36 protein-coding genes are annotated in these 41,684 nt (G+C 72.5%); 18 read left to right on the top strand and 18 right to left on the bottom strand.

What is annotated here, in order from left to right:
* From ACILR4_RS20420 to ACILR4_RS20390, 7 genes are all read left to right on the top strand, one after another.
* Window positions 1–767, top strand: a 767-nt coding sequence (locus tag ACILR4_RS20420) for a sensor histidine kinase (RefSeq protein ID WP_395702711.1), incomplete at its 5' end; no start/stop codon positions are given.
* Entirely contained in the window at window positions 764–1,858 is a 1,095-nt protein-coding gene (locus ACILR4_RS20415; RefSeq protein WP_395702710.1) for a sensor histidine kinase, read from the top strand. The genes ACILR4_RS20420 and ACILR4_RS20415, both read left to right, overlap by 4 nt.
* Entirely contained in the window at window positions 1,855–2,658 is an 804-nt protein-coding gene (locus ACILR4_RS20410; RefSeq protein ID WP_395702709.1) for a LytR/AlgR family response regulator transcription factor, read from the top strand. The genes ACILR4_RS20415 and ACILR4_RS20410 overlap by 4 nt, the downstream gene beginning before the upstream one ends.
* Window positions 2,659–2,700: 42 nt before the next feature.
* Window positions 2,701–5,202 (top strand): hypothetical protein, encoded by a 2,502-nt coding sequence (locus tag ACILR4_RS20405; RefSeq protein ID WP_395702715.1) that lies wholly within the window; start codon window positions 2,701–2,703, stop codon window positions 5,200–5,202.
* Window positions 5,186–6,880 carry a M14 family metallopeptidase gene (locus ACILR4_RS20400; protein WP_395702708.1) on the top strand — a complete coding sequence of 565 codons (1,695 nt, stop codon included), beginning with the start codon at window positions 5,186–5,188 and terminating at the stop codon, window positions 6,878–6,880. Before ACILR4_RS20405 ends, ACILR4_RS20400 begins: the two co-directional genes overlap by 17 nt.
* 26 nt (window positions 6,881–6,906) lie before the next feature.
* Complete coding sequence (locus ACILR4_RS20395) at window positions 6,907–7,605, top strand: response regulator (RefSeq protein WP_395702707.1); 699 nt, start codon at window positions 6,907–6,909, stop codon at window positions 7,603–7,605.
* A 133-nt stretch (window positions 7,606–7,738) separates the two neighbouring features.
* On the top strand, window positions 7,739–8,620 hold the full coding sequence (locus ACILR4_RS20390) for an intradiol ring-cleavage dioxygenase (protein ID WP_395702706.1): 882 nt from the start codon (window positions 7,739–7,741) through the stop codon (window positions 8,618–8,620).
* Between the two features lie 6 nt (window positions 8,621–8,626).
* On the opposite strand, the gene ACILR4_RS20385 is transcribed toward ACILR4_RS20390, so the two are convergent.
* The 9 genes from ACILR4_RS20385 to pyrF form a co-directional block, all read right to left on the bottom strand.
* Window positions 8,627–10,774 carry an ATP-binding protein gene (locus ACILR4_RS20385; RefSeq protein WP_395702705.1) on the bottom strand — a complete coding sequence of 716 codons (2,148 nt, stop codon included), beginning with the start codon at window positions 10,772–10,774 and terminating at the stop codon, window positions 8,627–8,629.
* A gap of 21 nt (window positions 10,775–10,795) precedes the next feature.
* Window positions 10,796–11,614 carry an ABC transporter substrate-binding protein gene (locus ACILR4_RS20380; protein WP_395702704.1) on the bottom strand — a complete coding sequence of 273 codons (819 nt, stop codon included), beginning with the start codon at window positions 11,612–11,614 and terminating at the stop codon, window positions 10,796–10,798.
* A gap of 6 nt (window positions 11,615–11,620) precedes the next feature.
* Window positions 11,621–12,349, bottom strand: a complete 729-nt coding sequence (locus ACILR4_RS20375) for an HD-GYP domain-containing protein (RefSeq protein ID WP_395702714.1) — start codon at window positions 12,347–12,349, stop codon at window positions 11,621–11,623.
* Between the two features lie 50 nt (window positions 12,350–12,399).
* Complete coding sequence (locus ACILR4_RS20370; RefSeq protein ID WP_395702703.1) at window positions 12,400–12,786, bottom strand: response regulator transcription factor; 387 nt, start codon at window positions 12,784–12,786, stop codon at window positions 12,400–12,402.
* A gap of 27 nt (window positions 12,787–12,813) precedes the next feature.
* Window positions 12,814–14,472 (bottom strand): methyl-accepting chemotaxis protein, encoded by a 1,659-nt coding sequence (locus ACILR4_RS20365; protein WP_395702702.1) that lies wholly within the window; start codon window positions 14,470–14,472, stop codon window positions 12,814–12,816.
* Window positions 14,473–14,587: 115 nt separating this feature from the next.
* Window positions 14,588–16,777, bottom strand: a complete 2,190-nt coding sequence (locus ACILR4_RS20360) for a PAS domain-containing protein (protein ID WP_395702701.1) — start codon at window positions 16,775–16,777, stop codon at window positions 14,588–14,590.
* Window positions 16,778–16,802: 25 nt separating this feature from the next.
* Window positions 16,803–17,894, bottom strand: coding sequence for an HD-GYP domain-containing protein (locus ACILR4_RS20355; RefSeq protein ID WP_395702700.1), 1,092 nt, complete (start codon window positions 17,892–17,894; stop codon window positions 16,803–16,805).
* 121 nt (window positions 17,895–18,015) lie between these two features.
* Window positions 18,016–21,255 carry a PAS domain S-box protein gene (locus ACILR4_RS20350; RefSeq protein ID WP_395702699.1) on the bottom strand — a complete coding sequence of 1,080 codons (3,240 nt, stop codon included), beginning with the start codon at window positions 21,253–21,255 and terminating at the stop codon, window positions 18,016–18,018.
* A 34-nt stretch (window positions 21,256–21,289) separates the two neighbouring features.
* Window positions 21,290–22,135, bottom strand: a complete 846-nt coding sequence (gene pyrF / locus ACILR4_RS20345) for an orotidine-5'-phosphate decarboxylase (RefSeq protein ID WP_395702698.1) — start codon at window positions 22,133–22,135, stop codon at window positions 21,290–21,292.
* A gap of 95 nt (window positions 22,136–22,230) precedes the next feature.
* On the opposite strand from pyrF, the gene ACILR4_RS20340 reads away from it, so the two are divergent.
* Window positions 22,231–23,154 carry a GNAT family N-acetyltransferase gene (locus ACILR4_RS20340; protein WP_395702697.1) on the top strand — a complete coding sequence of 308 codons (924 nt, stop codon included), beginning with the start codon at window positions 22,231–22,233 and terminating at the stop codon, window positions 23,152–23,154.
* 153 nt (window positions 23,155–23,307) lie between these two features.
* The gene (locus ACILR4_RS20335; RefSeq protein WP_395702696.1) at window positions 23,308–24,852 is read left to right on the top strand and encodes a methyl-accepting chemotaxis protein; all 1,545 of its coding nucleotides are present in this window, start codon (window positions 23,308–23,310) and stop codon (window positions 24,850–24,852) included.
* 64 nt (window positions 24,853–24,916) lie between these two features.
* Here ACILR4_RS20335 and purB read toward each other — a convergent pair whose 3' ends face one another.
* Window positions 24,917–26,284, bottom strand: a complete 1,368-nt coding sequence (gene purB / locus ACILR4_RS20330; protein WP_395702695.1) for an adenylosuccinate lyase — start codon at window positions 26,282–26,284, stop codon at window positions 24,917–24,919.
* Between the two features lie 185 nt (window positions 26,285–26,469).
* Between purB and ACILR4_RS20325 the strand changes: the two genes are divergently transcribed.
* Both ACILR4_RS20325 and ACILR4_RS20320 read left to right on the top strand, forming a co-directional pair.
* Complete coding sequence (locus ACILR4_RS20325) at window positions 26,470–27,057, top strand: glycoside hydrolase family 73 protein (RefSeq protein WP_395702694.1); 588 nt, start codon at window positions 26,470–26,472, stop codon at window positions 27,055–27,057.
* Window positions 27,054–27,404, top strand: coding sequence for a hypothetical protein (locus ACILR4_RS20320; RefSeq protein WP_395702693.1), 351 nt, complete (start codon window positions 27,054–27,056; stop codon window positions 27,402–27,404). Before ACILR4_RS20325 ends, ACILR4_RS20320 begins: the two co-directional genes overlap by 4 nt.
* 14 nt (window positions 27,405–27,418) lie before the next feature.
* On the opposite strand, the gene ACILR4_RS20315 is transcribed toward ACILR4_RS20320, so the two are convergent.
* The 7 genes from ACILR4_RS20315 to ACILR4_RS20285 all read right to left on the bottom strand — a co-directional run bounded on the left by ACILR4_RS20315 (window position 27,419) and on the right by ACILR4_RS20285 (window position 36,041).
* Window positions 27,419–27,844, bottom strand: a complete 426-nt coding sequence (locus tag ACILR4_RS20315; RefSeq protein ID WP_395702692.1) for a hotdog fold thioesterase — start codon at window positions 27,842–27,844, stop codon at window positions 27,419–27,421.
* Window positions 27,845–27,937: 93 nt separating this feature from the next.
* Complete coding sequence (locus tag ACILR4_RS20310) at window positions 27,938–29,467, bottom strand: methyl-accepting chemotaxis protein (protein ID WP_395702691.1); 1,530 nt, start codon at window positions 29,465–29,467, stop codon at window positions 27,938–27,940.
* A gap of 114 nt (window positions 29,468–29,581) precedes the next feature.
* A complete protein-coding gene (locus ACILR4_RS20305) occupies window positions 29,582–30,628 on the bottom strand; it encodes an ABC transporter ATP-binding protein (protein WP_395702690.1) in 1,047 nt (348 codons plus the stop codon).
* A 30-nt stretch (window positions 30,629–30,658) separates the two neighbouring features.
* On the bottom strand, window positions 30,659–32,839 hold the full coding sequence (locus tag ACILR4_RS20300; protein WP_395702713.1) for an ABC transporter permease: 2,181 nt from the start codon (window positions 32,837–32,839) through the stop codon (window positions 30,659–30,661).
* Window positions 32,840–32,874: 35 nt separating this feature from the next.
* Window positions 32,875–33,882 carry an ABC transporter substrate-binding protein gene (locus ACILR4_RS20295; RefSeq protein ID WP_395702712.1) on the bottom strand — a complete coding sequence of 336 codons (1,008 nt, stop codon included), beginning with the start codon at window positions 33,880–33,882 and terminating at the stop codon, window positions 32,875–32,877.
* 117 nt (window positions 33,883–33,999) lie between these two features.
* Window positions 34,000–35,355: a sensor histidine kinase gene (locus ACILR4_RS20290; protein WP_395702689.1), complete on the bottom strand. Its 1,356-nt coding sequence runs from the start codon at window positions 35,353–35,355 to the stop codon at window positions 34,000–34,002.
* Complete coding sequence (locus tag ACILR4_RS20285) at window positions 35,352–36,041, bottom strand: response regulator transcription factor (RefSeq protein WP_395702688.1); 690 nt, start codon at window positions 36,039–36,041, stop codon at window positions 35,352–35,354. Before ACILR4_RS20285 ends, ACILR4_RS20290 begins: the two co-directional genes overlap by 4 nt.
* 187 nt (window positions 36,042–36,228) lie before the next feature.
* On the opposite strand from ACILR4_RS20285, the gene ACILR4_RS20280 reads away from it, so the two are divergent.
* The 5 genes from ACILR4_RS20280 to ACILR4_RS20260 all read left to right on the top strand — a co-directional run bounded on the left by ACILR4_RS20280 (window position 36,229) and on the right by ACILR4_RS20260 (window position 39,008).
* Window positions 36,229–36,618: a phosphomannose isomerase type II C-terminal cupin domain gene (locus ACILR4_RS20280; RefSeq protein ID WP_395702687.1), complete on the top strand. Its 390-nt coding sequence runs from the start codon at window positions 36,229–36,231 to the stop codon at window positions 36,616–36,618.
* Entirely contained in the window at window positions 36,615–37,604 is a 990-nt protein-coding gene (phnD, locus tag ACILR4_RS20275) for a phosphate/phosphite/phosphonate ABC transporter substrate-binding protein (RefSeq protein WP_395702686.1), read from the top strand. Before ACILR4_RS20280 ends, phnD begins: the two co-directional genes overlap by 4 nt.
* A gap of 101 nt (window positions 37,605–37,705) precedes the next feature.
* Window positions 37,706–38,380 carry a MurR/RpiR family transcriptional regulator gene (locus ACILR4_RS20270; protein ID WP_395702685.1) on the top strand — a complete coding sequence of 225 codons (675 nt, stop codon included), beginning with the start codon at window positions 37,706–37,708 and terminating at the stop codon, window positions 38,378–38,380.
* The gene (locus ACILR4_RS20265) at window positions 38,356–38,511 is read left to right on the top strand and encodes a hypothetical protein (RefSeq protein ID WP_395702684.1); all 156 of its coding nucleotides are present in this window, start codon (window positions 38,356–38,358) and stop codon (window positions 38,509–38,511) included. The genes ACILR4_RS20270 and ACILR4_RS20265 overlap by 25 nt, the downstream gene beginning before the upstream one ends.
* Before the next feature lie 86 nt (window positions 38,512–38,597).
* Complete coding sequence (locus tag ACILR4_RS20260; RefSeq protein ID WP_395702683.1) at window positions 38,598–39,008, top strand: hypothetical protein; 411 nt, start codon at window positions 38,598–38,600, stop codon at window positions 39,006–39,008.
* On the opposite strand, the gene ACILR4_RS20255 is transcribed toward ACILR4_RS20260, so the two are convergent.
* Window positions 38,996–40,177 carry a porin gene (locus tag ACILR4_RS20255; protein ID WP_395702682.1) on the bottom strand — a complete coding sequence of 394 codons (1,182 nt, stop codon included), beginning with the start codon at window positions 40,175–40,177 and terminating at the stop codon, window positions 38,996–38,998. The genes ACILR4_RS20260 and ACILR4_RS20255 overlap by 13 nt on opposite strands.
* A 153-nt stretch (window positions 40,178–40,330) precedes the next feature.
* Here ACILR4_RS20255 and ACILR4_RS20250 point away from each other — a divergent pair, with 153 nt between their 5' ends.
* On the top strand, window positions 40,331–40,798 hold the full coding sequence (locus tag ACILR4_RS20250; RefSeq protein WP_395702681.1) for a hypothetical protein: 468 nt from the start codon (window positions 40,331–40,333) through the stop codon (window positions 40,796–40,798).
* A gap of 29 nt (window positions 40,799–40,827) precedes the next feature.
* Window positions 40,828–41,684, top strand: an 857-nt coding sequence (locus tag ACILR4_RS20245; protein WP_395702680.1) for a DUF2145 domain-containing protein, incomplete at its 3' end; no start/stop codon positions are given.

Below are 41,684 nucleotides of genomic sequence, written 5' to 3'. Positions count from 1 at the left end.
CCGGTGGCCCGCCCGGCTGGGAGAAGCTGCTGCGTGCGCTGTGGCGCGCGACGCCGGTGCAGTTGCTGGCCGGCAGGGCGCTGCTGCTGATGCTGTGGGCGGTGGCCACGGGCCGGCGCGCGCAGATCCAGCGCGCGCTGCAGCAGTCGCAGCTGGTGGCCGAGCGCGACGCCGCCGCGCGCCATGCCGCCGAGGCCCGGCTGCAGCTGCTGCAGGCGCAGATCCAGCCGCACTTCATCTTCAACACGCTGGCCGCGCTGCAGCACTGGGTGGACACCGGCGACGCCCGCGCGCCGGCGCTGCTGCGCTCGCTGACGCAATTCCTGCGCGGCTCGACCGAGCTGCTGGCGCGCGAGCAGGCCACGCTCGGCGACGAGCTGGTGCTGGCCCGCCACTACCTGGCCATCATGCAGGCGCGGCTGGGCGAGCGGCTGGACCTGGCTTTCACGGTGGCCGACGACTGCCTGGACCAGCCGCTGCCGCCGGGCCTGCTGCTGACCCTGCTGGAGAACGCCGTCGAGCATGGCGTCGCGCCCGCGCTGCAGCCGGCCGGCATCGCGGTGCGCGCGCAACGCGTGGCCGGCCGCTTCGAGCTGGCGGTGCTCAATGGTGGCCAGCCGCTGGCGCCCGGCTGGCACGACGGCGTCGGCCTGGCCAATTGCCGCGAACGGCTGCAGCACCGCTTCGGCAGCGCGGCCAGCCTGAACCTGCAGGCCACCGACGCCGGCACGCTGGCCCGCGTGACGATCGAAGGGCGGGCGGCATGACCACCCTCGATCGCCATCGCGAGCGCATCGACTGGAGCCAGCTCTGGTATCCGGGCCCGGCCCGGCCGTTCACCGACGAGGAACTGGCCCGCGCCGGTCACGACCGCCCCAGCCCGACCCTGCTGATGGTGCTGGCGGTCAACCTGTTGGCGTGCGTGGTCGCCGGCCTGCAGCTGTTGCCTGCGCCGGCCGTGCCCTGGGTGGGGATCACGCTGATGGCCGCGCTTTATCCGGTATATCGAGCGGCCATGTGGTTATGGCGAAGGCCGACCCGGGGCCGCTTGCTCGGCGTCTCGATGGTCTGCGCGTTCGGCCTCGTGGCGCTGGCCTATGCGGCCCGGCCCTGGCTGCCCGATCCGGACCTGCGCCGCTGGGTCGGCGGCGCGATCAGCCTGGTGGCGATGGCCAGCTCGCTGGCGTTCTGGGCCCTCACCGTGTTCCGCGCCCACCAGATCGAGGCCCGCCTGCGCGAGCTGGCCGAGCGCGAGCAGGCCATCGACATGGCGCGCCAGCTGGCCAGCGCGCAGATCCAGCCGCACTTCCTGTTTAACACGCTGGCCTCGCTGCAGCACTGGGTCGCGTCGGGCGACGCCCGCGCCGCGCCGCTGCTGGCCTCGCTCACCGCTTACCTGCGCGCGACGCTGCCGCTGTTCCAGCACCGCCTGCTGAGCCTGGGCGAGGAGCTCGAAGCCGCGCAGCGCTACCTGGAGGTGATGCAGGCGCGCCTGGGCGAGCGGCTGCGCTTCACGCTCGAGGCCGATGGCCTGGCGCGCACGCAACGGCTGCCGCCGGGGCTGCTGCTGACCCTGGTGGAGAACGCCGTCGAGCATGGCGTGCAGCCCAGCCTGCAGGGTGCCGAGATTGCGGTGCGCGCCTGGCGCGAGGGCGAGCACACGCTCGTCGAGGTGCGCGACAGCGGCGCCGGCCTGGCGCTGCCGTTGCAGGAAGGCCTGGGCCTGGCCAACTCGCGCGCCCGCCTGGCCCAGGCCTGGGGCGACGCGGCCGCGCTGAGCCTCGAACCGCAAGCCGGCGGCGGCACCTGCGCCCGCCTGCGGCTGCCCTTGCAGACCCTGTCCGCCGACCGACCATGAACGACGCCACCGACACCCCCCGCATCGGCATGCCCGTCATCGACACCCCCGTCACCGCGCTGATCGCCGACGACGAAGAGGCGCCGCGCGCGCAGCTGCTGGCCGCGCTGCAGCGGCGCTGGCCGGCGCTGCACGTCGTCGCCGCCGCGGTCAACGGCGCCGACGCCTGGGACGCCTTCCTCGAGCACGAGCCGGCGGCCTGCTTCCTCGACATCCGCATGCCGGGCCTCAGCGGCATCGAGGTCGCGCAGCGCATCGGCGGCCGCGCACAGGTGGTGTTCGTCACCGCGTACGGCGACCATGCGCTGGCGGCCTTCGACGCCGGCGCGGTCGACTACGTGCTCAAGCCGGTCGACGACGAGCGGCTGGCGCAGGCCATCGCGCGCGTGCAGGCGCGGCTCGACCGCCCGCCGCCGCCCGATGCGGCGCTGCAGGCGCTGCTGGCGCAGCTGGCCGGCCAGATCCGCCGCCCGGCGCCGCCGGCGGTGATCCAGGCCAGCGTCGGCAAGGAGGTGCGGCTGATCCGCGTCGACAGCGTCGTCTACTTCGAGGCCGACGCGCGCTACACCCGCGTCGTGCATGCCGACGGCGAGGCGCTGATCCGCACGCCGCTGAAGGAGCTGCTGACGCAGCTCGACGGCGAGCGCTTCTGGCAGGTGCACCGCTCGGTGATCGTCAACCACCTGCACATTGCCGCCGCGGTGCGGGTGGACGAGGGCACGATGCACCTGACGCTGCATGGCCGGCCCGAGAAGCTGCCGGTGTCGCGCCACTTCCAGCCGCGCTTCAAGGGGCAGTGAGGCGGGGCGCAGGCCTTCGGGCCTCTGCGACACTCCGCCGCCATGGCTTCGATCGGTGCCGCCCTGCTGTCCGCCTTGTGCCTGGTGCTCGCACTGGGCCTGGGCTGGCATCACCCGCTGGTCGGCGCGGGCTCGGCGCTGCCGATCGGCCTGATCGCGCTGGCCGCCTGGCGCTGGCGCTGGGTGGCGCTGGCGGCCGTGCCGGCGCTGCTGCCGCTGGTCGACCTGACGCCGTGGACCGGCTGGTTGCTGGTCGAGGAGTTCGACCTGCTGCTGCTGGCCGCTGCGGCCGGCGCCTATGGGCGGCTGGCCTGGCCGGCGCCCGAGCCGCCGGCGCCCGATGGCGGCGTGCCGCGGCTGCCCGCGGTGCCGCTGGTGTCGGTGCTGCTGGTGCTGCTGGCGCTGGGCTCGGTGGGGCTGTCGATGTGGCGCGGCGTGGCCGATGCCGGCGGCTGGCAGTTCGGCTGGACCCAGGGCTACCGCGAGCCGATGAATGCACTGCGCCTGGCCAAGGCGCTGCCGGCCGCGCTGCTGTGGTGGCCGCTGTGGCGCGCGGCCTGCCGGCAGGACCTGCCCGGCGCGCAGCGCCTGCTGCTGCGCGGGCTGACGCTGGGCCTGGCCGGCTGCGCGATGGCCGCGCTGTACGAGCGCCTGGCCTTCACCGAGCTGCTGAACTTCTCGTCGGACTACCGCACCACCGCGCTGTTCTGGGAGATGCATGTCGGCGGTGCCGCGCTCGACGGCTACCTGGCGATGACCTTGCCGTTCGCGGTGCTGCTGGGGCTGCAGGCCCGTGGCCGCGCCGATCTCGGGTTAGCGCTGTTCACGCTGCTGCTGGCGGGCTATGCCGCCCTGACCACCTTCTCGCGCATCGTCTACGTCGCGCTGCCGGCCGGCCTGGCGTTGATGGCGGTGCTGGTCGTGCGCCAGCGCCTGGCCGGGCGCGACGCCGATGCGCGCCGACAGCTGGGCGCCCAGCTGCTGCCGGCGGCGCTGCTGCTGGCCGGCTTCGCGGTCGCGGCCTTCTTCGTCTTTGGCGGTGCCGGCTACCGCGGCCTGCTGGCGTTGATCGGCTGCGTCTGGCTGATGCTGCCGCTGGCGCATGAGGCGGCGCGCTTCGGGCGCGCGGAATGGTCCGCCGGCCTGCTGCTGGGCCTGGTGGCGGCCGGGCTGTCGCTGGCCGCGGCCACGGCCGTGCCGAAGGCGCCGTACATCGCCTTCGGCCTGTGGCTGCTGGCCAGCGGCGCACTGCTGGCCTGGCGGCTGCGCCAGGGGCCGCCGACCGCGGGCCCCAGCGTGCTCGGCGCGCTGGCGCTGGCCGGCTTCATCGCCGCGCTGGCGGCGATGGTGCAGGTGGCCGACCATTGGGGCTATGCGAAAGGCCTGGCCGCGGCCTGGCCGGTGGCGCTGCTGCTGTTCGGCGTGTTCGTCGCCGCGGCCACGCAGCCGCGCCTGCGCTGGCCGGCCGCGCCGCGCTGGCACGGGCTGATGGCCACCGCGCTGGTGGCGATGGCCGCGATGGTCGCAGTGTTCGGCGGCGGCGCCTACATGACCGAGCGCCTGTCGGCGTCCGAAGGCGACCTGGGCGGGCGCGAGGCGCATTGGCGCCGCGGCATCGGACTCACCGAAACGGCCGAACAGCAGTGGCTGGGCATCGGCCTGGGCCGCTACCCCGAGCACTACGCGATGACGGCCGGCCCCCAGGAGCGGCCCGGCGACTTCCGGCGCCAGGCCGAAGGCGACCGTGCCTGGCTGGTGATGGCCGCCGGCACGCACATGATCGGCTGGGGCGAGATCCTGCGCGTCTCGCAGCGGATCGCGCCGCCCGAGGGCAGGCTGACGGTGGCCTTCGACGCCCGCGCCGACAAGCCGGTGAACGTGCATGTCGACGTCTGCAAGAAGCACCTGCTGTACGACGATGGCGGTTGCCAGGTGCGCAACCTCGAGGTGCCGGCCACGCAGGGGCAATGGCAGCACTTCAGCCAGCGGGTCGACGGCGAAGGGCTGCCGCCCGATCCGTGGTACCTGCCGCGCGTGGTGGTGTTCTCGATCGGCAGCGAGACCGGCGCGGTGCCGGTGGCGCTGGCCCACCTGTCGCTGAAGGACGCCAGCGGCCGCGAGCTGCTGCACAACGGCGACTTCGAAGACCGCGGCAGCGGCGGGCTGGCGCGCTGGTTCTTCTCCAGCGACCGCTTTCACCTGCCCTGGCATGCGAAGAACCTGGCCGTGCACCTGTGGGTGGAGCAGGGCGGCCTCGGCCTGCTGATCGCCGGCCTGGTGTGGCTGGCGGCGATGGGGCGCGTCACGCTCGGCAGCGCGGCCGCGCAGCCGCTGGCGCCGGCGCTGGCCGCCGCGCTGCTGGGCTTCATGATCGTCGGGCTGGTCGACAGCCTGCTGGACATGCCGCGCGTGGCCTGGCAGTACCACGTGCTGGCGCTGGTGGCGCTGACGCTGCAGCTGCCCTACCGGTCGCGGCGCGGCGCCGTGCGACACTCGATTTCCCCTCCTGTCGACACTTCCGCGCGCCGTGGCCCCTCTGCCTGACCCCCGCTTCGACATCTTCTACCGCCATGCCGAACTGACCGGCCTGCTGCAGGAATACGCCGCCGCGCGGCCCGAGCTTGCGCAGCTGCGCTCGATCGGCAAGAGCCACGAGGGGCGCGACATCTGGGTCATCGCGCTGACGAATGCCAAGACCGGCGCCGACCGCGACAAGCCCGCGTTCTGGATCGACGGCAACATCCACGCCGGCGAGCTCACCGCGTCCACGGCCTGCCTGTACTGGCTGCACCAGCTGCTGTCGGGCCACGGCAGCGACGCCAAGGTGACGCAGCTGCTGGACACCCGCGCGGTCTACATCTGCCCGCGCGTCAACCCCGACGGCGCCGAGCTGGCGCTGGCAGACAAGCCGCGCTACATCCGCTCGTCGACGCGGCCCTACCCCTGGGACGAAGACCCGGTGGAAGGCCTGACGGCCGAGGACATCGACGGCGACGGCCGCGTGCTGCACATGCGCGTGCCCGATCCGCACGGGCCCTGGAAATGCCACGAGGCCGACCCGCGGCTGATGGTGCCGCGCGAGCCCGGCGAGTTCGGCGGCCAGTACTACCGCGTGATGCCCGAGGGCACGCTGACGCACTACGACGGCCTGCGCATCAGCGTGAACCCCGACCGCGAGGGCCTGGACCTGAACCGCAACTTCCCGGCCTACTGGCGCCAGGAGTTCGAGCAGAAGGGCGCCGGCCCGTTCCCGACCAGCGAGCCCGAGGTGCGGGCGATGGTCGAGTTCATCACCGCGCATCCGAACATCGGCGCCGCGGTGAGCTTCCACACCCACTCGGGCGTGATCCTGCGGCCGATGGGCACGCAGAGCGACGACGACATGACGCCCGAGGACCTGTGGGTCTACAAGCGCCTGTCGGCGCTCGGCGAGAAGCTCACCGGCTACCCCTCGATCAGCATCTTCCACGACTTCAAGTACCACCCGAAGGAAGTCATCACAGGCACGCAGGACTGGATCTACGAGCACCTGGGCGCGCTGTTCTGGACCGTCGAGATCTGGGCCCCGAACAAGGAAGCCGGCATCACCGACTACGACTGGATCCACTGGTACCGCGAGCACCCGGTCGAGGACGACCTGAAGCTGCTGAAGTGGAGCGACGAGCAGTGCGGCGGCCAGGCCCACGTCAACTGGTACCCGTACCGCCACCCGCAGCTGGGCATGGTCGAGCTCGGCGGCTGGGACCGGCTGAACTACTGGCGCAACCCGCCGCCGCAGCTGCGCGAGCGCGAGGCCGCGCGCTTCCCGGCCTGGCTGACGCAGCTGGCCCTGAGCCTGCCCAAGCTCGAGGTGCTGCGCACCGAGGTGCGCGCGCTGGGCCCCGACACCTGGCGCGTGCGCTTCGCGGTCGGCAATGCGGGCTACCTGCCGTCGAACATCAGCAAGCGCGCGCTGGAGCGCAAGACGGTGCGCGGCACCGTGTTCGAGCTGCACCTGCCGCCGGGCGTGGCGCTGGTGTCGGGCCCGCAGCGCATCGTCGGCCCGCACCTCGAGGGCCATGCGCCGAAGAACTCGCTGCAGGCCTTCCTGCCGAACAAGGAGATCACCGCCGACCGCGCGGTGGCGGAGTGGGTCGTCAAGGCGCCGCGCGGCACGCACCTGGCGCTGACCGCCAGCGCCGACCGTGCCGGCACCGTCCGCACCGAAGTCACGCTGGATTGAGGCGCTGACGTGCCAAAGGAGCGGCCATGCTGAACTGCCTGCTGCTCGACGACGATGCCGCGATCCGCGAGCTGGTGACCGGCTACCTCGGCCAGCATGGCATCAGCGTGCAGGCGCTGGCCGATGGCGCGAGCTTCCGCCGCGTGGCGCCCACCGCCGAGGTCGACGTGGTGCTGCTCGACCTGATGCTGCCCGACGACGACGGCCTGGCGCTGTGCCGCTGGCTCAAGGGCACGCGGCCGGCGCTGCCGGTGATCATGCTCACCGCGCAGGGCGACCCGATCTCGCGCGTGCTGGGGCTCGAGCTCGGCGCCGACGACTACGTGCCCAAGCCCTTCGAGCCGCGCGAGCTGGTGGCCCGCATCCGCGCGGTGCTGCGGCGCGGCCAGGCGCTGGCCGCGGCCGTGCAGGCCGAGACGCGCTTCGCCGGCTGGACCTTCGACCGCATCCGCCGCCACCTGCTGGCGCCCGACGGCACGCTGGTGTCGCTGTCGGCGGCCGAGTTCCGCCTGCTGTCGGCCTTCGTCGACCATGCCGGCCAGGTGCTCAGCCGCGAGCGCCTGCTCGAGCTCACGCGCACGCCCGGCGTCGAGGCCACCGACCGCAGCATCGACCTGGCGGTGTCGCGCCTGCGCGGCAAGCTGGGCGATGCCGGCGGCGAGACCCAGATGATCCGCACGCTGCGCGGCCAGGGCTACGTCTTCGATGCGGCCGCCGGCCGCTGACCGAGCGTCCCGACACAGGCTGTGCCTTGTGTCGGCAGCGACACAAAGCACCTGCCATTCGCGCAACACCGGCGCTTCACACTGCAAAGCAGCGCGGCGATGTCCGCCGCCCGAAGCAAGCAGGAAGACTCCGATGGCTCACGCGCAAGAACCCCATGACCACGGCCTGGCCGCCGACCTGAACCGGCTCGGCCAGCAGCTCGCCGGCCGCCGCGACACGCTGTTCTGGCTGCTCGGCGCCGGCGCCGCCGGCTCGCTGCTGATGGCCGGCTGCGGCGGCGGCGGCGACGAGGCCGGCGGCACGACCGGCACCACCACCGGCACCCTCATCGGCAGCACCGGCACGACCACCACCACCACCAGCGGCAGCTGCAGCGTGATCCCCGAGGAAACCGCCGGCCCCTACCCCGGCGACGGCTCGAACACCGCGAACGGCAGCGTCGCGAATGCGCTGGCGCTGACGGGCATCGTGCGCAGCGACATCCGCTCGAGCATCGGCGGCGCGACGGGCGTGGCCGACGGCGTGCCGTTGACCCTGAGGCTGCAGCTGGTCAACACGGCCGGCAGCTGCGCCGCGCTGGGTGGCCGCGCGATCTACCTGTGGCATTGCGACCGGCAGGGCCGCTACTCGATGTACTCGAGCGGCGTCACCGGCGAGAACTACCTGCGCGGCGTGCAGCAGACCGACGACAGCGGCAACCTGGTGTTCACCACCATCTTCCCCGGCTGCTACGACGGCCGCATGCCGCACATGCACTTCGAGGTCTATCCCAGCCTGGCCAGCGCCAGCGGCTACGGCAGCAAGATCAAGACCTCGCAGATCGCGTTCCCGGTGAACGTGTGCAACGAGGTCTACGCCAGCAGCGGCTACAGCACCAGCGCGACGAACTTCGCGCGCATCAGCTTCGCCACCGACAACGTGTTCAGCGACGGCGTCACGCTGCAGCTGGCCAGCCTGACCGGCAGCGTCAGTGCCGGCTACGTCGCCACCCTGCAGGTCGGCATCGCGGGCTGATCGCGCTCACAGCGGCATCGGCATCGTCTCGGCGCTGGCGCGTGCCGGCAGCCGCAGCGTGAAGCAGGCGCCGCCGCCGGGGGCGTTGGCCGCGTCGATGCTGCCGCCATGCGCCACCACGATCTTGCGGCAGATCGCCAGGCCCAGGCCGGTGCCGCCGGAGCCGTCCTTGGTGCGGCTCGATTGCACGAAGGCCTCGAAGATCGCCTCCAGCTCGGCCGGCGGCACGCCGGGACCATGGTCGCGCACGCGGATCGCGATCAGGCCGTCGTCGACGCTGGCCGAGAGCTCGATGGCGGCGCCCGTCGGCGAGAACTTGATGGCATTGGCCAGCACGTTGCGCAGCACCTGCTCGATGCGCAGCGGGTCCACCTTGGCCGTCAGCGGCAGCTCGCCCAGCGCCAGTTGCAGCCCGAGGCCCTGGCGGTCCAGCAGCGGCTGCAGCTCGCGCGCGACGCCGCGCACCAGGCGGCGCAGGTCGACACGCTCGACGTGGAAGGTGCCCACGGTGCTGTCGATCTTGGCCACGTCCAGCAGGTCGTTCACCAGCGCCAGCATGCGGTGGCCGGCGCCGTGGATGTCGCAGAACATGCCGGCCAGGCGCTCGTGCTCGCGGGCGCGCACGATGCCCAGCTCCGAGAAGCCGACGATGGACTGCAGCGGCGTGCGCAGCTCGTGGCTGATGTTGGCGATGAATTCCGACTTCGCGCGCGAGGCCTCCTCGGCGTTGTCGCGCGCGAGGGTCAGCTCGCCGTTGAGCTGCTGCAGCCGCTGCTCGGCACGCCAGCGGTCGCTGACGTCGGCCGCGCTGCCGGCGAAGCCGACCACCTGGCCGCGGTCGCGCAGCGGCACCACGGCGATGTCCAGCCAGCGGGGCTCGCCGCGCTGCACCGCGATGCCCACCGCCGCGGCGCTGCGGGCGAGATCGCCGGGGCCGGCCTGGAACAGCGTGTCGATGCGCGCGGCGTCCGCGGGCAGCACGGTGTCGCGCAGCCGCTGGCCGACGGTCTGCTCCGGGGTCCGGCCGCTCCAGGCGGCCCAGCGCTGGTTGACGAAGGTGATGCGGCCCTGCGCATCGGTGCGGAACAGCAGGTTCTGCACGCTGCGCACCAGCACGCTGAGTTCGCGTTCGCTGTGCGCGACGCGGGCCTGCGCCTCGTCGAGCAGCGCGCGAGCGCGTGCGCGGGCACGCAGGCTGCGGCAGCCGACCCAGGTGGCCGCCAGCACCAGCGCGATGCCCAGGCCGCCGAAGGCCAGCGCCCAGCGCATCGTCTGCCACCAGCGGGCCTGTGCCGCGTCGACCGGATACTCCACCACTGCCACCAGCGGCAGGCTGCGCGAAGCGCGGAAGGCCAGGATCTGCGTCGTGCCGCTGGAGCCGGTGCCCAGCAGCGCGCCATGCTCGTGCCGGGCCAGCTGCCCGCGCGGCACGGCATGCCAGCGCAGGTCGTCGCCGGGCACGGGCGCCACCAGGCGCGAGGCCGCCAGCAACCGGCCGTCGTAGCCCAGCAGCAGCGCCCGCGCGCCCTCGGCCTCGCCCTGCAGCGCGCTTTCCTGGTAGTTGCCGAAGGCATCGGGGTTCATCACGCCCAGCAGCAGCAGCGGCCGGCCGCCGGGCAGCTGCAGCCCGCGCAGCAGCGGCACGAAGGCCAGGCCGCGCGGGCTGGCGCCGTGGCGGGCCAGCGCCGCCAGCCCGCGGCCCGGCAGCGGCGGGCCGATGCGCACGGCGCCGGTCTCGGGCAGCGGACCCAGCGTCGCCAGCGGCAGCTGCAGGCCGGTCTCCTGCGGCACGCTGCTGGCCAGCACGCGCCCGTCCAGGTCTACCAAGGCCACGCTGCGCAGCAAGGGCAGGCCCGGCATGGCCTGGCTCAGCAGCGGCGCGAGCTGGCGCTCGTTCAGCGGCTCGCGGGCGCTGGCCAGCAGGCCGGCCAGCGCGCCCAGCGCGGTGCTGCTGCTCTCGAAGCCGCGCGTGGCCTGGTCTTCCAGCTGGCGTGCCAGCAGTTCGCCGCGCGCCATCTCGAAGGCCAGCGCGTTGCGCCGCTCCTGCCAGCCCAGCAGCAGCGCCACCAGCAGCAGCACGGCGGCCAGCGTGCCGCCGGCAGCCCAGGCCAGGCGGGTGGCGCGCGATTCGGCGTCGGCGATCGGGGTGGACATCGTGGCCGCGTATTTCGCTAGTTATCGAACGACGATGGACGCCAGCCCGTGCCGGCGTGCCGCGGCGAGCAGGCGGCCGTCGCGCTTGATGCGGCCGACGAAGTCGTCGATCGTCGCCGACCAGGCCTCGTCGCCCGGCGCGCTGGCATAGGCATAGGGCAGCACGTGGAACGGCGCGGGCGGCGAGATCAGCGTGGCCCAGTCGGCGTTGTCCAGCAGCCGGCGGCTGTACGGGTAGTCGGTCATGAAGACGTCGACGCGGCCGGCCTCGAGCTCGCGCTCGCGCGTTTCGGGTGGCCGCACCGCGACCATGCGCGCCTGCTTCAGCGCCGCGCCCATCACCGGCTCCATGAAGGTGCCGGCCTGCACCGCCACCACGACGCCGGGCTGGTCGATGTCCCGCCACTGGCGCACCAGCTTGTTGCTGCGGGTGGTGATGGCGTAGATGTCGCTCTGCAGGTAGGGCTGGCTGAACTTCAGCTTCTCCATGCGCTGCGGCAGCATGCCGATGGCGAACATGGCGATGTCGCAGCGCTCGCCGCGCAGGTCGTCGATCAGTGTCGGGAACGAGCTCTCGACGTACTGCAGCTTCAGCTTCAGGTCGGCGGCGAGTTCGGCCGACAGGTCGATGTCGATGCCTTCGAGCCGCGCGGTGCGCGGGTTGCGCCATGTGATGCCGTAGTAGTCGGGCCAGATGCACACGCGCAGCGTGCCGCCGGCCTTGAGCCGGTCGAGCACCGGGCCGGCGCGGGCGGCGCCGGGCGCCAGCAGCAGGGCGGTCATCAGGGCAGCCATCAGGATCCAGGCCGCTGCAAATGCTTGATAGGAACGGGGCTTCATCGGGCGTCAGTCCATCAGGTCGGCGAAGCTCGGGCGCTGGCGGTTGACGCGTTCGCGCAGGCCGATCATCGCGTCGGCCTTGGCCAGGAAGGCATCGACCAGGCGCGGGTCGAAGGCGCGACCGCGCTCGGCGCGCAGCATCTCCAGCGCCACCGCGTCGGGGAAGGCCTTGCGGTAGACGCGGTCCATCGTCAGCGCATCGAAGAAGTCGACCACCGCGACGATGCGGCCGGACAGCGGGATCGCCTCGCCGGCCAGGCCGGCGGGGTAGCCGCTGCCATCCCAGCGCTCGTGGTGCGTCATCGAGACCTCGGCGGCCAGCTGGAACAGCGGGATGCGCGAGCGGCCGAGGATCTCGGCGCCGATGGCCGGGTGGCCCTTCATCACCAGGCGTTCGTCGGGTGTCAGCGCGCCGGGCTTCTTCAGCACGCTGTCGGGGATGCCGATCTTGCCGATGTCGTGCATCGGCGCGGCCTGGCGCAGCAGCTTGGCCCAGGCCGGGCGCTCGCCGAGGGCCAGCGCCAGCGCCTGCGCGAGGTAGGCGATGCGCACGATGTGCACGCCGGTGTCGTCATCCTTGAAGTCGGCGGCGATCGACAGGCGCAGCAGCGCCTCGTGGTGCGCACGGGCCACTTCCTGCAGCGCGTCGTTGCGCTCCTGGTACATGCGGCGCAGGTCGGTGACCAGCTGCTCCATCTGGGCTGCGGCCGATTGCGCGAAGCACAGTTCCTGCATCGCCGGCTCGCAGGGCGGGCGCGATTCGACCAGCGGCGCGTCCGACAGCTTCATCGCAGGGTCTCGCTCGTGGCCGTGTGGCGCTGGATGGTCTCCAGCAGCGCCAGCGGGCTGAAGGGCTTGAGCAGGTAGGCATCGGCGCCGGCGGCCAGGCCGGCCTCGATGTCGCGGCTGTGGCCGCGCGCGCTGAGCAGGATGATGCGGGTGTGCGCCAGCCTCGGGTCGGCGCGCAGGCGGCGGCAGGCCTCGAGCCCGTCGTACTCGCCCGGCATCATCACGTCCAGCAGCACCACGTCGGGCCGCAGCGCGGGCGCGGCGGCCACCGCGTCCGGCGCGTTGCCGACCTCCTGGATCAGGTGGTCCTCGAACTCCAAGGTCATGCGGATCAGCTTGCGGATGTCGGCATGGTCTTCGACGATCAGCGTGGTCAGGGTCATGGGTGGGCTCGTGCGGTGGGGCGGGATTCAGGGCAGGCGGAAATTCGCGACCTCGGCCGAGAGGCCATCGGCCTGCTCGCGCATCGCGGCGGCCGCGGCGGCGGTCTGTTCCACCAGCGCGGCGTTCTGCTGCGTGGTGCGGTCGAGCTCCTGGATCGCCTGGCCGAGCTGGGCGATGCCGGCGCTCTGCTCGCGCGCGCCGGTGGCCACCTCGCCGAGCAGTTCGTCGACGCGGCGCGAGGAGCCGAGGATGTCGGCCATCGCCGCGCCGGCCTGGCGCACGACGCCGGTGCCGGCTTCGACCTGCTCGACGCTGCCGACGATCAGCGTCTTGATCTCCTTGGCGGCCGAGGCGCTGCGCTGCGCCAGGCTGCGCACTTCGGACGCCACGACGGCGAAGCCGCGGCCCTGTTCGCCGGCGCGCGCCGCCTCGACCGCGGCGTTGAGCGCCAGGATGTTGGTCTGGAACGCGATGCCGTCGATGGTGCCGATGATCTCGGCAATGCGCGACGAGGAACCGCGGATCGCCTCCATCGTGCTGACCACCTGGCCCATCACGCGGCCGCCGTTGTCGGCCACTTCGGCGTTGTGGCGCGCCACCTCGGCGGCCTGGGCGGTGAGCTCGGCGCCGTTGCGCACGGTGGCCGAGATCTGCTCCATCGACGCGGCCGATTCTTCGAGGCTGGCCGCGGCGGCTTCGGTGCGGGCCGACAGGTCCATCGCGCCATGGGCGATCTCGCCGGCCGAGCCGAGGATGCCGTCGCTCGAGCCGCGCACGCGGCTGACCACCGAGCGCAGCGAATCCTGCATGCTGCGCAGGTCCAGCATCAGCTCGGCGGCTTCGTCGCGGCCCCAGGGCGAGGGCGAGGTGGTCAGGTCGCCGTCGGTCATCGCCCGCAGGTGGCGGCGCGTCTCCTTCAGGCCGCCGTCGATCACGCGGTAGAAGCACAGGAACAGGTAGGCCGCGAGCAGCACCGTGCCCAGCACCACGCCGGCGATGTGCAGCGCCTTGCGGCGCTCGGCCTGCTTCAGGTCGCCGGTGTAGACGCCCGAGCCGACGATCCAGCCCCAGGGCGCGAAGCCCTTCACGTACGAGATCTTGTCCACCGGCTGGTCGGCGCCGGGCTTGGGCCACTGGTAGGCGACGAAGCCCTGGCCGTTCCTGCGCACCGTCTCGACCATGGCCTGGAACAGCGCGAAGCCGTTGGGGTCCTTCATCGCGCCGAGGTCCTGGCCGTTCAGCTCGGGCTTGATCGGGTGCATCAGCATGCGCGGCTGCATGTCGTTGACCCAGAAGTACTCCTGGCCGTCGTAGCGCAGCTGGCTCAGGGCCTGCAGTGCCTGGCGCTGGGCCTGCTCGCGCGGCAGCCGGCCGGCGGCTTCCTCGCCCTGGGCCCAGGCGATCAGGCCGTGGGCCACCTCCACGTGCTGGCGCGTGGCGGCCATGCGGGCGGCCAGCGCGTCGTCGTAGGCGGTTTCCAGCAACCAGCCCAGCAGCCCCAGCACCGGCAGCAGGAAGGTCAGCGAAATGATCAGTGCCTTGGCGCTGAAGCGCAGCTGGCGGAACAGCCGCACCCCCGGGGCCCACGGCCCATGGTGGGCAAAGAAGCCGGCGTGGCCGGTGTCGGCAGGGTTGACCGGGGCAGGCCTGGGCGCAGCGGACCAGGCGGGCGAGAGCGTGGACATGGGGAGATCTCCGGGCGGCGAATGGCGTTGTCGATCAGCGCGGCGCGGCCCCTTCGCCACGCGCCTGTGCCGGGTGTATCGGCCGTGGCCCGGAATACTTTAGTAGAAATGATAATTAAATTGAATTTGCACAGCCGCCCGCGACCAGCGGCCGCAGCTGCGCGGCGGCGGCTTCGTGGTCGAAGCGCCGCAGGTGCTCGGCGACGGCGGCCGCCACGGCCGCGCCCTGCTGCTCGCGCAGCGCGGCGGCCAGCTGCTCGAAGCGCGCGTGGCTGGCGTAGTCGCCGGCTTCCAGCAGGCGCAGCAGTTCGGCCAGGCCCTGCGCCAGCCGGGCGTCCAGGGCGCCGGGGCCAGGCAGCGAAGGCCGGGCCGGCGGCCCCGGCAGCGCTGGCGCGGGCACGTCGTCCAGCGCCGCGGGCGCGGTGCGCGCGGCCAGCCCGCGCTGCAGGCGCACCGTGAACCAGAACTCGCTGCCGCTGCCGGGCTGGCTCTGCGCGCCGGCCTCGCCGCCCATCAGGCGGGCCAGGCGCTGGGTGATGGCCAGTCCCAGCCCGGTGCCGCCGAAGCGCCGCGTCATCGAGCTGTCGGCCTGCGCGAACGGCGCGAACAGCTGGCCCAGCCGCTCCGGCGCGATGCCGATGCCGGTGTCGCGCACGCTCAGGCGCAGCAGCAGGCCCTGGGCGTCTTCCCCGAGCAGCGCCACGCGGACCTCGACGCGGCCTTGCGGCGTGAACTTCACCGCGTTGCTCATCAGGTTCAGCAGCGCCTGCGACAGGCGGCCGGGGTCGCCGAGCAGCGCGTCCGGCACGCCCGCTGCCTGGACGTCCAGCTGCAGGCCCAAGGCCTGCGCGCGCTCGGCCACCTGCTGGCGGCAGCGCGCCAGCTGGTCGGCCAGCGAGAAGTCGATGGCCTCCAGCGCGACGCTGCCGGCATCCAGCTTCGAAAGGTCGAGGATGTCGTTGACCAGCTGCAGCAGCTGCCCGGCGGCCTCGTGCACGCGGTCCAGCCGCTGGCGGTCGTGCGGCGCCTGCGCGTCGCGGCGCAGCAGGTAGCCCAGCCCGATGATGGCGTTCAACGGCGTGCGGATCTCGTGGCTCATGTTGGCCAGGAACGCGCTCTTTGCGCGGTTGCCGGCCTCGGCGCGGTCGCGCGCGGCCACCAGCTCGGCATTGGCCTGCTGCAGCTGCCGGGTGCGCGCGTCCACCAGTTCCGCCAGGTGCTCGCGGTGGCGCAACAGCTCCTGCTCGGCCTGGCGGCGCGCGGTGATGTCGGTGTGCATCACCACCGCGCCGCCGGTGCTGGTGCGCAGCGGCGCCACGCTCATGCGGTACCAGGCCGGGCGGTCCGGCCCCGGGCAGTCGTACTCGCATTCGTACTGCGCCAGGTGTCCCTGCAGCACCGCCTCCAGCGCCTCGGCCACCGCGGCGGCCTGCGCGTCGCCACCCGCGGCCGAGGCGCGGCAGGTGCCCAGGTAATCGCCGCCCACGCCCAACCGGGGCAGCAGCTCGCGCGCCGCGTTCTGCAGCGCGAAGCGGGCCCAGGCCGCGTTCACCGCGACGATGCGGCCGGCACGGTCCAGCACCGCCATGTGGTCGGGCAGCGAGTCCCCCACCGCCTGCAGCAGCTCGCCGGCCTCGCGCAGCGCCAACTCGTCGCGCTTGCGCTCGGTGATGTCGCGCGAGATGCCGAACAGGCCGGCCACGCGGCCCTGCGCATCGCGCAGCGGGCCCTTGGTCGCCAGGAAGGTCCGCGGCCCGAGCGCGGTGGCCAGCGTCTCCTCGAAGCTGGCCACGCCGGCTTCGACCATCACCCGCGCGTTGTTGGCCGCGAGCAGCGCCGCATCGCGCGGCGGGAACAGCGAGCGGTCGTCCTGGCCGACGATGTCGGCCACCGCGCGGCCGATGTAGCGTGCTGCCTCGCGGTTGCACAGCAGGTAGCGGCCGTCGGCGTCCTTCGCGAAGATGGCGTCGTTGGAGCCGTCGGCAATGGCCTGCAGCAGGTCCAGCGCCTGCAGGCGCTGCTGGTGCTCGGCCAGGCGCTGCTGCTGGCGCCCCAGCGCCCGGCGCTCGCGCGCCAGCAGCAGCAGCGCCGACAGCCCGACGAAGGCCCAGCCCTTGAACGCCGAGATCTTGAGCAGCAGCACGCGGTCGCTCACCAGCAGCGAGAGCAGCGCGTCGGTGCCGAGGATCCAGGCGCAGCCCAGCACCGCGTAGCCCAGCGCGAAGCGCGTGGCCTGGCGCAGCAGTGCGCGCCGTTCGTCGATGCCCGGGGGCGCCGGTGCGGCGATCAGCGGGGAGGGGGGCATGGGACGGCCGCTCGCGCTCGACCTTTCACGCCGGGGCGTCGTCGGCCAGGCTGCGGGCGATGTCGCAGTAGGCCTCGTAGTCGGCCAGGAAGGCGTCGACCAGGCGCGGGTCGAACTGGCGGCCGCGTTCGGCGATGAAGTGCCGGCGCAGCGCGCTGAAGGACAGCGGCTGGCGGTACACCCGCGGCGTGCTCAGCGCATCGAACACATCGGCCATCGCCATCAGCCGCGCGGGCAGCGGAATGGCCTCGCCGGCCAGGCGGTCGGGGTAGCCGGTGCCGTCCCAGCGCTCGTGGTGATGGCGCGCGATGCACTTGGCGTCGGCCAGGAAGGGCAGGGACTGCTGCAGGTCGCGTTCGGCACGCTCGAGCGTGGCGGCGCCCAGTGCGGCATGGTTCTGCATCACGCGGCGCTCGTCGGCGTCCAGCCGGCCGGGCTTGCGCAGCACCTCGTCGGGAATGCCGACCTTGCCGATGTCGTGCAGCGGCGCGGCCTTGACGATGGCGGCGATGCGGTCTTCGCCCAGCTGGTCGGCGAAGGCCGGCTGCGCGGCCAGGCGCTGGGCCAGGCGCCGCACATAGGCCTGCGTGCGCAGCAGGTGGCGACCGGTGTCGTCGTCGCGCGTCTCGGCCAGGCGGGTCAGCGCGTGCAGGGTGGCGTCCTGCGCCAGCTGGTTGTCCTGGCGCTGGCGCTGCAGCTCGACTTCCAGGGCCTGGCGGGCCTGCAGCAGGCCGCGCCGCGCCCGGGCCATGGCCAGGTGCATCTGCACGCGGGCCAGCACCACCGGCAGCCGCAGCGGCTTGGCCAGGTAGTCCACGGCGCCCAGCTGCAGACCGCGTTCCTCGTGCGCCGCATCGGCCAGCGCGGTGACGAAGATGACCGGGATGTCGCGCGTCTGCGGCATTGCGCGCAGGCGCTGCAGCACGGCGTGGCCATCCATGCCCGGCATCATCACGTCCAGCAGGATCAGGTCGGGCTGCGGCGCCTGGGCGGCCAGGCGCAGCGCGCGGGGGCCGTCGAGCGCGGTGCGTACGCGGGCCAGCGGGCTCAGCGTCTCGCCGAGCACGGCCAGGTTGTCGGGGTTGTCGTCCACCACCAGGACAGTCGATGCGGGCATCGGCCGATTCTGGAAAAGCCCCCCGGCGGCGGGCTTGACGGCGCGCAAGGCCGCACCGTGAGAAATGCGCGGCCGCGGCGCCCTTGTTCGGCCGATGCGGCCCTGGTCGGCCGATGCGGCACTAGTCGCCGAGGGCCGCCTCGCCGGCCGAGAGCACGCGCTGCAGCGTCATGCGCATGCGGTTGGCGTCGATCGGCTTGGTCAGGAAATCGTTCATGCCGATTTCGGCGGCGCGCTCGCGCTCGGAGGTCAGCGCCGCGGCGGTGAGGGCGATGATCGGCAGCTCCAGCAGCGAGTAGTGCTGGCGCAGCAGCCGGGTGGCTTCGTAGCCGCTCATGCCGGGCATCTGCACGTCCATCAGCACCACGTCGAAGGGCCGGCCGGCCTCGGCCGCGGCGGCCACCGCGTCCAGCGCCTGCGGCCCGTCGCCGGCCTGCGCGACCACCGCGCCCCATTGCTCGAGCAGCGCCACGCCGATCATCATGTTGACGGCGTTGTCCTCCACCAGCAGCACATGCGCGCCGCGCAGCGGGTCGCTGTCGAGCGCGCCATGGCCGGACACCGCCCCGATGTCCTGCTCCGGCGGCAGTGGCAGCTCGGCATGGAAGCAGCTGCCCACGCCCGGCTGGCTGCTGACGCCGACCTCGCCGCCCATCAGCGTGGCCAGCTCGCGGCAGATCGACAGGCCCAGGCCGGTGCCGCCGAAGCGCCGGGTGATCGATTCGTCGGCCTGCGTGAAGGGCTTGAACAGCCGTGCCTGCGTCGCCTCGTCGATGCCCAGGCCGGTGTCGTGCACCTCGAAGCGCACGCGCGTGTCGGCCGCTGGCTTGACCAGCAGCGTGAGCCCGCCGCGCGGCGTGAACTTCAGCGCGTTGTGCAGGAAGTTGGCGAGGATCTGGCGCACCCGCAGCGCGTCGCCGCGCACCGCCTGCGGCACCCGCGGGTCGATGCTGACGACGAACTGCAGCCCGTGGCTGTCGGCCAGCGCGCTGTAGGCCTGCTGCAGCGAGTGCAGCAGCGCCAGCAGGTCGAAGGGCGCGGCCTCGACCTCCAGCTTGCCGGCCTCGATCTTCGACAGGTCGAGGATGTCCGAGATGATGGCCGACAGCGTCTCGGCGCCGGCGCCGATCTGCTCGAGGTAATGGTCCAGCCGCGCCGGATCGACGTTAGGCTGGCGCGCCAGCCGGGCCAGGCCGACCAGGCCGTTCAGCGGCGTGCGGATCTCGTGGCTGGTGTTGGCCAGGAAGGTGCTCTTGGCGCGGTTGGCGGCCTCGGCGTCGTCGCGGGCGCGGGCCAGTGCCGCCTCGGCCTGGCGCTGCGCGGTGACGTCTTCGGCGATCCAGATCGTGCCGCTCTCGTTCGGGTGCTCGGGGTCGATCGCCTTGGCCCGCATGCGCACGACGAAGGTGCTGCCGTCGCGCCGTGCAGCCAGGCGCTCGAACTCCACCTGCTCGCCGCGGCGCAGCGGCTTGCCGACCTCGGCCCCCAGGCTGTCGTAGTCGGCATCGCTGGGCCACACCACGCGGCCCGGCTGGCCGACGATGGCGCCGGGCGGCCAGCCGTACATCTGCTCGAAATGCGGGTTCACCATCACGAAGCGGCGCTCGCGGGTGAAGGCGATGCCGATCGAGGCGTTGTCGAGGATGGCCTCGCGCTCCATGCGCTGGCGCGAGGTCTCGGTGACGTCGCGTGCGTTGATCACGACGAAGTCGCGCCCGTCGCGCTGGAAGCGGGTGGCCGACACCAGCAGGTGCACGGCGGCGCCGTCGCGGCGCCGGAACTCGACGTCCGCGTCCTCCACGAAGCCCTTCTCCAGCACCTGCTGCATCACGCGGCGGCGCGCCGTCTCGTCGGGCCAGACGCCCATCTCCACCGCGGTGCGCCCTTCCACCTCGGCGGCCGGGTAGCCGATCACGCGGGTGAAGCTCGGGTTCACCATCTCGTAGCGCCCGGTCTGCAGGTCGGTCAGCGTGATGATGTCGGGGCTCATCGACACCACCTGCGACAGCAGGGCCTGCGAGCGGCGCAGCGCCTGCTCGGCCGCCTGCTGCGCGGTGAGGTCGACGAAGATCGACAGCGTCGCGGCCTCGCCGTCGGTGTCGGCTCGCACGGCGGTCTCGCTCACCCGCCGCTGCTGTGCGGCGCGGGTCAGCATCAGGGCCTCCACCGCCGGCAGCGCGTCGCCCGGGGCGAGCTGCGGGATCTGTTCCGAGCGCTGACGTGCGAAGTGAGCGGCCTCCGGCGAGGGGTACAGGCCGGCCAGGTCGGCGCCGATCATCTGCGCCACGGTCTCGAAGCCGAACAGCGTGGCCGCGGCCGGGTTGGCGTCCAGCACCACGCCCAGCCGGTGCAGCACCAGCGGCGTGGGCGCACGGCGGAACAGCTCCTCGTAGCGCTGCTCGGTGGCGATCAGCACCTCGCGCGCCTTGTGCTCGGCGGTGATGTCGCGCGCCACGCCCCAGTAGCCGATGAAGCGGCCCTCGCCGTCGTGCTGCGGCTCGCCGCTGGCCAGGAAGTGCTGCAGCGGCGCGCCGGGCGCGGCCCAGGCCAGCGCCACGTCGCGGAAGGCGCTGCGCGATTCCATGTCGGCGCGCAGCGTGTCCATCGCGTCGTCGTCGAAGCGCAGCTCGGCCAGCTCCCAGGGCGGGCGCCGCGGCAGCAGCGGCTGCGGCACGAACTGGCCGCGCTCGTCGCGCAGCGAGGCGTGGCACAGGCGCAGCTGCTCGTCGGTTTCCCAGTAGGCCGCCGCGGCGATGCCCAGCAGGCCGCGGAAGCGCTGTTCGCGCTCGGCTGATTCGCGCACATGCTCGGCCACCAGCCGCGACACCAGCCGGCCGGTAGCCGCGCCGATCAGCACCGCCACCAGCTGCGCGATGGTGCGCGCCGGCAGCGGCACCGGGCTGGCGGCGCGGGCCAGCGGCGCCAGGCCGGTCAGCTCGGAGGCGGCCAGCACCAGCACCACCGCCGCGGCCGCCGCCGCGACCATCCAGCCGTGGCGCTGTTCGCCGACGATGCAGCTGACGCAGGTCAGCAGCGAGAAGAACACCAGCCCCGGCGCCTGCAGGCCCAGCCCGTTGCCGATGGCGCGCGAGCCCACCATCGCCAGCCCGCCCAGTGCCACCACCAGCAGCGCGCGCTGCGCCTGGCGCAGCCGCAGCCGGATGGCCGCGGCGCTGCCCAGCGCCAGCACCGCATAGCCGACGATCAGACCGTGGTTGATCGGGTTGGCGCGCGTGCCGGGATCGATCAGCAGGTTGGCGATGGCCGCCAGCGCGGCCGCCGCGCAGCCGATGAAGAAGGTGCGCAGCACCGCCAGGCGCAGCGCTTCCTGGCTGGCGGTCTGCGGCAACAGGCTGGACACGGGGCTCGGTTCCGGGTGTCGGGCCGGCGCAGGATCAGGCCGCGGGCTTGGCCTCGGCCAGGGCCTGGCGCGTGGCCATGGCCGCCGCCCGCGCGGCCTGCGCGAAGTCGTCGCCGGCCGAGGCGTAGAGCACCGCCCGCGAGGAATTGACGATCACCGGCGCCAGCGTGCGGCCCTGCGCGTCGCCGCGCCAGCCGGCGCGCACCGTGGCGGCCGCATCGCCGCCCTGCGCGCCGACGCCGGGAATCAGCAGCGGCAGCGTGGGCGCGAGTTCGCGCACGCGCTCGATCTCGGCCGGGAAGGTGGCGCCCACCACCAGCCCGAGCTGGCCGCTGCGGTTCCAGTCGCCGGCGGCCAGCCGCGCGATGTGTTCGTACAGCCGGTCGCCGCTGGCCAGGCGCTGCGCCTGCAGGTCGCTGCCGCCGGCGTTGGAGGTGCGGCACAGCAGGATCAGGCCCTTGCCCTCGTAGCGCAGGTAGGGCTCGATCGAATCGAAGCCCATGAAGGGCGAGAGCGTCAGCGCATCGGCCTGGTAGCGCTCGAAGGCCTCGCGCGCGTACTGCTCGGCGGTGGCGCCGATGTCGCCGCGCTTGGCGTCCAGGATCACCGGCACCTCCGGCGCGACCTGGCGGATGTGCGCCATCAGCCGCTCCAGCTGGTCTTCGGCGCGCTGCGCGGCGAAGTAGGCGATCTGCGGCTTGAAGGCCAGCACCAGGTCCTTCGTGGCATCGACGATCGCGGCGCAGAAGTCGAAGATGCGGCTGGCGTCGCCGCGCCAGGCGCCGGGAAAGCGCGCCGGCTCGGGATCGAGCCCGACGCAGAGCAGGGAATCGTTGCGGCGTTCGGCGGCGGCGAGGCGGGCGGTGAAGGTGGACGGCATGGGCGGCGGGCGGTGGCGGTCGGCCGATTCTCCCGCGTCCCCGGCGCGACCGGTGCGCCGGCCCACAATCGGGTCCTTCCGACGGCCGCCCTGCCATGCAGATACTGCACACCGAACGCCTGCGCCTGCGCTGGTTCCGTGAGTCCGATGCCGGCTTCGTGCGCCGGCTGCTGAACGAGCCCTCGTGGATCGCCAACATCGGCGACCGCCAGATCCACAGCGACGACGACGCGCTGGACTACATCCGCGGCCGCCTGCTGGCCAACTACTGGCGCCAGGGCTTCGGCTTCTGGGCCGTGGAGCGCCACGAGGACGGCGCGCTGATCGGCATGTGCGGGCTGACGCAGCGCGACAGCCTGCCCGACCCCGATGTCGGCTACGCGCTGCTGCCGGCCTACTGGGGCCGCGGCTATGCGCGCGAGGGCGCCGCGGCCTGCCTGGCCTACGCGCGCGAGGTGCTGGGCCTGCGCACGCTGCGGGCCATCACCGCGCCGCACAACCTGGCGTCGCAGCGCGTGCTGCTGGACATCGGGCTGGTGCCGGCCGATCCGCCCCGCGTGCGCGGCGAAGAGGGCGAGAGCTGTGCGTTCGTCTGGCACGCCACCACGGCCGAGCCCGATGACGCCGGCCAGATCGACGCGCTGATCGGCCGCTTCTTCGCGGCCTTCGGCAACCGCGGCGGCGCGCTGCCGACGCTGGCCGCGCTGCCGCACGCCTGCCTGCCCGAGGCGCGCATCCAGCGCTGCGACGCGGCGGGCGCGCTGACGCTGGACCTGCACGGCTTCATCACGCCGCGGGCCGAGCTGCTGGCCAGCGGCCGCCTGTGCGAGTTCGAGGAACACGAGACCGCCGCGCGCACCGACCTCGCCGAGGGCCTGGCGCAGCGCTGGTCGCAGTACCGCAAGCGCGGCGTGCTCGATGGCGTGCCGTTCGAGGCCGAGGGCCGCAAGGCCTTCCAGCTGGTGCGCACGGCGCGCGGCTGGAAGATCGCCGCACTGGCCTGGCAGGACCTGGCTTGACCTGCATCAAGGCCGATCCAGTACTCCCTACAGCCGCGGTGCAATAGCCCGTACAAGGGTGCGGAACAGGCGCTTTTCTGCTGCTCACATCGGTCGATCGCGGCGCTGCCCGCAGGTGAAACTTGGCGGCCAATTTCCCTCCCGGAGCAGTCCATGCGCAACAACCAGCCGGTTTCGCAGCGCGAGTACGCGGTCAGCGACAACGCGACGCTGATGTCGACCACCGACATCCACAGCCGCATCCAGTACGCCAACGCTGCGTTCATCGAGGTCAGCGGCTTCACGCGGGAAGAGATCGAGGGCCAGCCCCACAACCTGGTGCGCCATCCCGACATGCCGCGCGAAGCCTTCGCCGACATGTGGGCCACGCTCAAGGGCGGCGAGCCCTGGACCGCGCTGGTGAAGAACCGGCGCAAGGACGGCGACCACTACTGGGTGCGCGCCAACGCCACGCCGGTGGTGCGCCAGGGCCAGACCGTGGGCTTCATGTCGGTGCGCACCAAGCCCGGCCGCGACGAGGTGCAGGCCGCGGAGGCGCTGTACCAGGCCTTCCGCGAAGGCCGTGCCGGTGCGCAGGCCTTCCACAAGGGCCTGATCGTGCGCACCGGCGTGCTGGCCTGCCTGAACTGGCGCAAGACGATGCCGGTGCGCTGGCGCATCCGCAGCGCGCTGCTCGCGCTGGTGCCCGCGGCGGTGGCCGGCGCGGCCGCCTGCGGCGTGGGCGGCGCCGCGCTGGCCGGCTTCGGCGCGCTGATGGCGGGCCTGGGCGCGGCGGCCAGCGGGTGGCTGGAGTCGCAGATCGCGCGGCCGCTGGCCGAGGTGCGCGCCCATGCGCTGAACGTCGCCTCCGGCGCCACGCACGAGGCCCTGCAGATGGACCGTGTCGACGAGATCGGCATGACGCTGCGCACCATCAACCAGCTCGGCCTGATGTTCCGCTGGCTGATCGACGACGTCAGCCAGCAGGTGCTGAACGTGCAGACCGCCAGCAGCGAGATCGCGCAGGGCAACAACGACCTCAGCTCGCGCACCGAGCAGGCCGCCGCCAGCCTGCAGCAGACGGCCGCGTCGATGGCGCAGATGGCCGCCACCGTGAAGAGCAATGCCGACACCGCCGCGCAGGCCAACCAGCTGGCCGGCGGCACCTGCGAGGCGGCCGGGGTCGGCGGCCGCGCGGTGGACAACGTGGTCAGCACGATGGCCGAGATCACCGACAGCTCGCGCAGGATCGCCGACATCATCGGCGTGATCGACGGCATCGCGTTCCAGACCAACATCCTGGCGCTCAACGCCGCGGTCGAGGCCGCGCGCGCCGGCGAGCAGGGCCGCGGCTTCGCGGTGGTGGCCGGCGAGGTGCGCAGCCTGGCGCAGCGCTCGGCCGAGGCCGCCAAGGAGATCAAGACGCTGATCCATGCCAGCGTCGAGAAGGTGGAAGCCGGCTCGCGCCTGGTCGACGATGCCGGCCGCACGATGGGCGCGGTGGTCTCGCAGGTGCAGCAGGTGTCGCAGCTGATCGCCGAGATCAGCCTGGCCACGCAGCAGCAGAGCGAGGGCATCGGCCAGGTCGAGCAGGCAGTGGGTCACCTCGACCAGGTGACGCAGCAGAACGCCGCGCTGGTGGAGCAGAGCAGCGCCGCCTCGCAAAGCCTGCAGCAGCAGGCCTCGCGGCTGGTCGAAGCCGTCGGCGTGTTCCGCTGAGGCTGCGGGCCCGCCGGCCGGTCGATCGGGCCGGTCGATCGGGCCGGGCGATCAGGCCGGGCGATCAGGCCCTGCGCGCCAGCGCCGCCGCGAGACCGGTGTAGCTGGCCGGCGTCATCGCCAGCAGCCGCGTCTTTTCGGCGTCAGGCAGCGCCAGCGCGGCGATGAAGCCCTGCATGAGCTCGCGCGTCATCGGCTGGCCGCGGGTGAACTTCTTCAGCTGCTCGTAGGGCTCGGGCAGGCCGAAGCGCCGCATCACGGTCTGGATCGCCTCGGCCATCACTTCCCAGGCCTCGTCCAGGTCGGCCGCCAGCGCCTGGCGGTTGATCTCCAGCTTGTCCAGGCCGCGCGCCAGCGAGTCGAGCCCCAGCACCGCGTAGCCGATGGCCACGCCCATGTTGCGCAGCACCGTGCTGTCGGTCAGGTCGCGCTGCCAGCGGCTGACCGGCAGCTTCTGGCTCAGGTGGGCGAGCAGCGCATTGGCCAGGCCGAAGTTGCCTTCGGCGTTCTCGAAGTCGATCGGGTTCACCTTGTGCGGCATGGTCGAGGAGCCGACCTCGCCTTCCTTCAGCCGCTGCTTGAAGTAGCCCAGCGAGATGTAGCCCCAGACATCGCGCGACCAGTCGATCAGGATGGTGTTGCAGCGGGTGACCGCGTCGAACAGCTCGGCCATGTAGTCGTGCGGCTCGATCTGGATCGTGAACGGGTTGAATGCCAGGCCCAGGCGCTGCTCCACCACCTTGCGGCTGAAGGCCTCCCAGTCGAACGCGGGGTAGGCCGCGAGGTGCGCGTTGTAGTTGCCCACCGCACCGTTCATCTTCGCCAGCAGCGCGACGCCGGCGATGGTGTCGCGCGCCTTGACCAGCCGCGCGACGACGTTGGCCACTTCCTTGCCCACCGTGGTGGGGCTGGCGGTCTGGCCGTGCGTGCGGCTGAGCATCGGCACCTCGGCCAGCGCGTGCGCCATCGTGCGCAGCCGCTCGATCACGCCGTCGACGGCCGGCAGCAGCACCTGCTCGCGCGCGCTCTTGAGCATCAGCGCATGGCTGGTGTTGTTGATGTCCTCGCTGGTGCAGGCGAAGTGCACGAACTCGGCCGCGGCCTCGAGGTCGGCATGGCCCTTGAACTTGGACTTCAGCCAGTACTCGACCGCCTTGACGTCGTGGTTGGTGGTCTTCTCGATGTCCTTGATGGCGCGCGCATCGGTCTCGTTGAAGCGCAGCACCAGCGAGCGCAGGAAGCCGCGCGAAGCCTCGGCCAGCGGCTTCAGTTCGCTGAAGCCGGCATCGGTGAGCGCGATGAACCACTCGACCTCGACCTGCACGCGGCGGTGCATCAAGCCAAGTTCGGACAGCAGCGGCCGCAGCGCCGCCATGCGGCCGGCATAGCGGCCGTCCAGCGGCGACAGGGCGGAGAGGGGCGAGAGTGTCATGGCAGGCGGGTGCCGGCGGCGCGAAGCGCGCACCGCGGCGGCAGGCAACAGGCGGGGAAGGGCGTGATTTTAGGGCGGCGGGCCGCACCCCTCATTCGGAGACCCGCCGCGGAGTCCAAGGAGCGTCCGGCTCTCGACAATACGAGCCCGCGAAACCTAGGCAACAATCAGAGCAGCCACGCGTCATGTCTGATCACAAGTCGCCCGCACACGCGCAGTCCCACTCGCGCGCTCACGCCCATGGACGCGCGCACGCCCATGCGCAACGCCCGAAGTCGCAGCCTGCACACGTCATCAGTTTCGTCAGCGCCCATGCGGCCGATGCGCGAAACATCTCCGCCCGCACCGGCGTTCCGACCGAGGTCATCCTTGCCCAATCGGCGCTGGAGAGCAATTGGGGCCGGAAAGTGATCGGCAACGCCTACTTCGGCATCAAGGGCAAGTCTGCGAGCGGCAAATCGACGCGCTTTGCCACTCATGAAGAGACCCGGTCGGGTCAACGCGTGAGCGAAGTCGATGAATTTCGGGCCTTCGCCAACTATGCGGAAGCTGCCGAGGACTATGCGTCCCTGATCATGCGCCGCTACTCCGGCGCGATGGCCTACAAGTCCGACCCGATGAAATTTGCCGAGGCGGTGGCCCGACTTCGCTACGCCACCGATTCCGCCCACGGCGCCAAGCTGAAGTCCATCCTCCGCCTGCACGTGATGCCGCTGATGGTGCCAACGGCGGCTCCGGCCGCGCAGCCCGAAGCGGAGCATGCGACACCATGAAGCTGCTTCGCCGATGGCCGGTGCTTTTGCTGCTGGCTTCTGCCCTCGCCTGCGCCGCCGCACCGGTCAAGACCGGCCATGAAGCCATGCGCTTGGCGGCAGCCGCCATCGACAAGTACGAGCTGACCAGCTTGCGCGACGAGTGCGGCTTGCTGAGCGCGCGGGAGACGGCGTCGTACTTCGACGTTGACTTTCGCGAGCGCCATACGCCCAGCTGCGGCGGTGACCCGGAAACCAAGCCGCGGCTCTTCACGGTGCGGGTCAGGAAGCGCGACGGCCGGCTGACCAGCGACGTCTATGACGGCGTGGACTTCCGCCCGCTGAACCACAAGCTGCCTCGGCGCTGAAGAGCGCGCCCGGCTCAGCGCGGCGACAGCACCGCCATCGTCAGCCGCGAGACGCAGGTCGGCTGGCCGGCGTCGTTGACCAGGTCGATCTGCCACACCTGCGTGCTGCGGCCGACGTGGATGGCGCGCGCCGTGCCGGTGACCCAGCCGCTGGTGGCACTGCGCAAGTGGTTGGCATTGATGTCCAGCCCGACCACGGTGTGGCCCTCGGCCGCGGCCCAGGCGGCGCCGCAGGAGCCCAACGTCTCGGCCAGCACCACCGAGATGCCGCCGTGCAGGATGCCGGCCGGCTGCTTGGTGCGTGCGTCCACCGGCGCGCGCGCCACCAGGTAGTCGTCGCCGACCTCGAGGAACTCGATGCCCAGGTGCTCGACCGTGGTGCCCACGTGCAGGCGGGTGAGGATGTCGACGGACAGCGGGCGTTTCCAGAGCAGCGGCATGGGGCAGGGGCGGCGGGTGGGGGATGGCGCCGATTCTGGCCGAGCGCTGCCGGCCGCCGCGGCGCAGGGCCATCGCGCCGCGCAGTCCGGTACTCAGGCCGGCTGCGGCAGCTTGAACACGCCCACCAGCGCCTCGAGCCGGCTGGCCTGCTCGCGCAGGCCGGCGGCCGCGGCGGCCGATTGCTCCACCAGTGCGGCGTTCTGCTGCGTCAGCCGGTCGAGCTGGCGCACCGCGGCGTTCACGCGCTGCATCTCGTGGCTCTGCTCCGAGACCGAGCTGGCCAGCCCCTGCATCACGCCGGACACAGATTGCGCGGCCTGCACCACGCGGCCCATCGTCGCGCCGGCGGCCTGGGCCTGCGTCGCGCCCTGCTGCACCTGGCTGTTGGCCTGCTGCACCAGCGCCTTGATCTGCGCGGCCGATTCGGCCACGCGCATCGACAGCCCGCGCACTTCCTGCGCCACCACCGCGAAGCCGCGGCCCTGGTCGCCGGCGCGCGCGGCCTCGACACCGGCATTGAGCGCCAGGATGTTGGTGCGCCGCGCGATGCCGTCGACCACCTCGACGATCTCGGCGATGCGGCGCGAGGAGCCCTGGATCTCGGCCATCAGCGCGATCACCGCATCGACGCTCTGCCCGCCCTGGTGCGTGGCCTGCGCGGCCTGCACCGCCAGTTCGCCGGCCGAGCGGGCGCTGTGCGCGCTGTCCACCAGCTGCGCATTCAGGTTGTCCATGCCGCTGGCCGCGGCCTCCAGGCCCGACGCGGTGGTCTCGGTGCGGCTGGACAGGTCGAGGTTGCCGGCGGCGATCTCGCCCGACGCGGTGGCGACGAAGCCGGCCGTCTCGCGGATGCCGCGCACGATGTCGCGCAGGCCCTGCTGCATCTCGGCCAGCGCGCGCATCAGCTCGGCGGTCTCGTCGCGGCCGTTGTCGGCGATGTCGACCGAGAGCTCGCCGCGGGCGATGCGTGCGGCCACCTCGCGCGAGCGCATCAGCGGCAGCAGGATCGAGCGCATCGTGGCCCACAGCAGCGGCAGCAGCAGCAACAGGGCCAGCGGCGCCAGCAGCGCCAGCGCACGGCGGCTGGCGGTGTTGCGGGCGGCGATGGCCTCGGTCAGTGCGGCGCCGCTGGCATCGAGCCGCTGGCCGGCCTGGGCCAGCAGCTGTTCGGCCTGCTGCACCTTGGCATGCGCGCCTTCGAGCGCACGCTTGCCTTCGGCCACCGAGCGCAGCTGGCCCTGGGCCACCGCATCGAACACCGGCTGCACCTGCAGGCGCCAGGCCGTCAGCAGCGCCAGCGCGGGGCCGATGGCCTGCGGCTCCTGCGCCGCCAGTTCGGGCGGCAGCAGCGCCAGCGGCTCGCGGGCGCGGGCCAGCAGCAACAGGCCGCGCTCGGCATGGCGCTTCGCGTCGTCGGGCATCGCGTAGTTGATGACGACGTCGGTCTCGTCGAAGGCCAGCAGCTGGCCCAGCGCCTCGCGCGAGCGGTTCACCGCCACCACCAGCGGCAGGTGCTGCTGCGCGAAGCCGCTGAAGTCTTCCTGCGCGCGCGCCATCGCGCGCCAGCCCATGCCGCCCAGCAGCAGCAGCGTGGCGGCACTCAGCACGATGGCGAGGTTCATCCGCATCCTGATCGACATCCTGCGCAACAGATCCATGGCCACCTCTCGATGAAGTCCGGCGCGACTCGATGGCCGCGTCTTTTAACTGTCAGCTCCCCGACGTCCCGATGCCGCTCAACCCGCGGCGACCACGGACACGCCGTGCCCGGCCAGCGTCAGGCTCACCGGCGCGCCGGGCGCCAGCGGCGTGCGCACGTCCGGCGAGACGACGAAGATCTCGCCCAGCGTGGTCGCGAAGGTGTATTCCATGACGCTGCCGAGGTACGTGCGCTTCAGCAGGCGCGCGGCCAGCCCTTCGCGCGTGGCCGGGCCGATGTCCCAGGCCTCGGGCCGCACGGCCACCTTCACCTTGCCGGCGCGCACCGCGCGCGTGGCCTGCACCGCCAGCGGCCCCAGGCGCGTGGCGCCCTGCTCGTCGCACTCACCGTCGAACAGCATCGCCTCGCCCATGAAGCCGGCGACGAACTCGCTGGCCGGCGCCTCGTACAGCTCGTGCGGCGTGCCCTGCTGCGCGATGACGCCGCGGTCCATCACGATGATGTGGTCGCTGACCGCCAGCGCCTCGCTCTGGTCGTGCGTGACGTAGGCCACCGTCAGCGACAGCCGCTGCTGCAGCGTGCGGATCTCCTCGCGCATCGATCGCCGCAGCCGCGCGTCCAGGTTCGACAGCGGCTCGTCGAACAGCAGCACCGCCGGCTCCAGCGCCAGCGCGCGCGCCAGTGCCACGCGCTGCTGCTGCCCGCCCGAGAGCTCGCTGGGCATGCGCTGGTCCAGGCCGTTCAGGCCCACGGTGTCCAGCATCGCGTGGGCCTTGGCGCGCGCGGCCTCGGGCGGCTGGCCCGACATGCGCAGCCCGTAGCAGACGTTGTCCAGCACGTTCATGTGCGGGAACAGCGCGTAGCTCTGGAACACCAGGCTCACGTTGCGCTGCGCCGGCCCCAGCGTGGTGACGTCCTGGCCGTCGATCAGGATCTGGCCGCTGCTCGGGCTTTCCAGCCCGGCGATCATGCGCAGCGTGGTGGTCTTGCCGCAGCCCGAGGGGCCGAGGATGGTGGTCAGCGTGCCGCGCGGCACGCCGAAGCTGATGTGGTCCACCACCAGCGGCGTGCTGGCGGGGCTGCCGTAGCGCTTGCTGACCTGCCTGAATTCGATGCCGTACATCGCGGATGCGTCCTTGTCGGGTGAAGGTGTTCAGTGTCGCGCGGCGACCTGGCGGCGGCCGATCTGGCGGTCGCCGACGATCCACTGGATTGCCGCGGTGGCCAGCGCCATCAGCACGATCAGCGCGGTGCTGTAGGCCAGCGCCACGCCGTAGTCGCCCTGGCCGACGCGGCCGATGATGAAGGTGGTGGCCAGCTCGGTCTCGGCCGTCACCAGGAAGATCACCGCGGAGACGGTGGTCATGCTGCGCACGAAGCCGTACACCAGCGAGGCGGTGACCGCCGGCTTCAGCAGCGGCAGCACCACATGCCACAGCGTGCGCGCGGTGCTGGCGCGCAGCATCAGCGAAGCCTCGTCGAGCGACTTGTCCAGCTGCTTGAAGGCCGCCGCCCCGGCGCGCACGCCCACCGGCAGGTTGCGGAACAGGAAGCACAGCACGATGATCAGCCCGGTGCCCGTCAGCTCGAAGGGCGGCACGTTGAAGGCCAGGATGTAGCTCACGCCCAGCACCGTGCCGGGGATCGCGAAGGCCATCAGCGCGCCGAATTCGAACAGCCCCTGGCCGCGGAACTGCGTGCGCGCCAGCAGCCAGGCGATCAGCAGCCCAACGGCTGAAGTGAGCGGCGCCGCCAGCGCCGCCAGCTTCACCGTGTTCCACAGTGAGGCCCAGCCCGCACCGGTGAAGCTGAAGCCTTCGGGCCCGAAGCTGATGCCGAAGGCGGTGTGGAAGTGCGCCAGCGTCGGCGTGTAGTCGCGGCCCCAGGTCTGCACGAAGCCGCCGCTGAACGCGAAGGCATACACCACCGCGGTGAAGGCCAGCCAGGGCAGCGCCACCGCGATGGCGGCGCGGCGCAGGCCCGCGGGCAGGCGCATCGGCACGCCGGCGTCGCCCTTGCCCGACACCGTGGTGTAGCTGCGCTTGCCGACCACGCCGCGCTGCAGCGCGAACACCGCCAGCGCGAACAGGGTCAGCAGCCAGGCCAGCGTGGCGGCGCGACCCTGGTCGAACTGCGCGCCGACGATCGCGAAGAAGATCTCGGTGGACAGCACCGAGAACTGGCCGCCCACGACGATGGGGTTGCCGAAGTCGGCGATGCTCTCGATGAAGCCGACCAGGAAGGCATTCGCCAGGCCCGGCAGGATCAGCGGGAAGGTGATGTGCCAGAAGGTGCGGTTGGCGCTGGCGCGCAGCGTCTGCGAGGCTTCCTCGAGCGAGGGGCTGACGCCCTGCACCACGCCGCGCATGATCATGAAGGCGATCGGCGTGAACGCGAACAGCTGCGCCAGCCAGACGCCGAAGGCGCCGTAGAACCAGCGCCCGGGCGGGATGCCGAGCCAGGCCTCCAGCGCCTGGTTCACCAGCCCGGCGCGGCCGAACAGCAGGATCAGGCCCAGGCCGACCACGAAGGGCGGCGTGATGATCGGCAGCGGCGCCAGCACGCGCAGCACGCCGCGCAGCCGCGAATCGCTGCGGTCCTCGATCAGCGCCAGCAGCGTGCCCAGCACGGTGGTGCCGGCGCCGGTCAGCAGCGCCAGCGCCAGCGTGTTCCAGGCCACGCCGCAGCGCGTGCCGCCGGCCAGGCAGGACAGGCTCCAGATGCGCTCGTTGCCCAGGCGCGCGAAGGCCGCGCCGAAGTCGAGGCGGCCGGCATCGTCGAGGAAGGCGCCGCCCAGTGCGGTGAACACCGGGTAGGCCACGAACAGCAGCAGCAGCGCGCCGCTGAGCGTCACCGCCGCGGCGACGAACAGGTCGCCGCGGAAGGCGCCGGTGCGGGCGATGCCGAAGGCGCCCAGCATCAGCAGCGCGGCCAGCACCGCGGTGGCGCCCAGGCCGAAGCCGGGCTGGCCCTGCGCCAGGCCCAGCGCGGCCGGCAGCGCGCCGCCGGCGCCGGCGATCGTGAAGCCCTGGGTCAGCACCAGCAGCGCGCCACCGAAGCCCGCGGCCATCAGGCCCCAGCCCTGGCTTCGCGAGGGCTGGCGCGTGGCGCACAGCAGCGCGCCGGCCAGCGCGAGGGCCGCGCCGCCCAGCCACGGCCGGTGGTGCAGCAGGGTCTGCCACAGGCCGGAGGCGCTGTCGTGCCCGCCCACCAGCTCGGCCAGGCCGCGCAGCCCGGCCAAGCCGTCGGGCAGGGTGTGCCAGGGCAGCAGCGCGAAGGCCAGCAGGCCCAGCAGCGAGCACAGGCGGATCGCGGCGTTCGAATGCATGGTCATGGCGCGCATCGGGTGCAGGGTTGTCATGCGGGCCCTCAATGCGGCAGCGAGTTGACCTCGCGCTCCCAGCGTTCGATCAGGCGCTTGCGTTCGGCCGACTTGCCGTACTTCGCGTAGTCGTAGCTGATGAACTTGATCTTGCGGAAGTCGGGGATGTGGCTGTCCAGCGGCGTGGCCTTGTTCGAGGGCAGCTGGAACTGCTTGGCCACGGCGCCGAACTGCTGCGCCTGCGGCGTCAGCGCCCATTCGTAGAACTTCTTGGCGGCCTCGGTGTTGCGCGCGCCCTTGACCAGCGACATCGAGCCGATCTCGGCGCCGGTGCCTTCGCAGGGCGTGGCGGTGGCCAGCGGAAAGCCCTGCATCTGCTCGCCCGGCGCGTCGTGCACGAAGCTGATCGACACGGCCGTCTCGCCGCGCGCCGCGGCCTTGATCGGGCCGGTGCCCGAGCGCGTGTACTGGCTGACGTTGCGGTGCAGCGCCTTCAGGTAGTCGAAGGCCTTGTCCTCGCCCATCAGCTGCACCAGCGTGGCCACCATCGTGTACGCGGTGCCCGAGCTGTTCGGGTTGGCCACCTGCACCTCGCCCTTGTAGGCCGGCTCGGTCAGGTCCTTCCAGCACTTGGGTGCAGCCAGCTTGCGCTTGGCCAGCAGCTCGGTGTTGAAGGCGAAGCCCAGCGGGCCGGAATACACGCCCACCGTGCGCCAGCCCGATTGCTGTGCTTGCTGCTGGGCCCAGGGCTGCAGCTGCGGCAGGCTGGGCGACTTGTACTCGACGGTCAGATCGAGCTCGGCGGCCTGCAGGTGCGGGTCGCCGGTGCCGCCGAACCAGACATCGGTCTTCGGGTTGGCGCGTTCGGCGATCAGCTGCGCCAGCGCCTCGCCGCTGCCGCGCTTGGACATGTTGACCTTGATGCCGCTGCTCTTGGCAAAGGTGGTGGCGATCAGGCTGCACCATTCGTCCTGCACCGAGCAGATCAGGTTCAGGGTGCCACCGTCCTGCGCGGTGGCGCTGCTCGTGGCTGCGGCCAGCAACAGGCTCAGCATCAGGGGTCTTGTCGTCGTCATGAGGTTCTCCTTCGGGCAAAGCGCCGCCTGGGGCCGGCCGGTCATGGACCGTGGCCATCGTTTTTGAAAGTTAGTGAAGATGCGCCGGCCGCGGCTTCAGGGGCCTTGGCCCCAGGCCACCACCGCATCGACGCCGATCACCTCGCCATGGGCCGTGCGGTTGTAGAGCTCGGCGCTGGCGCCCATCGATTCGGCGATCTGCCGGCAGATCGACAGGCCCAGGCCCACGCCGCCTTGGCTGGCGGCGAAGGGGTGGAACAGGCGCGGGCGCAGCGCGTCGGCTATGCCGGGGCCTTCGTCCCAGACGATCAGCTCCAGCTGCTGCGCGCCCTCGCGCAGCACGATGCCGACGCGGCCGCCCGGCGGCGCATGGTGGATGGCGTTGGCCAGCAGGTTGCGCACCAGCTCGCCCAGCATCGTCGGGTCGGCCGGCGCCCACAGCGGGGCTTCGTCGAGTGCGAAGTCGATGCGCTTGGCGGCGATCAGCGGCGAGAGTTCCAGCACCGCCTCCAGCGCCACTGCGCGCACGTCGATGGTCTTCAACTCGCCGCGGCGCTTCAGCTGCTCCAGCTTGGTCAGGCTCAGCAGCTGGTTCACCAGCCCGGTGGCGCGGTCCACCGTGTGCAGCATCTGCGGCAGCACCTCGGCGGGCGGCGTGTCGCCGGCGATCGCCGACTGCAGCTGCGTGCGCAGCACCGCCATCGGCGTGCGCAGCTGGTGCGAGGCATCGGCCAGGAAGCGGCGCTGCTCGTCGACCCAGTGGTGTTGCTGGGCGTAGAACTGCTGCACGCGCTCGACCACCGGCTGCAGCTCGCGCGGGCCATCGTAACGCGCCAGATGCTCGGCCGGGGCGTCCAGCGCCTGCTGCACGCGGCCCAGCCAGCGCATGGCCAGTACGACACCGCTGGTGATGAGGAGGGCCAGCGCGGCGGCCGCGGCATACAGCGGCGCCAGCCCGCTGGCCCACAGCGCGGCGGGACCGGGCAGGCGTTCGACCCAGGGCGCGGCGGTCTGCAGCAGCACCGGTTGCGCGCCGCTGTCGCCCGGGCGCAGCCGCACCGCCGCGGCCACGCGCATCAGCCGGCCCTGGCGTTCGCCGATGTAGAACTCGGCCGCGCCGCCCGGCACCAGCGCGCTGCGCCAGGGGCAGGGCACCAGCGTGGCATCGCCGACCAGCCAGTCACCGCTCATCGCGCTGATCCGGTAGCTGGGCACGCCGGGCTCCGGCGGTGCGGTGGGCAGCGGCGTGCCAGCCTGCTGCACCTGCGCGGCCAGCGTGCCCAGCGCGGCCGCCAGCTGCTGGTCCTGCGCCTGCGCCAGCGCACGCTGCTGCCAGCCGGCCAGCAGCGCGGTGGCCAGCAGCAGCACCAGCGCCAGGCCGCCCAGCAGCCACAGCAGCAGGAAGCGGCGCAGCGATCCTGCGAAGAGCCAGCTGCGCAGCCATCGCCTCACCGCGCGCCCCGCTGCGTGGCCGCGCTGCTGGCGTCGTCGCACAGCAGGTAGCCCACGCCGCGCAGCGTCAGGATCTCGACCTTGGTGCCCACCAGCTTCTTGCGCAGCCGGTGCACCAGCACCTCCACCGCATCGGCCTGCACCGGCTCGCCGCCGAACACCGTGGCCAGCAGCGATTCCTTGGTGACGCCGCGGTCGACCGAGGACATCAACGCCTTCAGCAGCTCGCGCTCGCGCGGCGACAGCTCCAGCGGGCTGGCATGGCAGTAGAACAGGCCGCTGCGCGCTTCATAGTGCAGCAGGCCGCAGCGCAGGTCGCCGTCGCGGCCGATGCGGCGCGTCATCGCCTGCAGCCGCGCCACCAGCTCTTCCAGGTCGAAGGGCTTGGCCAGGTAGTCGTCGGCCCCGGCCTGCAGCCCGGCCACGCGCTCGCTCACCGCACCGCGCGCGGTGAGCACCAGCACCGGCGTGCGGTTGCCGTCGTCGCGCAGGCGGCGCAGCACTTCCAGGCCGTCCAGCTGCGGCAGCGTCAGGTCGAGCACGGCCACGTCGAAACTGCGCTTGCGCAGCAGCATCAGCGCCTCGCGGCCGTCGGCGCAGCACAGCACCTCGTAGCCACGTTGCACCAGGCTGCGGCTGAGCACGCCGGACAGATCGAAATCGTCCTCGACCATCAGCAGTTTCATGGCGTCATCGTGGCATGCGGCGGCGCCCGTGGCCACGGGACAAGCACCACGGCGCGATGAAAGCTGGCCGAAAGGCCGCCGGCTTTCAGTTCGCCTTCGCTGGGCCTGCGTGCCGATACCAGCTTGCGAAACGGCGTGTATCGACGATACCTTGGACCACCGGTGTGGACCGGACAAGGAGTCGTTGATGAAGCTGCAGGACCTGCCCCGCGCCGAGGCGCGCCCCTGGGGCCACTTCGAGGTGCTGGCCACGATGCCGGCGGTGAAGATCAAGTGCATCGTCGTGCAGGCCGGGCTGCGCCTGTCGCTGCAGCGCCACCGGCTGCGCCACGAGCACTGGTACGTGGTCGAAGGCCTCGGCGCGGCCGAGGTCGATGCGACGCGGGTGGCGCTGGGCCCCGGCCAGGCCATCGACATCCCGGCCGGGGTCTGGCACCGCCTCAGCAACACCGGCGACCGGCCGCTGGTGCTGATCGAGATCCAGACCGGCAGCGGGCTGTGCGAGTCGGACATCGAGCGCGCCGAGGACGACTTCGGCCGCCACCAGCTGCCGCCGCCGCGGGAGCGCGCGGCATGAAGCGGCGCGCGTGGCTGGCCGCGCTGCCGGGCCTGGCCGGTGCGGCGCTGCCGGCATGGGCCGGCGAGCCGGCGCTGGTGTTCGGCCTGATCACCCCGCGCGACGTGGAGCGCACGCTGGCCAGCTGGCGGCCCTTCCTGCAGCGGCTGGGCACGCAGCTCGGTCGCCCGATCGACCCCTGGGCGGCTGAGGCGCCCGAGCGGCTGGTGGAGGCCTTCCGCGCCGGCCGCATCGACCTGGCCTGGGTCGGCAATGCGCAGGCGCTGGACATCGTCGAAAGCGGGGCCGGCGAGGTATTCGCGCAGATGGTCACCGCGGACGGGCGCATCGGCTATGAATCAATCCTCGTCACGCACCGCGACAGCCCGCTGCAGCGGCTGGACGACGTGCTGCGGCCCGGCCGCACGCTGGTGTTCGGCGACGGCGAGCTGCGCAGCACCTCGGGCCACCTGGTGCCGCTGTACTACGCCTTCGTCAAGCACGGCATCAACGAGCCGCAGGCGCTGTTCCGCGCAGTGCGGCGGGGCAGCCACCGCCAGAACCTGCTGCGCGCGGCGCAGCGCGAGCTCGACGTGGCCACGGCCAACAACGAGGAGCTGTCGCTGTTCGCGGCCGAGCAGCCGGCGTTGGCCGCGCAGCTGCGGGTGATCTGGCGTTCGCCGCCGATCCCGCAGTCGCCGCTGGTGTGGAAGCTGGCGCTGCCGCTGCCCTGGCGCAAGCGCATCCACGACGCCATCGTCGGCTTCGGCCAGCATGACGCGGGCGAGCGCGCCCTCCTGCGCGGCGTCAACGGCCTGTCGGGCTTTCGCAGCTCGCGCAACCACCAGCTGGTGACGGTGGCCGATGTCGAGATGTTCGCGGCCTGGCAGCAGGTGAACAACGATGCCGCGCTGTCGGCCGACGACAAGCGCGCGCGCATCGCGGCGATCAGCGCGCGGGCCTCGCGGCTCGAACTGCGGCTGAAACGGGAAACCGCCGGACTCTGAATCCAGGCTTCCTAGAATGGGCGGGTGAAACCCCCGAGCTCACTGCATTCGCTGCCCCCCAAGGGGGCACTCAGTGCCTTCGGAACGGCCGGGCGGCACTGATGCTGAACCGGACCCAGACCCTGCTGGACGCGCTGTCGCCGGCCGAACGCCGTGTCGGTGCGTGGTTGCTCGCGCATCCGCAGGCGGCGCTGGCGCAGGACACCCGCACGCTGGCGGCGCAGATCGGCGTCAGCCAGCCGACGCTGGTGCGCTTCGCGCGGTCGCTGGGCTGCGCCGGCTTCGACGACTTCCGGCTGCAATGGGCGCGCGAGAGCGGCGCTGCGCCCGGCCCGGCGCCGGTGACGCTGGCCACGCTGGCCACCAGCCCCAGCCTCGACGCGCTGTGCCGCGGCGTGTTCGATTTCAGCCTGCAGGCGCTGGCGCAGGTGCGTGACCGCATCGACCGGCGGGCGCTGGCGCAGGCGGTGCAGCGGCTGGACGAGGCGCGCCGCATCGTGCTGCACGGCCAGGGCAACGCCGCGCCGGTGGCGGCCGAGGCGCAGCGCCGGCTGCAGCGCGTGCCGCTGCCGGCACTGGCCTGCGCCGAAGCCGAGGCGCTGGCGGCGATGGCGCAGGCGCTGTCGCGCGAGGACCTGCTGGTGCTGGTGTCGCATGCCGGCCGCGCACCGGGGCGGCGCCGGCCGTGCTGGCCCTCACCACCAGCGGCACGCCGCTGGCGGCCGCGGCCACGCTGGCGCTGTGTGCCGACGTGCCCGACAGCGGCGACGCGCTGACCCCGGCCACCGCGCAGCTGGCGCAGCTGGTGCTGGTGGACGTGCTGGTGCTGGGCGTGGCGCAGGCGCGCGCGGCGCGGGCGGTGCCGGCAGCGCGGCGCGCGCCGCGCAAGCCGGCACGCCGCGGCTGAGGGCCGCGCGCTTTCGATTCGCTGTCGCCGCCGGCGCGCGCTTCCTCGCTGGGCGGCCGCAGGCCGCGCGGGCAGCATGCCCGACCATGGACGTGGTGCTGTTCGCGCGTTCGGCAGCCTGGCAAGGACGCGTCGATCACTGGTTAGGAACCGCGGCAAGTGTCCGGCGCCTGCATCCCTCGCTGCTGGTGGCGGGCGACGCGCCGCCGGCCTTGCCGGGCACGCAGCTGCTGCTGGCGCTGTCGGCCATCGACACGGCGATGCTGCGCGCGCTGCAGCGCCTGTGGGCCGCCGAAGAGGGCCCGCGCTGCACGCTGCTGAGCCTGCGCGGCAGTGCCGTCGAAGACCGGCTGCGCCAGCTGGCCGGCGTGCCGGCCACGCTGCGCGCGGGGCTGTGCGGCCGGCCGCTGCAGGGCCTGTCGATCAGCGCGCTGCTGGCGCTGGAGCGCCAGGCCGCGGCATCTGCGCAGCGGCCCGCTGCCGATCAGAAGCTGTAGCGCAGGCCGATGCCCGCGGCGCTGAGCTTCGCGCCGGTGCCGGGGCCGATGCCGCCGCTGTCGAAGTCGTACTTCGCGCGGGACTGGTTGCGCAGCTGGGTGACGAAGGCCTCGAGCAGCATGTCCGGGTGGAACTGGTAGTTGTAGGCCAGCACCCATTGCTGCATGCCGGTGCTGCTGCCGTTGCAGGCGGCGGCACTGGCCAGCTCGCAGCGCAGGTCGCCGGCGTGTCCATAACCCCCATAGAACGCGTGGGCGCCGAACGCCTGTTTCGCGCCGATCACCCAGCCGCTCTTGCGCAGGCTGCGCTTGGCACTGCCGGTGGCGCTGGCGTCGCGCAGGTCCATGCGGTCGTAGCCCAGCGCCAGCGTGGTGCCGCTGCCGAGCTGGTAGCGCAGGCCCACCCGGGTGTCGCGGTCTTCGGTGTCGCTGGTCGTGCTGTTGTTCAGCGTGCCCTTGTCGTTGCGCAGTTCGTGCGACAGGCGCAGGTCCAGCGGCCCCTTGACGTACTGCAGGCCCAGGCTCCAGCTGCTGTCGTTCAGGCGGGCGCCGCTGCTGACCTGGGCATTGCTCCTGCCTTCGTTGGCGCTGAAGTAGGCGCGCAGCGAGAGGCCACCGAAGGATGCCGATTCGAAGCCGATGGCGTTGTCGAAGCGCACGTTGAACTGCGGTGCCGCGCCTGTCTGTCCGCTGACGCCGGCCAGCGCCGCCTGGTCGTCCTGCGGTCCGGCGCCGGCGGGCGAGAAGTCCGGCGTGCCCGAATTCCAGCGCGCGGCCGCGGTCAGCCGGCCGAGCTTGACCGTGCCGAGGTCCTGGATGCGCAGGCCGACGAAGGCGTCCTTCGCGCTGGCCCACAGCCCGCCGTTGGTGCCGCCGCTGCCGTTCTCGACACTGACGCCGGTGACGTACTGGAACACGCCGGTCAGCTTGTCGCTCAAAGGCAGCGAGGCCTTGACGCCCAGGTCCGAGCTGACGTTGCTGACGCGCCAGCGTGCCGGCTTGTCCTGCGCCGGGTTGGCAGCGCCGGTGGCCTGCACGGTTTCGGCCTGCACGTTGGCGGTGCCGAACAGGCTGACCTTGGCGGTTTGCGGCGACGCCTGGGCGTGCGCGGTGGTGGCGGTGGCCAGCGCGCAGGCGGCGGCCACCAGGGAAGGCAGGAAGGGATGCATGGTCGTTCTCCTCGGGAAGGCCGCGCCAATGTATCAGTGATACAAAATGACATCGACGGGAGAATCGAGTGCAAAGCCCGACGGCGATCTGAAAGCCGGGCCGGCCGCGCTATCCTGCGCCACCGGCGCTCCGCCCGGCCCTCCTGCTCCGCCATGAACACCGTGCCCCATCGCCTCGTCCTGTCCTGCCTGCTGCTGGGCGCTGTCCACCTGGGCGCGCAGGCGGCCAGCGCTTCCGCCTCGTCCGCGTCCGAAGGCTCTTCGGCCTCGGTCGGCAGCGTGTCCACCTCGCTGCGCAAGTCGAGCGACGGCTCGTCCAAGGCCACCGGCTTCGCGCAGGGCGACTACCGCATCGTCGAGGTGGCCGCGGTCAGCGGGCAGCCGGACCAGCTGCGTCTGGCGCTGCAGGCGGTGGCCGACCCTGGCGAGAGCGGTCGTGTCTGGCTCGACCTGCCGCAGCAGACCGCTGCGCAGCACGCGCTGGCCGCCGGCCAGGTGGTCAGCGCGACGCTGCGGCCCTACGGCATGGCGTTCGCGAAGGCCGACACGCGCGAGACCTTCTTCCTCGTGCTCGAGGACGACTGGTACCGCGAGCTGCCGAGCCGGCCCGTGACGCTGTGAACCGGCGCGGCGCCGCCTGGCCCCGGTTGGTGGGCGCAGCGCTGCTGGGCGGCGCGCTGACGCTGTCGGCGCAGGCCGCCTCGCTGCGCTACTGCGATCGTCCGCAGCCGGCCACGGCCGCGCAGCAGGACCGGCTGCTGCGCCTGGCCGCCCGGGTCAAGGCCGAGCTCGAGGCCGCGGGCCAGCCGGCCGCGCTGCTGTCGCGCTCGGGGCTGGACCTGAGCCGCTTCGGCCAGCGCTATTCGCATGCCGGCGTCAGCCTGCGGCAGAGCCCGAACACGCCCTGGTCGGTGCGCCAGCTGTACTACGCCTGCGACGAAGGACGGCCGCGGCTGTACGACCAGGGCCTGGCCGGGTTCCTCAGCGGCGGCGACGATCCGGAGCTCGGCTTCGTCTCGATCGTGCTGCTGCCTCCAGAAGCCGCCGCGCCGCTCGAACGCAGCGCGCTCGACGGGGCCCAGGCGCTGGCGCTGCTGGGCGGCCGCTACAGCGCCAATGCCTACCCGTTCAGCACGCGCTACCAGAACTGCAACCAGTGGGTGATGGAACTGCTGGCCGCGGCCTGGCACGATGCCGCGGCGCCGGCCGCGCAGCCGCCGATCCTGCCCCGCGAGGCGGCCCAGCAATGGCTGCGCACGCAGGGCTTCACGCCCACGCGCTTCACGCTGGCCAACCGGCTGTGGCTGTGGGCGGCTGCGTTCGTGCCCTGGGTGCACGACGATGACCATCCGCCCGAGGCGGATTGGACGCTGCAATTCGACGTCAGCATGCCGCCGGCCATCGAGGCCTTCGTGCACGCGCACGTGCCCGGGGCGCAGCGGCTGGAGTTCTGCCACCGCGGCGCGCAGGGGGTGCTGCGCCGCGGCTGGGCGCCGCTGTCGGCCGA

Origin of the sequence: Aquabacterium sp., assembly GCF_044226965.1 — a bacterium.
Classification (GTDB): domain Bacteria; phylum Pseudomonadota; class Gammaproteobacteria; order Burkholderiales; family Burkholderiaceae_C; genus Pseudaquabacterium.
Note: the sequence above shows the minus strand (reverse complement) of the source record. Positions and strands in the feature narration are given on the sequence as shown.

Excerpts from the sequence above, each read along its gene's own strand:
- ACILR4_RS20280 (WP_395702687.1), top strand. The coding sequence starts at position 36,229 with ATGAAGCTGCAGGACCTGCCCCGCGCCGAGGCGCGCCCCTGGGGCCAC.
- ACILR4_RS20405 (WP_395702715.1), top strand. The coding sequence starts at position 2,701 with ATGGCTTCGATCGGTGCCGCCCTGCTGTCCGCCTTGTGCCTGGTGCTC.
- ACILR4_RS20310 (WP_395702691.1), bottom strand. The coding sequence starts at position 29,467 with ATGAACCTCGCCATCGTGCTGAGTGCCGCCACGCTGCTGCTGCTGGGC.
- pyrF (WP_395702698.1), bottom strand. The coding sequence starts at position 22,135 with ATGCCGTCCACCTTCACCGCCCGCCTCGCCGCCGCCGAACGCCGCAAC.
- ACILR4_RS20255 (WP_395702682.1), bottom strand. The coding sequence starts at position 40,177 with ATGCATCCCTTCCTGCCTTCCCTGGTGGCCGCCGCCTGCGCGCTGGCC.
- ACILR4_RS20360 (WP_395702701.1), bottom strand. The coding sequence starts at position 16,777 with ATGCCCCCCTCCCCGCTGATCGCCGCACCGGCGCCCCCGGGCATCGAC.
- ACILR4_RS20285 (WP_395702688.1), bottom strand. The coding sequence starts at position 36,041 with ATGAAACTGCTGATGGTCGAGGACGATTTCGATCTGTCCGGCGTGCTC.
- ACILR4_RS20395 (WP_395702707.1), top strand. The coding sequence starts at position 6,907 with ATGCTGAACTGCCTGCTGCTCGACGACGATGCCGCGATCCGCGAGCTG.
- ACILR4_RS20320 (WP_395702693.1), top strand. The coding sequence starts at position 27,054 with ATGAAGCTGCTTCGCCGATGGCCGGTGCTTTTGCTGCTGGCTTCTGCC.
- ACILR4_RS20375 (WP_395702714.1), bottom strand. The coding sequence starts at position 12,349 with ATGCAGGAACTGTGCTTCGCGCAATCGGCCGCAGCCCAGATGGAGCAG.
- ACILR4_RS20315 (WP_395702692.1), bottom strand. The coding sequence starts at position 27,844 with ATGCCGCTGCTCTGGAAACGCCCGCTGTCCGTCGACATCCTCACCCGC.
- ACILR4_RS20250 (WP_395702681.1), top strand. The coding sequence starts at position 40,331 with ATGAACACCGTGCCCCATCGCCTCGTCCTGTCCTGCCTGCTGCTGGGC.
- ACILR4_RS20340 (WP_395702697.1), top strand. The coding sequence starts at position 22,231 with ATGCAGATACTGCACACCGAACGCCTGCGCCTGCGCTGGTTCCGTGAG.
- ACILR4_RS20380 (WP_395702704.1), bottom strand. The coding sequence starts at position 11,614 with ATGAAGCCCCGTTCCTATCAAGCATTTGCAGCGGCCTGGATCCTGATG.
- ACILR4_RS20410 (WP_395702709.1), top strand. The coding sequence starts at position 1,855 with ATGAACGACGCCACCGACACCCCCCGCATCGGCATGCCCGTCATCGAC.
- ACILR4_RS20335 (WP_395702696.1), top strand. The coding sequence starts at position 23,308 with ATGCGCAACAACCAGCCGGTTTCGCAGCGCGAGTACGCGGTCAGCGAC.
- purB (WP_395702695.1), bottom strand. The coding sequence starts at position 26,284 with ATGACACTCTCGCCCCTCTCCGCCCTGTCGCCGCTGGACGGCCGCTAT.
- ACILR4_RS20325 (WP_395702694.1), top strand. The coding sequence starts at position 26,470 with ATGTCTGATCACAAGTCGCCCGCACACGCGCAGTCCCACTCGCGCGCT.
- ACILR4_RS20355 (WP_395702700.1), bottom strand. The coding sequence starts at position 17,894 with ATGCCCGCATCGACTGTCCTGGTGGTGGACGACAACCCCGACAACCTG.
- ACILR4_RS20385 (WP_395702705.1), bottom strand. The coding sequence starts at position 10,774 with ATGTCCACCCCGATCGCCGACGCCGAATCGCGCGCCACCCGCCTGGCC.
- ACILR4_RS20305 (WP_395702690.1), bottom strand. The coding sequence starts at position 30,628 with ATGTACGGCATCGAATTCAGGCAGGTCAGCAAGCGCTACGGCAGCCCC.
- ACILR4_RS20300 (WP_395702713.1), bottom strand. The coding sequence starts at position 32,839 with ATGACCATGCATTCGAACGCCGCGATCCGCCTGTGCTCGCTGCTGGGC.
- ACILR4_RS20370 (WP_395702703.1), bottom strand. The coding sequence starts at position 12,786 with ATGACCCTGACCACGCTGATCGTCGAAGACCATGCCGACATCCGCAAG.
- ACILR4_RS20390 (WP_395702706.1), top strand. The coding sequence starts at position 7,739 with ATGGCTCACGCGCAAGAACCCCATGACCACGGCCTGGCCGCCGACCTG.
- ACILR4_RS20365 (WP_395702702.1), bottom strand. The coding sequence starts at position 14,472 with ATGTCCACGCTCTCGCCCGCCTGGTCCGCTGCGCCCAGGCCTGCCCCG.
- ACILR4_RS20260 (WP_395702683.1), top strand. The coding sequence starts at position 38,598 with ATGGACGTGGTGCTGTTCGCGCGTTCGGCAGCCTGGCAAGGACGCGTC.
- ACILR4_RS20270 (WP_395702685.1), top strand. The coding sequence starts at position 37,706 with ATGCTGAACCGGACCCAGACCCTGCTGGACGCGCTGTCGCCGGCCGAA.
- ACILR4_RS20415 (WP_395702710.1), top strand. The coding sequence starts at position 764 with ATGACCACCCTCGATCGCCATCGCGAGCGCATCGACTGGAGCCAGCTC.
- ACILR4_RS20295 (WP_395702712.1), bottom strand. The coding sequence starts at position 33,882 with ATGCTGAGCCTGTTGCTGGCCGCAGCCACGAGCAGCGCCACCGCGCAG.
- phnD (WP_395702686.1), top strand. The coding sequence starts at position 36,615 with ATGAAGCGGCGCGCGTGGCTGGCCGCGCTGCCGGGCCTGGCCGGTGCG.